Origin of the sequence: Pseudomonas sp. LA5, from assembly GCF_028640825.1 — a bacterium.
In the GTDB taxonomy this organism is placed as follows: domain Bacteria; phylum Pseudomonadota; class Gammaproteobacteria; order Pseudomonadales; family Pseudomonadaceae; genus Chryseomonas; species Chryseomonas aestiva.
Genome location: NZ_JAQYZY010000025.1, coordinates 112107 through 168206 on the forward strand (window position 1 = coordinate 112107; position 56100 = coordinate 168206).

Genomic DNA, 56100 nt, shown 5'->3' on the forward strand with positions numbered 1-56100 from the left:
ATCGGGCAGGCAATAGAGCAGCAGCCCGGGTTCGATCCGTTGCAGCGTCTCCACCAGCAGCCGGGCAGCCGTCTCGTCCCGCGCCAGGTGCATGAACAGCGCGCCATGGGGTTTGAGGTGTTGCAGCCGCAGGCCATGCAATCGGGCGAATTCACGCAGGGCGCCGAGCTGATAGACGATATCGGCCACCAGTTCTTCGGCGGGCATCTGCAGGGGCCGGCGGCCGAAACCCACCAGATCGCGATAGCCCGGATGGGCGCCGATGGCCACGTTGCGCGCCTTGGCCTGCAGCACGGTGCGCTGCATGAGGGCGGGATCGCCGGCATGGAAGCCGGTGGCGATATTGGCCGAACTGACCAGGTCGAGCAGTTGGTCATCCACGCCATCGCCCAGCGTCCAGGCGCCAAAGCCCTCGCCCATGTCGGAATTGAAGTCCACCTCGATCATTGCGGTATTCCCTTGCAGTGGTGCGGTGTCCTCGACCTTAGGACTGCCCTGCCCCCTTGGGAAGATTTATTATCCAAGGTCCAGCGTTCGGAAAAATCGATACCTCAGGACAGTTGTCATGGCCCTTACCCTGCGTCAGCTGCGCTACTTCACCGCGACCGCCGAACTGGGGCAGATCTCCCAGGCGGCCATCCACCTAAACATTTCCCAGTCGGCGGTGACCAGTGCCATCCAGGAACTGGAGAGTCTGCTGGGCGCCAGTCTTTTCGTCCGCTCGGCGCAAGGAATGGCGCTGACCGATGCCGGCCGGCATTTCCTCAACCATGCCTACGGCATCCTGCGCGGGGTCGACGATGCCCTGAGCAGCGCCCTGCCCGACCACCGCGCCAGCGGCGAATTACGCATCGCCGCCAGCTATACGGTGATCGGCTACTTCCTGCCGCACCATCTGCAACGCCTGGCGCAGCTCTATCCCGAGGTGACGGTGGCGGTGCACGAACAGGAGCGCCAGGCCATCGAGGAGGCGCTGCTGGACAGGCGCATCGACATGGCGGTGGTCCTGACCGCCAACCTGACCCACGAGGACATCGTCTCCGAGACGCTCTTCAATTCCGAACGCCGTCTCTGGCTGCCCAGTGGCCATCCCCTGCGCGATCGACCCAATGTCAGCCTGGCCGATGTCGCCCGCGAGCCCTATGTGCTGCTGACCGTCGATGAGGCGGAACAGAGTGCCAGGCGCTACTGGCGCCAGTCAGGCCTTGAACCCCAGGTGCGCTTGCGGACCAGCTCGGTGGAAGCCGTGCGCAGCATGGTGGCCAACGGCAGCGGCGTGGCCATTCTCTCCGACCTGGTCTATCGCCCCTGGTCGCTGGAGGGCAAGCGCCTGGAGACGCGCACCCTGATAGAGCCCATCACGCCCATGAGCGTGGGGCTGGCCTGGCACCGCGAACACCCCCTGACACCGGCCATGCAGGCCTTTCGCAGCTACTTCCACAGCGCCTTTCTGGCACCCCAGCAACTGGGGGCGCGACGTTAGCAGAAGATTAAAATCCTCATGATCGAAAGGATTTTGTATTAGCAGCGTTATCAGCAACTGAAATCCTCACGATCTTGAGGATTGCGCTGCCTTTCCCTTTGGCGTTAGCCTGATCCCCACGCTCGTGAGGATAAATCATGCAGGTGATACTCAAGAATGCCGCCGACCTGGGCGCCCTCGTCCGCCAGGCGCGCAAGGCCCAGTCGCTGCGCCAGGACGATGCCGCCGGCAGTCTCGGCGTCAGTGAAAACTTTCTCGGCAAGGTCGAGCGCGGTGGCGAAACCGTCCAGTGGGGCAAGCTGTTCCAGGTATTGGAAGGCCTGGGGGTGCGCCTGATCGTGGATCTGCCCACTGAAGTGGCAGCCCAGCCGGATACCCGGACACCATGAGGCGTGAACTCCTGGCCTGGATCGACGACCAGCTGGTGGGTCGGCTGGCTGACGAGAACGGTATCTGGTCGTTCCGGTACGAGTCCGATTGGCAGGCCTTCGGGCTCTGTCCGCAATTGCCCTTGCAGCGAGCGCCACTGATCGATGGCAGTTCGCAGCGACCGGTGCAGTGGTACTTCGACAACCTGCTGCCCGAGGAAGGCCAGCGGCAACTGCTCGCCCAGGATGCGCGCCTGGATGCCGCCGATGCCTTCGCCCTGCTGAGCTGGTACGGCGCCGAATCCGCCGGATCCCTTACCCTGCTCGCCGAAGGACAGCACCTGCCACCGGGAGATCGCCGCCCCCTGAGCGATGCCGATCTCTCCCGGCGGATCCAGGCCATGCCGCAGTTGCCGCTGACCCACGAGGCGCACAAGCGCATGTCGCTGGCCGGCGCCCAGCACAAGCTGGCGGTGATTCTCGATGACCAGGGGTTGCAGGAACCCGTGGGCGCCCTGCCCTCCACCCATATCCTCAAGCCGGACCATCCCCACGAGGCCTTCGCCCATTCGGTGATCAACGAGTGGTTCACCATGCGCCTGGCGGGTCTGGCCGGGCTGATGGTTCCCGCCGTCGAGCGCCGCTACGTGCCCGAGCCGATCTATCTGATCGAGCGCTTCGACCGCGTCCGTACCCCGGGCGGCTGGCAACGGCGCCATGGCATCGACGCCTGCCAGGTGCTGGGTCTGGACCGTCATTTCAAGTACCAGGCGGGTAGCGTGGAGCGCCTGGCCGAACTGGCCCGGCTGTGCGAGGCGCCCGCCGTGACCCGGACGCGGCTGTTCAACTGGCTGGCCTTCAACGTGCTGGTGGGCAATACCGATGCCCATCTGAAGAATCTGGGCTTTCTGGTCTCACCCCGTGGGCTGGCCCTCGCGCCCTGCTATGACCTGCTCTGCACGGCCGTGTACGAGAGCCGCGCCTTCGATCAGCAGCGCTGGCCGGACGCGACCACCCTCGCCTGGCCGATCCTGGGTGAAAGCCGGCTGGTGGCCATCGACCGCGAGCGACTGCTGGATGCAGCCGAAGCGCTGGGTATCAAGCGCTCGCCGGCTGCTGCCCAGTTGCAACGCCTGCGCCAGCGCCTGTCCCTGCAGGCTCAGCAGTTGCTGGAACAGACCGAGCGGGAAAATCAGACTCTGGCCGTCGCGCGACCGGAGCTGCGGGCGGTCTTCGCCGGCGAGTTGCGCTGTCTGCGCGCGATCAGGGCGCTGATCGCCGAACAGGTCGAGCGGCTGGCCTGACGGCCACGCTCAAAGCGGCAACACCGCCAGCAGGCGTTCGCGTCTGAGCTGCTGCAGGCGGGCAATCAGCTCCCGCGTGGATGTGCCACTCGTGAACTGTTGCAGCCGTTGACCGGCGACCGATCCCAGCCATTCCAGCTCGTTCGAGCCCGCCGGCTCGACCGCCAGCAGCAGGCAGTCACCGCCCAGCCGGGACAACAGCCGTACGATCCGGCTCTGCGGACCCTGGGTGAGCCACTCCTCGTGCAGCCCGCCGACGTCCTCCAGCTGCAGCACCGGGAGGTCGCTGCAGCCGGGCAAGCCGCTGCGCAATTCCGCCGTCACCGCGGGGTCGAGATCGCCATGCAGGATGACCAGCGCCACGGCCGGTCGGAGGTCGTCTACCGCTGTCCAGCATTGGCTCGTCATGCGGGACCTCCTGGTGATCGGTCGTGGCCTGGGTTCAGGCGAAGGCGTTGTGGTAGGCGTTGAGCGCCGGGGCACCCCCGAGGTGAACATAGAGTACCCGACTGCCCTTGGCGATCTCGCCACTGCGCGCCATGGCGATCAGCCCGGCCATGGATTTTCCCTCGTAGACCGGGTCGGTGAGCATCCCCTCCATCTGCGCGGTGTAGCGGATGGCCTCGACGGTGGGACCATCCGGCAGGCCGTAGTCCGGTCCGCAGAAGCGGGGCTCGATGATGACATCCTCGTCGCGGATCTCCTGCTTCAGGCCGATCATCTCGGCGGTGTTGCGCGCGATCTTGGTCACCGCGGCGCGGGTCATCTCGGCGTCCGCCGCCGTGTCGATGCCGATCAGGCGCCGCTCGCGCTCCTGGGCGCGAAAGCCCACCACCATGCCGCCCTGGGTAGAACCGGTACAGGTGGCCGTCACCACGGTATCGAAGAAGAGGCCCTGCTCGCGCTCCTGGCCGGCCAGTTCATCGGCGAAATGAGCATAGCCGAGGCCACCCAGCGGATGGTCCGAGGCGCCGGCGGGAATGGCGTAGGGCTTGCCGCCCTCACGCCGCACCTCATCCAGGGCACGCTCCCAAGTGGCCTTCACCGCGGTGGAATAGCCCTCGCCTTCCAGCAGCGTCTGGGCGCCCATCAGGCGGGACAGCAGGATGTTGCCGACCTTGTCGTAGACCGGGTCTTCCCACTTGGTCCACTCCTCCTGGACCAGCCGGCACTTCATGCCCAGCACCGCGGCGACGGCAGCGACCTGGCGGGTGTGGTTGGACTGGATGTTGCCGATGGAGACCAGGGTGTCGCAGCCCTGCGCCAGGGCATCGGCGGCCAGCCATTCCAGCTTGCGCACCTTGTTGCCGCCATAGGCGAGACCGGAGGACACGTCGTCACGCTTGGCCCAGAGTTCGATACCGAGGTCCTTCGACATGCGCTCCAGCTTGTGCAGGGGCGATGGGAAGTAACCGAGCTTGACGCGGGGAAAACGCTTTTCGAGATCCAGGGACATAGCAGCGACTCCAGTGGTGAGAGAACGCCTTCAATGCTAGGGAAAACCCTGAAAAAGGTGCTTTCGAATGAGCGGTACGAAATCTGCTTTCCTTTTGAACGATTCCCAGAATCCGCATGGATGTTCCTCCAACAACCGCTTTATAAGGAGAATCTTTCGATGAGCGAAGCTGCGGAACTGACCCCGGTAGAACGCAAGATCCTGCGCGCCCTGCAGCAGGACGGCCGGCTGAGCAATGCCGAGCTGGCCCGCCAGGTTGCCCTGAGCCCGAGCGCCTGCTGGAACCACACGCGCAGGCTGTTCGAGAGCGGCGTCATCACCAGCGTCAGGGCCCATGTGGACCCCAAGGCGGTGCAACGGGAAACCGCGGTACTGGTGGGCGTGGTGCTGGACAGATCGACCCCGGATTCCTTTCAGGCCTTCGAAGCGGCGGCCCGCGCCCTGCCCCCGGTGCTGGAGTGTTACCTGGTGGCCGGTGACGTCGACTACTTCATCAAGCTCAGGGTCAAGGACATCGCCGCCTTCAATCGCCTGCACAGCGAACGGCTGATCGCCCTGCCCGGCGTGCGCCAGGTGCGCACCTTTTTCGTGCTGAACGAAGTCAAGACCGAGGGGCTGTTGCCTATCTGAACAGGCGGGTGGCGCCCAGGGAAGGACGGGTGCCGAGCGGCGCCCGTTCAGATAAGGGATTTCACAGAGGACGGCGTCCTGATTCGACGCCGCCTCAGGTCATTACACGACCACGTTCAACAGCAACACCACGATCAAACCGACCACGGCGACGATCGATTGCACCACCGAAATGGTCTTGGTGGCTTCGCCCATCGTCATGCCGAAGGATTCCTTCACCATCCAGAAACCTGCATGGTTGGCGTAGTTGAAGAACAGCGAGCCGCAGCCAATGGACAAGGCCAGCAGCGGCAGGTTGAGGCTGGGATCGGCACCGGCGAGCGGCGCCAGCAAGCCGGCAGCCCCTACGATACCTACCGTGGCGGAACCGGTAGAGACCGAAAGCAACATGGCGATCAACCAGCCGAGGACCAGCGGAGGGAACGCCGACTGCTGAGTCAGGTGGACAATCGCATCGCCCACCTTGGCGCTGGTCAGCAGCTGCTGAAAGGCACCGCCGCCAGCGATGATCATGATGATCGAGGCGATTGGCTTGAGGCTCTTGCCCAGCGATTCGCGCAATTGCTCCGCATCGCCGCCACGCGCGAGTACCAGACTTGCCCCGGCGAACAGCACACCCAGCAGCATCGCTATCAGCGGATTGCCGAGGAAACCGGCCATTTTCAGCAGCGCATTGTCCTTGGCCAATACCATCTCGGCGACGGCATGGATCAGCATCAGGATCGCCGGCAGCAAGGCTGCCAGCACGCCAAGGTATACGCTGGGGCCTGGTTTATCGTCGGCTTTTTCAGCCAGGGTGAACTGATCCAGCAACACCTGATCGGGCCGAGTGCTCATGCGCGGGGAAATGAAAGCGCCATACAGTGGGCCGCCCAGGATCATGGCCGGGATAGCCGCCAGGAAACCATAGAGCATGGTCGGTCCGACCGAGGTTTTCAGCGCGGCGATGGCCGTCAACGGGCCTGGGTGCGGCGGGACCATACCGTGCATGGCAGCCAGTGCGGCAATCACCGGAACGCCCACATAGACATAGGCTGAACCCTTGAAGCGCGCCTGACTTTCCAGCTTGCGCGCCACGCTGAAGATCAGCGGCAGCATGATCACCAGGCCGACCTCGAAAAACATCGGAATGCCAATCACGAACGCGACCATCATCATCGCCCACGGAATCATCCGATCCGATGTGCGCCTGAGGATGACCGCGGCAATCTGCTCGGTGACGCCGGCGTCCGCAAGTATTTTGCCGAGCATCGCCCCCAGCGCGATGACCACCCCCACAGCCCCCAGTGTCTTGCCGGCGCCGGTGACCAGCTGGGAGACGATGCGATCTGGCTCCATACCGGTTGCAAAGCCTACGCCGACGGAAACCACCAGCAACGCCAGCAGCGGGTGCATTTTGAGGCGCGAGACGATCAGCACTACCAGCACCACGACGCTGATCAATGCAGTCAGTAACAGATTTATATCTAAGGGAGTCATGAAAGGTTCTCGGTTGGGCTGGTGCCAAACTCTTGTAGGAGGGTGAAATGAATGGCCTCTGCAACGGCCAGGTTGCAGCGTTCGTCTTCCTAGAAACCAAATAACCTGCGAGGCGCGTTCACCAGCAGCGCGGCGCTGGCTTGCGCGGAGAGCTCCAGGGCTTGCAACTGGTCGACGACGGTGGCGAAGTCAACGCTTTGCTCATGTTGCGTGTGCGGCCAGTCGCTGCCCCATACCAACTGATGCAGGCCAACGCTTTTTTCCAGCAACGGTAATGCCCTTCGAGCGAAATCAATGTTCTGTCGTGGCGTACCTCCCAGACGATAGATTCCCGATACCTTGATCCAGATCGAGCCTTTCGATCCGGCCTCAAGCAACTCGCCAAACCCGGGCTGATCGAGACCCGCATTCGCGTCCGGCCGCCCCAGGTGATCGATCACCAATTTCACCCCGAACGGCGTCAATTGCCGGATCAAGCCCGGCAGATCCCTGACTTCCCGGTGCAATTCGACATGCCAGTCAAGATCGGCGATATCGCTGAAAAACCCTTGCCAGGCACTGTCACGAAAATCAGGTAACGCTTTGCCGATCAGGTTCAGGCGCACGCCGACCACGCCCAGTTGCGCCATGTCGTTCAAGGTAGAACGACTGATGTCTGGCTCCAGCACGACCACACCACGCAACTGCTGAGGTGCTTGCTTCAACGCCGCCAACAGGTAGCTGTTGTCAGTGCCAAGGAAACTTGGTTGCACCAGGACACCGTGACTCAGACCTTGGGTTTGCAAATGCTCAAGGTACTGGTCGAGCGTGGCGTCGTACTCGGGACTGTAGCGGCGTGCACCGATCAGCTGCAGATCACGGCTGAACACATGGGCATGGGCGTCAATGCCGGTGATCGACTTGGAGCGGGGAGCTGACATGGGTTTTATCTACTGAAGGTTGGGACCATCACGCCCGAGCGCGCTGATTGCCGTTGATAGTGGCCGGAACGGCGGTGGCATTGGCTTCAAGGTCCCTGCCCCGGGTTTCAGGCAGGCAAAGTGCGGCAAGCACCCCCACGCCGTAGGCGATTCCGGCATCGATACCGATCGCCGAACCCAGGGACATGGCATCACTCATGTGCCCGACCAGGAATGGAAATACAGCGGACAGCACCCGGCCAAAGTTGTAGCAAAAGCCAACACCGGCGCCGCGTACATCGGCCGGGTAAAGTTCGTTGAAGAACGCTCCCAGACTGGCCGGAATACCGGCGGCGAAGAACCCTAGCGGGAACCCCAGGAACAGCATCTGCGTATTGGTCAGCGGCAAAAACACGTAGCACTGCACCGTGACCACGCAGCACAAGGCAAAGAGCACGATGTTTTTTCGACGGCCAATGCGATCGATCAAATAACCGCTGGCCACACAACCACACCAGAAGGCGAGGATGATCACCGCCAGATAGCCGCCCGAGTTCAGCACGGACAGATTGCGCTCGGTCTTGAGGAAAGTGGGTAACCAGGTCATTACCGCGTGATAGCCACCGTGCGCGCCCAGTCCCAGCAGCCCGCCAAACAGCGTCACGCGAAGCAGTTCCGGGCGAAAAATGCCCGCGAGCGACGTGAAGAAACTCTGCGGAATGGCGTTGCCTTCTTGCAGACGCCGGAAGCTGTCCGGCTCCTCGACGTTACGACGCACCCAGAAGATCAGGAACGACGGCAGCAACCCTACAAGGAACATCACACGCCAGGCCATGTCCTGCGGCACAGAGGTATAGATCAGCGTGAACACCCCGACCGCCAGGCCCCAACCCACCGCCCAGGCACTTTGTACAGTGCCCATGACCTTGCCGCGATAGCGCGGATTAATCGTCTCGGCCATGAGCACCGCGCCGGCCGCCCACTCCCCGCCAAGCCCGAAACCCTGCAGCGCCTTGACCACCAACAGCTGATTGAAGCCCGTGACGAAAGCCGAGAGAAAGGTGAAGAACGAGAACCACAGAATCATCAACTGCAAGGTGCGCACGCGGCCGTAGCGGTCAGACAACGTCCCACCCACCCAGCCGCCGAGTGCCGAGGTGACGAGGGTAACGCCGCTGATCAATCCGGCATCGCCCTTGGTCAGCGCGAATGCGGCGATCAGCGCCGGAATCGCCAGACCGAACATCTGTACTTCCAAGGCGTCGAGCGACCATCCGCCGAAGCAGGCCCAAAATGTCTTGCGCTCACGAGGAGTGATGTGGCGATACCAGCTGAACATGAGTCTTATCCTTATAGGTGTTACGCAAGACAGCCGACGGCCAACCCGCCGCGACAGGGTCGACGTTGGCAACCAAACAGCAATCGGCCGGCGATCTGGCCGCCGCAGAACGCTTCGCTACGCAGACAGGCGTCAGCGAATATCCACGCTGTAGCGGAAATGCTCCGCGTGGCCGCGCGAGCGACGCCACTCCAGCGGGCTACCCGCGTAATCACGGGCCAACCGCTCGATCACGATCACCGGACTGTTGACCGGTACCTGGAGCAGGCGGGCATGCACGTCATTCACCGATTCGGCGGTCAGCGTCTCTTCGGCCGAGGCAACAACCTGTCCGCACACCTCTTCGTAGATCGGATACAGCAGCGGCCCTTCGCGACTGAGGTCGATCTCCAGCAGCGCCTGGAACCGCTGGCGGGGCAGCCAGATTTCTTCGGCGAGCACCGGCTTAACATCGAGCAGACGCACGCGGACAATACGAATGACCAACGCATCGGCAGGCAACCCTAGCGCTTGCGCTACGGCCGAAGGTGCGGCAACGGGCTCGATCGAGAGGATGCGACTCTCCGGGACCTGGCGCTCTCCGGAAACAGTCTGGAATCGGAAGAAACGGAACAAGGAGGATTGAAACTGCGCCCGTCGAATGAACGTCCCGCGCCCTTGCTGACGTTCCAGAATGCCCTCACTGACCAAGGCATCAATCGCCTTGCGCACCGTGCCGGTGGACAGCTGATATTCCGCAGAAAGCGCCGCTTCGGTAGGGATCGCCTCCCCCGGACGCCAGCGATTATTGGCGATCTGCTCAGCCAATTGGTCACGCAGGCGTTGGTACAGCGGCAGTCGGGCATCACTGGATAAAGAATTCATCGACTTTATTCACCTTGTTATCTAGTCATCTATATGAATCTTGCAGCGAGTATTTGCCCAGACAACTTCGCTGTCAAGGAAGGGCCTTTTGTCTCGCTGACGAATGGCTGCCCTACCGCCCTTGTCATCGACAGGCAGGTCTTCGCCAGCAATATCAGATCCTGGCCGATTGCTGCCCCGAACCAAGGGCAGCTATGAATCGATAGCTCGAGGATCTAAAGCCGCCAATTGTGGCCCTCCCCGACCAGGAGTCGCACCTGTTTCGGAAACCGGCGTGAGGGTCAGGCCTTTACGGCCAGGGCCAGGATGGTCGCCACCAGCGCCTGGGTGCGTGGAACCAGGGTATCGAGCACCAGGAATTCGGCGTCGGTGTGTACCTTGCCGCCCACGGGGCCCAGGCCACAGAGGGTGGGCACGCCCAGGCTGGCGGTGAACCCGGAGTCGGCGCAACCGCCGGTGAATTCGCCCTCGACGCTGAAGCCGAGGTCCTCGGCCTCGCGCTGGTAGAGCGCCAGCAGGTCGTGGCTCAGGTGCGCCTCCATCGGCAGGAACAGGCAGGTGGGTTCGACACGGGCGGCTGTCCCCGGCACCTCCACCTCGGCGATGATGGCCTCGATGCGCGCCTGCAGCGCGGGCCAGTCGGCCAAGGCGACGAAGCGCACATCCAGGCGCGCGGTGGCGCTGGGCGCCACGGTATTGCTGGAGGTGCCGCCCTCGATGAGGCCGACGTTGGTGGTGATGCCGCGCTCGTAGTCGGTCAGGGCGTGCAGCTTGGCCACCTTGAGCGCCAGGGCCTGGATGGCACTGGCGCCCTCGGCGTGGCTGACGCCGGCATGGGCGGCACGACCGCTCACGCTGATAGCCAGGGTGGCGCCGCCCTTGCGCGCCTTGACCACGTTGCCACTGACGCGCCCGGGCTCGCAGTTGAGCACGGCCCGGGCGCCGCGGGCCGCCGCTTCCAGGTGCGGGCGAGCCGTGCCGGAGCCGATCTCTTCGTCGCCGGTGTAGAGCACCCGTACCGGAAACGGCAGCTCGCCGGCGCGCTTGAGCGCGCGCAGCGCGAAGCAGCTCGCCACCAGTCCACCCTTCATGTCCGCGACGCCGGGGCCATAGGCCTGGCTGGCATCGCGGGTGAAGCCGCGGCTGGCCACGGTGCCCGGCGGAAAGACGGTGTCGCGGTGGCCCAGCAGCAACACCGCAGCGCCGGTGGCGGGCCCCACCTGGGCGGCGAGGACGTCACCGAAGTCGGCGATCGGCGTCCGGGCAACCTCGATGCCGTCTTCGGCCAGGGCGGCGGTGAGCACTGCACCGACGGCATCGACGCCGGCCTTGTCGTAGCTGTTGGAATCGGTATCGACCAGGCGTTGCAGGAGAAGGGTCATCGGCTCGCGCTGGGTGGCGAGCCACTCCAGGGCAGTGGTCTTGGCAAGGGGCATCAGCTGCGGCTCCAGCGATCGCCCAGGTCCCAGAACAACCCGGCCATGAGTTGCAGCCCCTGCCGCGCGACCGGGGCCAGGAGATGCTCGTTGGGCGCGTGCTGGGAGCAGGCGGGATAGGAATGGGGCACCCAGAGGGTGGGCAGTTCGAGGATGTCGGCAAAGATGTCATTGGGCAAGCCACCGCCGAAATTGGGCAGCAAGGCGGGCTTTTCGCCCAGGGTGCGGGTCAGGGAGGTCAGCGCCCAATCCACCCAGGGATTCTCCGGGTCCAGCCGCGAGGCGTGGAGGATCTCGTCCTTGGCACGGGAAACGCGCACCGCGGCGAAACCCCGTTCGGCCAGGTGCGCCTCGATCAGCGGGATGAAGGTCGTGCAATCGCAGCCGGCGACGAAGCGGATCTGGCAGTGGGCGCGGGCGCTGCCGGGAATGGCATTCACCGGTGCCTCGGGATTGCCGGTGGTGAAGGCCAGCAGTTCGAAGGTGTTCCAGCCGTAGACACGTTCCGCCGGGGTCAGCCCGGGCTCGCCCCAGTGGGGATCGATGGCCGGATCGCCCGGCGCGCCGCCCACCTCGATGTCGGCCAGCGCCCTGCGCACCGGTGCGGGCAGCTCGGTGGGCTTGAGCCCCGCGACCTGGATCTGGCCCCGGGCATCCACCAGGCTGGCCAGCGCATGGGCGAGGATGATCCCGGGATTGGCCAGCAGCCCGCCCCAGTTGCCGGAGTGATGGCCGCCTTCGCGCAGCTCCAGGTGCAGATCGAAATTGAAGGTGCCGCGGGCACCCAGGAACAGCGTCGGCCGGGATGCCGAGACTCGCGGACCGTCGGAGGCGATGAACAGATCGGCGGCCAGGGCCTGGCGCTGCTCCTGGCAGAAGGCGCGCAGGCCGACCGAGCCGATCTCCTCGCCCATCTCCAGCAGCAGCTTGACGTTGTAGCCCAGGCGTCCGCCGCGGGCGGCGATCACCTGTTCCAGCGCCGCCAGGTTGAGCAGGTGCTGGCCCTTGTTGTCGGCGGTGCCGCGGCCGTACCAGCGCTCGCCCTGCTCCACCAGGGTCCAGGGCGCGAGGCCTTCGCGCCAGCGGCTGGCATCACCGCGCACCACGTCACCGTGGCCATAGCTGAGCAGGGTCGGCAACGCCAAGTCCTCGATTCGCTCGGCGATCAGCAAGGGCCCCTTGCCGGCGACCGGATTGTCCAGCTGCCGGCTGGTGAAGCCGAGACTGGCCACATAGGGGGCGATGAATTCATCCAGGTAGCGCTGCAGCTCCGCCTGGCGCTCGGGCGCCTGGCTTTCGGTAGGATGGGCCACCGCGGTGGCGAGCTGCGTACGAAAGGCGCCGCTGTCGAAGTGCGCGGCGGCAAGCTCAAGGGCATGGGTACGGCTGGTCATGGCGGACTCCGGGGTCAGGCAGGTTCGGGCAGATGGCAGCGCTTGCTGCCGCCGGGGATGGGTTCGCGTTCCGGATAGCGCTCGGCGCAGGGGCCGAAGCAGCGCGGGCAGCGGGGATGGAAGGCGCAGCCGCTGGGCGGCGAGATGGGATTGGGAAAGCTGCCGCCCAGGCCCAGCGCCGGCAGGCCCAGGCTGGGATCAGGGGTGAGCACCGCATCCAGCAGCGCCCGGGTATAGGGATGCGCCGGCTGGGCGAACAGCGCCGCTCGCTCGCGCTCCTCGACGATCTTGCCGAGGTACATCACCGCCACCCGGTCGGCCAGGTGCTCCACCACCGCCAGGTTGTGGCTGATGAGCAGATAGGTCAGACCGAATTCACGCTTGAGTTCCAGCAGCAGGTTGAGGATCTGCGCCTGCACCGAGACGTCCAGTGCCGAGGTGGGTTCGTCGCAGATCAGCACGTCCGGGCGCATCACCAGGGCGCGGGCAATGGCCACTCGCTGGCGCTGACCACCACTGAGCTGGCCGGGATGGCTGTCGGCGGCGCGCCGTGGCAAACCCACCACGTCGAGCATCTCGGCGACCCGCTGTTGCTGCTCGGCCGTCGAGCCCAGGCCATGCACCTTGAGCGGCAATGCCACGATCTCGCGCACCGTCTTGCGCGGATTGAGCGACGAATAAGGGTCCTGGAAGATCGGCTGGATATGCCGGGCCATTCGCTTGCGATCCACCCCGCGCAGGTGCTCGCCGCCTACCAGGATGTCGCCGCTGGTGGGTGCCAGCAGCCCCAGCAGCAGCTTGGCCAGGGTGCTCTTGCCGCACCCCGATTCCCCCACCAGACCCAGGGTCTCGCCGCGATGGAGCCGCAACGAAATGCCATCCACCGCCTTGAGGGTGGCCGGCGGGCGGAACAGGCCGCGACCCAGGGTGAATTCGCGGCGGATGTCGCACAGTTCCAGAGCGATCTCGCGGCTCATCGCACACCTCCGACCCGGCGCAGGGGTTCGCTGGGCAGGGCGAAATGGCAACGCGCCAGGTGCGCGCCCTTTTCCAACAAGGGCACGCTGTCGGCGCAGACCGCCACCGCCTGCGGGCATCTGTTGCGAAAGGCACAGCCGTGCTGCTCGCCGACCAGGCTGGGGACCAGGCCGGGAATGGCGCCCAGCGGCTGCCCGGGACGGGTCCGGCCCGGTACCGGGATGCTCGCCAGCAGCCCACGGGTATAGGGGTGTCGGGGGGCGGCGAACAGCTCGGCGGCCGGTGCCTGCTCGACGATCTGGCCGGCATACATGACCGCTACCCGGTCGGCGATGCGCGCCACCAGCCCCAGGTCATGGGTGATGAACACGATGGCCGTGCCGAATTCCCGCTGCAGATCGCGCAACAGGTGCAGGATCTGCGCCTGGATGGTGACGTCCAGCGCCGTGGTGGGTTCGTCGGCGATGATGAGGTCCGGTTCGCAGAGCAGCGCCATGGCGATCACCACCCGCTGGCGCAATCCGCCACTGAGCTGGTGCGGATACTGGCGCAGGCGCTCGCCGGCGTTGCTGATGCCGACCTTTTCCAGCATGGCCTCCGCGCCTGCCCAGGCGGCCTTGCGATCCAGCCTGCGGTGGCGCCGCAGCACCTCGGCGAGCTGGTCGCCGATGCTGTAGGCCGGATTGAGGGCGGTCATGGGTTCCTGGAAGATCATCGCCAGGCGATTGCCGCGCAGGTCGCGCATGCCCTTTTCGCCCAGGGTCAGGAGGTCGTGCTCGCCCAGCGTCAGGCGCGCCGCCTGGCGCCGGGCCTGGCGCGGCAGCAGATCCATCAGCGCCAGGGAGGTGAGCGACTTGCCGCAGCCGGACTCGCCCACCAGGCAGAGCATTTCGCCCCGCTCCACCTGCAGGTCCAGGCCGCGCACGGCGTGCAGGGTGTCATCCCCCAGGGGGATATCGATCCGCAGGTCTCTTACGTCGAGCAGTGCCATGGTCAGTCCTCCGCTTAGTTGCGCCCGCTGGGCGCGGCCAGATCCCGGATACCGTCACCCACCAGGTTGATGGCCAGCACCAGCAGCATCAGGGCGATGCCGGGAATGGCGATCACCCAGGGCGAAAAGAACATGTAGGGCTTGCCTTCGGCGATCATCAGGCCCCAGGACGGCAACGGCGGCTGCACGCCCACGCCGAGAAAGGATAGAGTCGCCTCGAGCAGGATGGCGTGGGCCATCTCCAGGGTGATCACCACGATCAGCGCCCCCAGCACATTGGGCAGGATCTCGCCGACGATGACCCGCCAGGGCGAACAGCCCAGCGCCTGGGCAGCGGCGACGTATTCGGCGTCGCGAATCTGCTGCACGGCGGCGCGCACCACCACGGCGAAGCGATCCCACAGCAGACAGCCGAGCAGGATCACCACCACCTGCAGCGAGCCACCCACCAGGGAGGCGGCGGCCAGGGCCACCATCACTACCGGCAAGGCCAGGCGGGTGGTCACCAGGTAGCTCACCAGGGCGTCGACCTTGCCGCCGTAGTAGCCGGCGAGTACCCCGAGCAAGGTGCCGATGGCGCCGGAGATGAGCGCCGCGGCGAGACCGATGAACAGTGAGATGCGCGCGCCATAGAGCAGCCGGGAGAGATAGTCGCGGCCGAGCTTGTCTGTGCCCAGCGGATGGGCCCAGGTGCCCTTGGCCATCCATACCGGTGGTTTCATCCGCTGCATCACGTCCTGGGCATAGGGGTCGTGGGGCGCCAGCCAGGGCGCGGCCAGGGCGGCGAAGACGATGACGACGAGCAGCACGGCGCCCAGGGCGAAGCCGCGGTGGCCGAACCAGCGGCGCAGCTGGCGGCCCAGCGTCGGGCGCGGGGGCAGATAGTCGTCGAGCACGAAGGGATTGGCGACGGTCATGGAGCCTCCTAGCGCACGCGAATGCGCGGGTCGAGCAAGGCGTTGAGCAGATCGGCCACCAGCGTCAGCACGATATAGATCAACGCGATCAAGAGGACGATGGCCTGCACCACCGGGAAGTCGTTGCGGGCGATGGCGTCCCAGGCCAGCTGGCCGATGCCCTGCAGCGAGAACACCGCCTCGATCACCACCGAGCCGCCCAGCATGAAGCCGAACTCCACCGCGGCCAGGGCCACCACCGGGATCAGCGCATTGCGCAGGGCGTGCTTGAACAGTACCCGGGCCGGACTCAGGCCCTTGGCCCGGGCGGTGCGGATGTAGTCGGCGCCCAGTACATCGAGCATCCCGGCCCGGGTCAAACGCATCAGCGAGGGAGTGGCGTAGTAGCCCAGGGCGATCGCCGGCAGGATGAAGTGCTGCCAGCTGGTATTGCCGGACACCGGCAGCCATTTAAGGGTCACGGCGAAGACGACGATCAGCACCAGGGCGAACCAGAAGCTGGGCATCGCCTGGCCGAAGGTCGCCAGGGTCAGCGCCAGGCGGTCGATCCAGGTGTCGCGCCGGACCGCGGCCAGCACCCCGAGCGGGATGGCGATGAGCAGCGCCACCAGCAGCGCGATGGTGCCCAGGGTCAGGGTGATGGGCAGGCGGCTGGCGATGAGATCCCGCACCGATTCCTGGAAGAAGAACGACTGCCCCAGGTCCAGGCGCAGCAACTGCCCGATCCACTCGACGTACTGCGTCGCCAGGGGTTTATCGAGGCCGTGTTGATGACGCACCACCTCGATCTGCTCGGCGGTGGCCTCGGGTCCGGCGATGGCGGTGGCCAGGTCGCCGGACAGGTGCAGCAGGAAGAAACTGATGAGGGAAACGGTAAAGGCCACGGCCAGGGCGATACCCAGGCGGCGCAGGAGATAGGCGGACATGTTCGGCTCCTCGGCTGAGAACCTGTTCAAGCGCTGCTGCGCGTCGGCCAAACGGCGTTGAAAAGGCCTTCGGAATGCTCATTTACCATTCGTAAACTCCGCTTCCTCAGGCCTTTTCGCCTTGTTTGGCTCTAGCTCGCGAGCTTGAACAGGTTCTGAAGACGCCCCCGTGCGGGGCGCCGGGACGGATCAGTTCCAGTGGGCCAGGGCGAAGCGCGGCAATTCGTCCGGATAGGGCTGGAAGGCCAGGTCCGAGGTGAAGGCGTAGTTGATGGAATAGTTGAACACCGGCGCCCAGTAGGCCTGCGCGGCGATCCGCTGCAGCGCCTTGCGGTAGTTGTCCTTGCGCACCGCCGGATCCATGGCGGTGTCGGCCACCTTGAGCCAGTCGATCACCTGGGGATCCTTAGCCACGTCGTCGGCATTGCCCTTGAAATACACGCCCGTGGCCGCCGAGGCGTCGGCGATGGAGAACGAGCCCCAGGCGAGAAAGGCCATGGGCACCTTGCCGGCGCGCTGCTGGTCGCGCAGGGCAGCGTATTTCAGATAGCGCAGCTTGGCGTCGATGCCCACCGCACGCAGGTCCCCGATCAGCGCCTCGACCACGTCACGATCGCGGTAGGCGAAGATCTCGGTGCTGAAGCCGTTGGGATAGCCGGCGGCCTTGAGCAGCGCCTTGGCCTTGGCCGGGTCGTAGGCGTAACCCGGTACGGCTTTGGCGTCGCAGCCGAATTGCTCCGGATAGCAGGCCACCTGCAGCGGCTGGCTGCCGCCCCCCATGAGCTGGCTGGCGATGGCCTGGCGATTGATGGCGTAGTTGACTGCCTGGCGCACCTCGGCCTTGGCAAAGGGTGAATCCGGGCTGGAGGCGCCCTGGGCGTCCATGCTGAGGAAGCCGATCCTCATGCTGGCGCCGCTCTCCACGGTGAGGTTGGGCGCGGCCTTGAGTTGCTCGGCCTGGTCCGGCGCCACGCGCCAGGCCCAGTCGATGCCGCCGGTCATGAGCTCGGCGAGCCGGGTCTCGGCGTCGGGGATGACGCGGAACTGGATGTGGCCGATGCGTGGCTGACCCTGGGGACTGTCCTTGAAATAGTCCGGATTGCGCTCCAGCGTGACCCCCTGGCCGCTGGTGACCGCGACGATGCGATAGGGCCCGGTACCCACCGGCTTTTGCGCGAAGCCCGCCAGACCGACCTTCTGGAAGTACTTGCCGGGATAGATGGGCAAGGGATTGGCCAGGTATTCCAGCGCGGCGGGAAACGGCTGCTTGAGGTGCAGGCGAACCTTGTATTCGCCCAGCTTCTCGGCGCTCTTGATCCAGTTGACGTTCTGCTGGGTGACCACCTTGCCTTCGGGCGAGGCCACGTAGTTGAAGGTGAAGACCACGTCGTCGGCGGTGAAGGGATCGCCGTTGTGGAAGGTCACGCCCTGGCGCAGATCGAAGTCGAGGGTCAGCGGATCGACCTGCTGCCAGCCGGTGGCCAGCATCGGCCGGTATTCACCGGTCTGGGGATCGCGGTAGATCAGGGTATCCCAGGCCAGGTGGGCGAGGATGACGCCTTCACGGGCATCGTTGTGATAGGGGCTGACGTTTTCGGGCTCGGTGTCGGAGGCGTAGACCAGGGTGTCGTTGGCTTTGCCGGCGAAGGCCTGGCCCTGGGCCAGGAAGAGGGAAAACGCGATGCCACAAGCGAAACCTTTGAGTCCCATGCCGTCTGTCTCCGGGGCGGTGGTTGGTCAAAGGCAGGTCCGCGAAACGCGGGAAAGGAGTTCTTGCTGAAGCCTGTTGTTGGTCTCTTGACCCGACTCTAGGTCTTGCCATCCCATGCCACAAGCAGAATATTTAGATGCGAGCCATGCCTTTTCGGCAAAGGAGGCCCTATGCAGCCCTACGGCATTCAGTCCACCGCCCTGCGCTATTTCCTCGAGGTGGTGCGGTGCGGCTCCATCAGCGAAGCTTCCCAGCGGCTCAATGTCGCGGCCAGTGCGGTGAGTCGCCAGATCGCCAAACTGGAGCGCGAACTGCAGACGCCGCTGCTCGAACGCCGCGCCCGTGGCGTCGTGCCCAGCGCCGCCGGCGAGCGTCTGGCCGTGCATGCGCGCAAGGCGCAGCTGGCCAGCGAGCAGGTCGCGGCCGAGTTGCGGGGCCTCGCCGACCTGCGCCGCGGCCAGGTACGCCTGGCCACCACCGAAGGCTTTTCGCTGGACTTCCTGCCCGAGGTCATCGTGGCCTTTCGCCAGGGCTATGCCGGCATCCACTTTTCCCTGGAGGTCTGCGCGCCGGCGGCGGTCACGCGCCGGGTCCAGGAAGGTGACGCCGACCTGGGCCTCACCTTCAGCCTCAGGCCAGAGCCGGACATCAGCGTCGACGCCGCCTTGAGTGGCGCCATCGAGGCGGTGGTGGCGCCCGAGCATCCCCTCGCCGGCCGTACCGGGCTGACCCTGGCCGACCTACAGCCCTTTCCGCTGGCGCTGCCGATGCCCGATACCACGGTGCGCCAGCTGTTCGACATCTGCTGTGGCGTCCAGGGACTCTCCTTCGAGCCCGTGCTGGTGAGCAACAACATGCAGGCGCTCTATCGTTTCGCCGCCTTGGGCGGTGGCGTGGCGCTCTCAAGCGAACTGAGCCTGCGTAGTCGACTGCGCGAAGGCCAACTGGTGGCCCTGCCCCTGCTGGACGAAGGCCTGGCCGCGCGGCGGATCGAATTGCAGAGCATGGCGGGTCGCGAATTGCCCCCGGCGGTGAATGCCTTTCGCCAGGCGCTGATCGCGGCGCTGGGGCGCTGAGTCAAAGCAGTGCATCGTGCCGCTTCGAACGCACTGCAACGGGGCGGCGCGCTGGATACAGCCTCAACGTCATGGCGAGCAATCAGCATGGCACGGGGCCTGGCGGCAACTGGCACGCATCTGGCAAAGACCATAGCGTGCAGGAGCACCGGCCAGCCGGTTTGATGCACCACAATCTGCAATGGATGACTAGGGTTCCGACTCGCTCGTGCGGGTGTCTGGTCCGAGAGTCGTCGACCTCTGATGGGGTTACACGGCGGGACAAAAGCCCGGGAGACACAGCGCCAGTCGCGTGCTCCTGTCCCGTCGTCCATCCTATTGGAGGTCCCATGCGCCATCCCCTGCTCGCCTCGCTCGTTCTCGGTTGTTCCCTGCTGCTTGGTGCCACCGCTCAGGCGGCGCCGCGCGACGACTTCAAGGTGTGCTGGACGATCTATGCCGGCTGGATGCCCTTGGGCGAAGCCCAGGCCCAGGGCATCATCGACAAGTGGGCCAAGAAATACGGCATCCACATCGAGGTCGTGCAGCTCAACGACTACGTCGAATCCATCAATCAATACACCACCGGCCAGTTCGACGGCTGCGCCATGACCAACATGGACGCCCTGACCATTCCGGCCGCCGGCGGCGTGGACAGCACGGCGCTGATCGTCAGCGACTACTCCAACGGCAACGACGGCGTGGTGATGAAGGGCAAGGGCAAGACCCTGGCCGACCTCAAGGGCCAGCAGGTCAACCTGGTGCAGTTCTCCGTCTCCCACTATTTGCTGGCGCGCGCGCTGCAGAGCGTGGGGCTGAGCGAGAGGGACCTGACCACCGTCAACACCTCCGACGCCGACATGGTGGCCGCCTTCCAGACCGCCGACGTGCGCAACGTGGTGACCTGGAATCCGCTGCTGGCCGAGATCAAGGCTCAGCCAGACACCACCGAGGTGTTCGACTCCAGCAAGATTCCCGGCGAGATCCTCGACATGCTGGTGGTGAACACCGCCACGCTCAAGGACAACCCGGCCCTGGGCAAGGCCCTGACCGGTGCCTGGTTCGAGATGCTGGCGCTGATGCAGTCCGGCGACGCCAAGGGCAAGGCGGCCCTGGAGGCCATGGCCAAGGCCTCGGGTACCGATCTCGCCGGCTTCCAGGCGCAACTGGACAAGACCCGGCTGTTCGCCACGCCCGCCGAGGCCCTGGCCTTCGTCAAGGATCCCGCGCTGCCGACCACCATGCAGCGCATCGCCCACTTCTCCTTCGAACACGGCCTGCTGGGCCAGGGCGCACCCAGCGCCGAGGCCATCGGCATCGCCTATCCGGGCGGCAAGACCAGCGGGGACGCGGGCAATCTCAAGCTGCGCTTCGATCCGACCTTCGTACAGCTGGCCGCCGACGGCAAGCTCTGAGCCCCGCCGCGAGGACGACGCCCATGCGCTTCATCAATCGGCATCCCGATCGGGGCGGCCGGCTCCTGCTGGTCCTGCTGCCCTTCGCCCTGCTCGCCCTGCTCTATCTGGTGGGCTCGGCCACCCGGCTGGCGGAAAACCCCAACGACAAGCTGTTGCCCAGCGTGGCGCAGATGGCCGATGCGGTGCAGCGCCTGGCCTTTACCGCCGACGTGCGTACCGGGGGTTATCCGTTCTGGCAGGACACCCTGGCCAGCCTGCAACGCCTGGGCCTGGGCCTGGGGATCGCCGCGCTGATCGCCCTGGTGGTGGGCATCGCCGCGGGCAGTCTGCCCCTGGTCGGCGCGCCGCTGTCGCCGCTGGTGACGGTGCTCTCGATGATCCCGCCGCTGGCGATCCTGCCGATCCTCTTCATCGTCTTCGGCCTGGGCGAACTGGCCAAGGTGATGCTGATCGTGGTGGGCGTCACCCCGGTGCTGATCCGCGAGCTGGACCAGCGCGCCCGGGAGCTGCCACGCGAACTGCTGATCAAGGCCCAGACCCTGGGCGCCAACAGCTGGACGGTGATCCTGCGCCTGGTGCTGCCGCAGCTGCTGCCGCGCCTGCTCATCGCCCTGCGGCTGCAGCTGGGCGCCGCCTGGCTGTTTCTCATCGCCGCCGAGGCCATCGCCGCCACCGATGGCCTCGGCTATCGCATCTTCCTGGTGCGGCGCTATCTGGCCATGGACGTGATCCTGCCCTATGTCGCCTGGATCACCCTGCTGGCCTGGCTGCTGGACGCGGGCCTGCGCCTGCTGACGCGGCGCGCCTTTCCCTGGTACGGGGAGGGTCGCTGATGATCGAGGTCCGCAATCTCTGGCAACGCTATGGCGAGCAGGTGGTGCTCGAAGGTCTCAATCTGCAGGTGCGCGAAGGCGAATTCTGCGCCCTGGTCGGTGCCTCCGGCTGCGGCAAGTCCACCTTCCTGCGTCTGCTGCTCGGCCAGGAGCGGCCCAGCCGTGGCGAGATCAGCATCGATGGTCAGCCGCTCTCGGCGGAACCGGATCCCGAGCGGGGCGTGGTCTTTCAGCGCTATTCGGTGTTTCCCCACCTGAGCGTGCTGGACAACGTCGCCCTGGGCCTGGAATTGCCCAGGTCCCCGCTGCTCGGCCGGCTGCTGGGCACGGCCAAGCGCCAGGCCCGGGAACAGGCCGCCGCCCTGCTCGAACGCGTCGGCCTGAGCCAGGCGCTGGGCAAGTACCCGGGGCAGCTGTCCGGCGGCATGCAGCAGCGCCTCGCCATCGCCCAGGCGCTGATCGTCCGGCCACGCATCCTGCTCCTGGACGAGCCTTTCGGCGCCCTCGATCCCGGCATCCGCAAGGACATGCACGCCCTGCTGCTGGAGCTCTGGCACGAGCGCCCGCTCACGGTGTTCATGGTCACCCATGACCTGCACGAGGGCTTCAGCCTGGCCACCCGGGTGCTGGTGTTCGACAAGGTCCGCCAGGACCCGCAAGCCCCCGGCGCCTATGGCGCCCGCATCACCTACGACCTGCCCCTGACCGCCAAGACCCGGCCCGTGCATGCGCCTGGGACTCGGCCAGCCCTTACCTGACGAGGTTGCCCATGACTGACGAACTGCTCTACCAGGAACGCGTCCCCGGCGGCGGCACCGCCTCCTTCATCCTGCGCCGCGGCCAGACCCTGCGGCTGACCGACGTGGAAGGCGGCGCCAATGTCAGCCTGCTGCTGTTCAATGCCGATGACCGCAGCGAGCGGCTGAACCTGCCCGATACCCTCAAGGGCCAGCACACCGCGCGTCTCACCGCCGGCCATTGCCTCTATTCCGACATGGGGCGGGTGCTGGCGGCCGTGGTGCGCGACACCTGCGGCTGGCACGACAGCTTTGGCGGCGTGGCCAATGCCGCCGAGGTGGCGGAGAAATACGGCGCGGGTCGCTACCAGGAGCTGCGCAACGGCTTCCACCGCAATGGCACCGACAACCTGCTGGTGGAACTGGCCAAGTGGGGCCTGGGCCTGGAAGACCTGCTGATGACCCTCAACCTGTTCAGCCGGGTGGACGTGGATGCCGCGGGCGCCTTTGCCTTCGTGCCCGGCAACTCCCGCGCCGGCGATCTGGTCGAGCTCCATGCGCCCATGAACACCCTGGTGGTGCTGACCGCCCTGCAGCATCCGCTGGACCCGGACCCGGTCTATGCGCCGCGCCCGGTCGATCTCGCCCAGTTGCGCGCGGCGCCCAAGGTGGCCGAACGCTGCCGCACCTCGCGCCCGGAAAACGAGCGCGCCTTTCAGAACACCGCCCGCTACTTCCTCTGAGGCCCTGCCATGACCCTTATCGCCAGCACCAAACGCCCGGAAGATGCCAGCTACCGCGCCCTCCTGCCGGCCGGAGCGCCCTACCTCAAGGAGGTCAAGGCCGGCCAGACCCTGCGCATCCATGACCTGGAAGGCAACCAGGCGGTGGACACCCTCTTCTACGCCGCCGCCAACCCCCAGGAACGCTACGATCCCCAGCGCACCCTGAGACGCCAGGGCCGGGTCTATCTGTCGACCGGCAGCGTGCTCTATTCCAACCTGGGCAATCCCCTGCTGACCATCGTCGCCGACACCTGTGGCCGCCACGACACCCTGGGCGGCGCCTGCTCCCAGGAGAGCAATACGGTGCGCTACGCCCTGGATCGCCGGCAGATGCACAGCTGCCGCGACAACTTCCTCTGCGCCGGTGGTCATGACGGGCGCCTGGGCAAGCGCGACATCGGCGCCAACATCAACTTCTTCATGAACGTGCCGGTGACCGCGGACGGCGGCCTGACCTTCGCCGATGGCATCTCCGGCGCCGGCAAGTATGTGGAGTTGCGCGCCGAGACCGACGTCATCCTGCTTATTTCCAATTGCCCGCAACTCAACAACCCCTGCAACGGCTGGAACCCCACTCCGGCGGAGGTGCTGCTATGGGACTGACCCACGCACGCCGGCTCTGGCAGTGGCTGCGACCGCGTCTCCATCGCCTCTGCGAAGTCCGCGCCGGACGCTACAGCTACCGCGGCAAGCGCTAGACGCCAACTGACCTACCGCCCTCGCGCGGCCTCTTGGGGACGACCCCGAGAGCTTTTATCTGGCGGGACGGCCCGCCGCCTTCGAGGACGCCTCGAATGTTCACCACCCTGCTCATCGCCAACCGTGGCGCCATCAGCTGCCGCATCCAGCGCACCCTGCGCGACCTGGGCGTCGCCGCGGTTGCCGTCTACAGCGAAGCCGATCGCGCCAGCCGCCATGTCAGCGCGGCCGACCAGGCCTTCAGCCTGGGCGAAGGCGCCGCCGCGGCCACCTACCTGGACACCGCCAAGCTGCTCGAAGTGGCGCGCCAGAGCGGCGCCCAGGCCATTCACCCGGGTTATGGCTTCCTTTCCGAGAACGCCGCCTTCGCCGAAGCCTGCGAAGCCGCCGGCATCGCCTTCGTCGGGCCCACCCCCGAGCAACTGCGCACCTTTGGTCTCAAGCACACGGCGCGGGCCCTGGCGCGCGCCCAGGGCGTGCCGCTGCTGGAGGGCACCGAGCTGCTGGATACCCTGGAAGGGGCACTGGCGGCCGCACAACAGATCGGTTATCCGGTGATGCTCAAGAGCACCGCCGGTGGCGGCGGCATCGGCATGCGCGTGTGCCGCACGGACCCTGAACTCGCCGAGGCCTTCGACGCCGTGCGCCGGCTGGGTCAGAACAACTTCAGCGACGCGGGCGTCTTTCTGGAGAAGTACATCGAGCGCGCCCGGCACCTGGAGGTGCAGGTGTTCGGTGATGGCCAGGGCGAGGTGCTGGCGCTGGGCGTGCGCGACTGCTCGGTGCAGCGCCGCAACCAGAAGGTACTGGAGGAGACCCCGGCGCCCAACCTGCCAGCCGGCATGGCCGAGGCGCTCTGCGCCGCCGCCCTGGAGCTGGCACGCGCGGTACGCTATCGCAGCGCCGGTACCGTGGAGTTCGTCTACGACAGCGCCGCCGACCGCTTCTACTTCCTGGAGGTGAACACCCGGCTGCAGGTCGAGCACGGCGTCACCGAGCAGGTCTGGGGCGTGGACCTGGTGCGCTGGATGATCGAACTGGCCGCTGGCGAACTGCCGCCGCTGGCCGTGCTCGCCGCGGGGCTGCAGCCCCAGGGCCATGCCATCCAGGCGCGGCTCTATGCCGAAGACCCGGGTCGCGACTTCCAGCCCAGCCCGGGCCTGCTGACCCAGGTCGACTTCCCACCCGCGGATGGCCGGGCGCTGCGCCTGGACACCTGGATCGAGGCTGGCTGCGAGATCCCGCCCTATTTCGATCCCCTGGTGGCCAAGGTCATCGCCTGGGCCCCCGACCGCGACGCCGCCCGGCAACGCCTCGACCAGGCCCTGGCGGCGACCCGGCTCTATGGCGTGGAAACCAATGGCGACTACCTGCGGCAGATCCTCGCCGCCGCGCCCTTCGCCTCGGGCCAGCCCTGGACGCGCTGCCTGGAGGGGCTGACCTACCAGGCCACCACCCTGGAGGTGCTCAGCGCCGGCACCCAGACCACGGTGCAGGACGCCCCCGGGCGCCTCGGCTACTGGTCGGTGGGCATTCCCCCTTCCGGCCCCATGGACGACCGCGCCCTGCGCCTGGGCAATCGCCTGCTCGGTAACGACGGCCGCGCGGCCGCCCTGGAAATCACCCTGGCCGGCCCTACCCTGAGATTCAACACCGAGGCCGTGGTGGTGGTCACCGGCGCGGCGCTGCCGATCCTGCTGGACGACCAACCCCAGGCCATGGACAGCGTCTTTCGCGTCCCCGCGGGTGCCATCCTGCACCTGGGCGCCATCACCGGCGCCGGCGCCCGCAGCTATCTCTGCCTGAGAGGCGGCCTGGACCTGCCCGACTACCTGGGCAGTCGCAGCACCTTCACCCTCGGCCAGTTCGGCGGTCACGGTGGCCGCGCCCTGCGCGCCGGCGACGTGCTGCACCTGCACTCGCTGACCGACGCACGTGCGGAGGCCCGGCTGCCCCTCGCCCTGACCACCCGGCTGCCCGAGACCCGCACCCTGCGCGTCATCTATGGACCGCACGGTGCGCCGGACTATTTCAGCCCGGCCTATCTGGATCTCTTTCTCGCCACCGACTGGGAGGTGCACTTCAATTCCAGTCGCACCGGCGTGCGCCTGATCGGCCCCAAGCCGGAATGGACCCGCGAAGACGGCGGCGAGGCTGGTCTGCATCCCTCCAATATCCATGACAATCCCTATGCGGTGGGCGCGGTGGACTTCACCGGCGACATGCCGGTCATCCTCGGCCCGGACGGCCCCAGCCTGGGCGGCTTCGTCTGTCCGGTCACAGTGATCGAAGCCGACCTCTGGCAACTGGGCCAGCTCAAGGCCGGCGACCGGCTGCGCTTCCTGCCGGTGGACCTGGCGACCGCGCGACGCCTGCAGCAGGCACGCCTGGCCGAGGAAAGCAGCTTGCAGCCGCAGGCGGAGATCGCCATTACGCCCGAGCGCGGCGATCCCGTGGTGCTGGATCTGGGCCAGGGCGCCGAGCGCCTGGTGGCGCGGCTTTCCGGGGATACCCATCTGCTGCTGGAGATCGGCCCACCGGAGCTGGACCTGGCCTTGCGCTTTCGCGGCCATGGGCTGATGCAGGCACTGGCCGCGCTGGCGCTGCCCGGGTTGTACGAACTCACCCCCGGCATCCGTTCGCTACAGGTGCACTACCAGCCCGAGGCACTGCCTCTGGCAGAGCTGCTGGCGGCGGTCAGTCGCTGCTGGCAGGCGCTGGGCGATGCCCAGGACCTGCGGGTGCCCTCGCGCATCGTCCATCTGCCGCTGTCCTGGGACGATCCGGCCTGCCGCCTGGCCATCGAAAAATACACCACCACGGTGCGCAAGGACGCGCCCTGGTGCCCGAGCAACTTGGAGTTCATCCGCCGGGTGAATGACCTGGAGTCCCTGGAGGCGGTCAAGCGCATCGTCTTCGACGCCAGCTACCTGGTAATGGGCCTCGGCGACGTCTATCTGGGTGCGCCGGTGGCCACCCCCCTCGATCCGCGTCACCGGCTGGTGACCACCAAGTACAACCCGGCGCGTACCTGGACCGCGGAAAACTCGGTGGGCATCGGTGGCGCCTATCTCTGCGTGTACGGCATGGAAGGCCCTGGCGGCTATCAGTTCGTCGGTCGCACCCTGCAGATGTGGAATCGCTACCGTGACGTGGAAGCCTTCCACGGCCAGCCCTATCTGCTGCGCTTCTTCGATCAGATCCGCTTCCATGAGGTGTCGGCGGACGAGCTGCTACGCATCCGCGCGGACTTCCTACTGGGTCGCGTGCCGCTGCGCATCGAAGAGAGCGAATTGTCCCTGGCCGACTACCAGGCCTTCCTGGCACGCGAAGCCGAGGGTATTACCACCTTCCGCACGCGCCAGCAGAGCGCCTTCGCCGCCGAGCGGCAGCGCTGGATCGACTCCGGCCAGGCGCATTTCGACAGCCAGGAAGCCGCCGTGGAAGCCACCGAGGATGTCCCCCTCGCCAGCCACCAGCTGGCCCTGGAAAGCCCGGTGGCCGGCAATCTCTGGCAGGCCCAGGTGCAGCCGGGCGACCAGGTGGAAGCCGGCCAGCCGTTGCTGATCCTGGAATCCATGAAGATGGAAATCCCGTTGCTCGCGCCTTGCAGCGGCCGGATCCACGACCTGCAGGTCCAGCCCGGCTCGCCGATCCGCGCCGGCCAGCGCCTGCTGGTCATCGACAAGACGTGAAGGAAGCCACCATGACATTCGATCTGCGCCTCGACACCCTGAGCGCCGCCTATGCCGCCGGGACCCGGACCCCACGCACGCTCATCGTTGAATTGCGGGAACAGGCCGCGGCCCTCAACCCCGAGTACCACCTGTTCATCCACCTGCTGACCCCAGCCGAGCTGGAGCCCTATCTCGCCGCCCTGGACGATCGCGATCCCGCCGAGCTGCCGCTCTATGGCATCCCCTTCGCCATCAAGGACAACATCGACCTCGCCGGCATCCCCACCACGGCGGCCTGCCCGGCCTATGCCTATGTGCCCGAACGCTCGGCGACCCTGGTGGAACAGCTGGTCGCCCTGGGCGCCGTGCCGCTGGGCAAGTGCAATCTCGACCAGTTCGCCACCGGCCTCAACGGCACCCGTTCGCCCTACGGCGCCTGTCGCAACAGTGTCCATCCGGACTATCCTTCCGGCGGCTCCAGTGCCGGTTCGGCGCTGGCCGTGTCCCTGGGTGTCGCCAGCTTCGCCCTGGGCACCGATACCGCCGGTTCCGGGCGCGTGCCTGCGGGGCTGAACAACCTGGTGGGTCTCAAGGGCAGCAAGGGACTGCTGTCCACCGCCGGCGTGGTGCCTGCCTGCCAGACCCTGGACTGCGTGACCTTCTTTACCGCCACCGCCGCCGAAGCCAGCACGCTGCTGGCGCTCACCGCCCGCCTCGATCCGCGCGATCCCTACAGCCGCGCCAATCCACAGTGGAACGACGCCAGCGCCTTCGGCCGCCCGCGGCCCTTCCGCTTCGGCGTCCCGACCCAGCTGGAATTCCTCGGCTGCCCGGAAAGCCCGGCGCTGTTCGCGGCGGCCAAGGCCCAGCTGGAGGCCCTGGGGGGCGAAGCCGTGCCGCTGGACCTTGCGCCCTTCCTGGAAGCCGCGCGCCTGCTCTATGAAGGCCCCTGGGTCGCCGAGCGCTATAGCGTGGCCGGCGCCCTGATCGAGGCCGAACCGGACGCCGTACTGCCAGTGATCCGCGCCGTGCTGGAAAAGGCGCCCGACACCACGGCGGTGGACGCCTTTCGCGCTGGCTACCGCCTGCAGGCGCTGAAAGCCCGGTGCGACACCCTGCTCGCCGAACTGGATTGCGTCCTTACCCCCACCTATCCGCGCCCGGTGACCCTGGCGGAACTGGCCGCCGAACCGGTCACCCGCAACGCCGATCTGGGTTACTACACCAACTTCATGAACCTGCTGGACTACGCCGCCGTGGCCGTGCCGGCCGGCGTCATGGCCAACGGCCTGCCCTGGGGCGTGACGCTGTTCGGCCGGGTCTTCACCGACCAGTACCTGCTGAGCCTGGCCGCGGCCCTGCAGGAAGCCCAAGGCCTGGCGCTGGTCGGCGGCGCCCTGCCGCACGCCAGCCTGCCGGCGCGTCCCGCCCACCATGACCGTGCCCGGCTGGTGGTCTGCGGTGCCCATCTGCAGGGGCTGCCCCTCAATGGCCAGTTGCTCGCCCGCGGTGCCCGCCGCCTGGCCCTGACTCGGAGCGCGCCGCACTATCGCCTCCACGCCCTGGCCGGCGGCCCGCCGCTACGTCCGGGCATGGTCCGGGTCGCCGAAGACGGCGCCGCCATCGAGGTGGAGGTCTGGGAGCTGCCCAGCAGCGAACTGGGTAGCTTTCTCACCGGCATCCCCGCCCCGCTCGGCCTGGGCAAGGTGGAACTGGCCGATGGCAGCTGGGAAACCGGCTTCATCTGCGAGCCCTATGGCCTGGCGGAGGCTGAGGACATCACGGCGCATGGTGGGTGGCGGGCGTGGTTGGCGAGTCGCAGCGCCGTTTAGGTCGGGAAACGAGCTAGGCGGCGAAGCCACCGTATCAGCCAGGATGCGCAGCGCCGCTTCTAACCGCCGCTGTGCAAGCGGTGGACGCAAGCACCCGTCTGCTGTTCATGAGCTTCTTTCAAGCCGCCATGAGCTGCGGGCGCTAGCCGTACCCGTGGCCGCCTGCTATCAAGGGTGTTCGAAGCCGCTGACCGTTGCTGGGCAGTGGCGCCTCCTTGCTTGAAGATCGAAACACCCTCATGCCTCTCTCCTGCACCGACCGCTACGACCTTCCCCTGTCCACCGCTTCCACCCGCGCCGCCGAGCGCTATCAGGCCGGCATAGATCTCTTGCTGTCGCTCTGGCCCGGTGCGGCGGAAGCGTTGGACGAGGCCATCGCGGCCGATCCTGGCTTCGCCCTGGCCCATGCAGCGCGGGCACGGCTGCAGCTGATCGACAACCAGGCCGGCGCTGCCCGGGAGACCATCGCCCAGGCGCAGCGGCTGGTGGAGCGACATGGCACGGAGCGCGAGCGCAGCCATGTCGAGGTCGTGCGGCGGCTGATCGCCGGGGAAGCCGCCCAGGCCCTGGAGGGCGCGCTGGAACACGCCGAGCGCTGGCCGCGCGACATCCTGATCCTCGGCCTGCCGCTGGGGGCCTTCGGCTTGCTGGCATTTTCCGGGCGGGCGGATCATGACCAGGCGCGGGTCGAACTCTGCGAACGCCATGCCCGCCATTTCGCCGCGGATGACTGGTGGTTCCTGACCTACCGCGGCTGGTCCCACGGCGAGAACGGCGACGTGGTCCGCGGTCGGGCGCTTGCCGAGCGGGCGCTCGAGCTGCGCCGCCACAACGTCAATGCGGCCCATGCCCTGACCCATGTCCTGCACGAATCCGGCGCCAGCCAGTCCGCTCAGGCCCTGATCGCCGGCTGGCTGCCCGAGTACCCCCTTCACGGTACCCTGCATGGCCATATCGCCTGGCACGGCGCCCTGGTGGCCCTGGAACAGGGTGACAGCCAGGGCGCGCTGGCCCTCTATCAGCGCTTCGTGGCGCCGGCCGCGTCCACCGCCGGCCCGCTCAATCGAGTCAGCGACAACGCCTCCTTTCTCTGGCGCCTGGGCCTCTATGGCCATGAGGTGCCCGTCGGCCTCTGGCAGGCCACCGCAGCCAGCGCGGATGGGCTGTTCCAGCAACCGGGGCTGCCCTTTGCCGATGTCCATATGGCACTGATCGCCGCGGCGACCGGGGATCGTCTGGCGGTGGAAGCCCGCGTTGCCGGACTGGAAAGTCGTCTGCGCGACGGCGTCCTGCCCGCCGGGCCGGTCGTACCGCTGCTCTGCCGTGCGCTCCTGGCCTTCGCCGAAGCCGATTACCTGGGTTGTGCCCGCCTACTGGAACCATTGCGCGCTGACGTCCTCCGCATCGGCGGCAGCGGCGCCCAGCGCGAGGTCATCGAAGACACCCTGCTGGTCGCTCTGCTGCGCGGGGGTGAACAGGCCAAGGCCGCGGCGCTGCTGGACGAGCGGCTGCACCGCCGGCCCTCGACCCGGGATCGGCGCTGGCAGGCCAGCCTGGCGCTCGTTCGCTAGGACGCCCACCTAGCCGCCCTAGCAAGGGAGCAGTAGAGCCTCTATCTCTGTAGATTCGAATTCATTATATTTGCCTCTACAGATTGGAGAATCCTATGTCCCAGGTTGCCGTCGTCGAGCAATTTTCGAAAAGCCAGAGCACGATTGGTCTAAGGGCAGCGCTCAATATCCTGGAAAGATGGCAAGCTTCCAGCGAGCAGAGTTGCCGGATCCTGCGCATCTCACGCAGCACCTATACCCGAGCGTCGCAGCGGGACAGCGAATGGGCGGTGAGCCTGGATGCCGATCAACTGCAGCGTGTCAGCCTGGTGCTGAACATGCATTCCGCGTTGCGCCTGGTTTTCGACAACCCGGAAAACGTCTATGGCTTCGTCGCCATGGCCAATCACAATGAATTCTTCAATGGCCGTTCGCCGCTGGAGATAATGGCCCAAGGCGACATGATCTCCCTCTATGAAACCTTCCGGCGTATCGACGTCCTGCGCGGTGCCGGATGGTGAAGCTGGAGGACCTGCCCCTGCTGGCCGATGAGCGTCTACAAGGGCATCGCCTGGTCAACTCCAAATTCCCGCCCATCCACCTGTTCGACGATGTTGCCAATGCCGAAGATTTCGCCGTGCTCCATCAGTTACAGGTGTTGACCAACCCGCGCCTACAAAACGAACTGGGGCGTCTGGAGCTGATTCCCCGCGAACAGATTCCCTTCGGCATCTCGGGTTGCTCCTATGCGACAGCGCCCTTCACTCACGTCAATCCAGAGGGTTCGCGCTTCAGCGATGGCACCTTCGGCGTTCTCTATCTGGCCGACCATCCCGATACCGCCCTTGCCGAAGTCCACCATCATCAGCAGGCCTACTGGTCGAAGGTGCCGGCACTGAAGTACGAGCGTTTCGTCTTCCGTAATCTTTCGGTGAGCTTCTCCGAGAAGGGGGTACGCGACGCCCTGGTGCTAAAAGCAGCAGATCCTATCCATGATCCCTTGGACTACAGCGCGGCGCGCAGTCTGGGCGCCGCCGCCAAACGCGTCGGCTGCCCAGGTCTGCGCTATCGCTCGGTACGCCGCCCCGGCAGCCATTGCTGGGCGCTGCTAACCCCGCGCCTGGTCACTGCCGTGGTCCAGGCGGCGCCGGTTGAGATGATCTGGAATGGCGGCATCATCAGCGTGAATCGCCTCACCGCCGTGCCGGGCGAGTCGGACTGATCTGACACCGACCCATCAGGCGTGGGTCAGATACCAGCGCCAGTCCTGTTCCCCCACCTCGGCCATGAATTGCCGGTACTCCGCGCGCTTGATCGCCAGATAGACCTCGATGAAACGCTCACCCAGCGCCTCCCGGATCCAGCTGGAGCGCTCCAGCGCCTGCAGCGCGGTGAGCCAGTCGGTGGGCAGGAAGTCGGTGGCCTGCTCGTAGCCATTGCCGACGATGGCCGGCCCCGGGTCGCGTCGGTCACGGATGCCTTCGTGGATGGCAGCGAGGATGGCCGCGGCGGCCAGATAGGGATTGGCATCGGCGCCGCAGATGCGGTGCTCGATGTGGCGACTGCTGGCCGGACCTCCAGGTACGCGCAGGGATACGCTGCGGTTGTTGACTCCCCAGCTCTTGGCCAGCGGCGCATAGCTGTTGGCCTGGAAACGGCGGTAGGAGTTGGCGTTGGGACAGAAGATCGCCAGGGCGTCCAGCATCCGGTGCTGCATGCCGCCGATGGAATGGCGCAGCAGCGGCGTGCCCTGCGGGTCCTCGCTGGCATAGAGGTTATTGCCCTCGGCATCGGCCAGGCTGACGTGCAGGTGCAGGCCACTGCCCGCCTGGTCGCCGAACGGCTTGGCCATGAAGCAGGCCTGCAGGCCGTGGCGGTTGGCCACGCCCTTGACCAGGCGCTTGTAGCGAATGCCTTCGTCGATGGCCTGGAGGGCGTCGAAGCGGTGCAGCAGGGTCAGTTCGAGCTGGCCGGGGGCGTATTCGGAGATGGCCGTGCGCACCGGCAGGCCCTGCACCTCGCAGGCGGCGTAGAGGTCATCGAGAAACGGCTGCAGCTGCTCCAGTTCGTAGACCCCGTAGACCTGCGGCGAGCCGGGTCGCACGCCATTCATCTGCAGCGCCGGTTGCGGCCGGCCCTGGGCGTCGCGGGTGCGGTCGAGCAGATAGAACTCCAGCTCCACCGCCATCACCGGCTGGAAGCCGTCGGCCTGCAGCCGTTCGATCACCCGTACCAGGGCGTGCCGGGGATCGGCGGGCGTGGCCGGCAGCCCCTGGGTCGGGTGCATGCTCACCTGCACCTGACCGGTCGGGGTGCTGCGCCAGGGTTGCAGGGTCAGACTGCCGGGCAGTGGATAGGTCCAGCAGTCGACGTCGGCGACCTCCCAGACCAGACCGGTGGCTTCGACGTCCTCCCCCTGCAAGGTCAGCGCCAGGATGGAGCTGGGTAGCGGCCGGCCCTCCTCATAGATGGCCAGCAGTTCGTCCCGGTGCAGCAGCTTGCCGCGGGGCACGCCATTGGCATCGATCAGCATGAGTTCGATGCTGCGCACCTCGGGGTGGGCGGCGAGGAAGTCGCGGGCTTCCTGGGCGTCGGCGAAGTTCATGGCTGACACTCCCGGGCGCCGGGCAGCGCCAGGAGTTCGGCGAGGCCCTGGTCGAGGGTGGCGAGCAGCAGATCGACGTCTTCCGCAGCGAGGTCCGGGCAGCACAGGGTCATGTTGTGGAAGGGGGTGATGAGGATGCCCCGGTTGATCAGATAGAGGTGCAGCGCCTGCTGCAGGCTGTCATGGAAGGCGGCTTCCGCCTCGGCGCCCGTGGTGGGCGGCGTGGCGCAGAACTGGAATTCGCAGCGGGCGCCCAGCTCCGTCACCGACCAGGCCAGGCCATGGCGGGCGATCACCGCGCGTAGACCGGCGGCCAGTCGCGCTGCCATCGGCAGCATCCGTTCGTAGGCGGCCGGCGTCGCCACTTCCTCCAGGTTGACTCTGAGGCAACGCATGGCCAGGGCATTGGCCGACAGCGTGGTGCCCATGCCGCTGTGCCCATGGCCGTGGCTGGTCTCGCTGGCGTGCTGCTGCGCCAGGCGCATGGCCTGGGCCATCTCGTGGCTGCAGCCATAGGCCGAACAGGGCACGCCCCCGGCGATGGGTTTGCCGAAGGTGATGAAGTCCGGCTGCAGATTCCAGGCGCGGGTACAGCCGCCGGGGCCGGTGGACAGGGTATGGGTCTCGTCGATGATCAGCAGGGTGCCGTATTGCCGGGTCAGGGCGCGGACCTGGTCCATGAAGCCCGGGGCGGGCAGTACCATGCCGATGTTGGTCATGGCCGGTTCGCAGATCAGCGCGGCGACGTCGCCCTTCGCCAGCGCCTCCTCCAGCGCCGCGAGGTCGTTGAAGGGCACGGCCCGGCTGGTCTCGGCCAGGTTGTGCGCCTGGCCGATCAGGCCGCCGCGGTGCACGGTGCGACCGTCCTGATGGCGCACCATGACGTCGTCGACGGTGCCGTGATAGCAGCCGTCGAACACCAGCAGCACCTTGCGATTGGTGATGGCGCGCGCCCAGCGGATGACATAGCGATTGGCGTCGGTGGCGGTGGTCGCTACCTGCCAGAACGGCAGGCCGAAGCGCTCGGCGAGCAATTCCCCGGCGACCACGGCATCCTCGCCGGGCAGCATGGTGGTGAGCCCGCGCGCGCCCTGCTCGGCCAGGGCCCGGGCGATGGGTGCCGGCGAATGGCCGAACATGCTGCCGGTGTCGCCCAGGCAGAAGTCGATGTACTCGTGGCCGTCTACATCGTGGAAGCGCGAACCCTGGGCATGGCTGACGAACAGCGCACTGGGCATCGACCAGTCGTTCATCCAGTGCATGGGCACGCCGCCGAACAGCGAGTGCCGGGCCCGCTCGGCCAGGGCGAGGGATTTGGGATTGCGCGCCAGGAAGCGCTCGCGTTCGGCCGCGACAAAGGTCTGGACGGCGGCTTCGCTGATACCACTGGTGGTCATGTCGGACTCCTCTTGGGGTTGAGGGCGGCTCGGCCAGGGCTCAGTGCCCGGCCGAGACGCCGCAATCGATGGCCAGGTCGGCGCCGGTGATGGAGCGCGCGGCGGGTTGGCACAGGAAAAAGGCCAGTTCGGCGACTTCCTCGGGTTGGATGAAGCGCGCCTGCTCGCCTTGCGGATACTTCTCCAGCAATTCCTGCAGATAGGCGGCGGGATCGCCATTGCCGTAGCGCTCTGCCTGAAAGTTCAGCATGGGCGTCGCCACATCGCCGGGGGAGATGCTGTTGCAGCGCACCCCGCTGGGCGCCAGATCCAGCGCCAGGGCCTTGGTCATCAGGGTCACCGCGCCCTTGCTGGCGCAGTAGACGGCGGCATTGCGATTGCCCTGGCGACCGGCATCGCTGCTCAGGTTGACGATGGCGCCGCGGGTGTCGCGCAGCGCGGGAATGGCCGCGGCGCAGAGAAAGAAGCTGGCCTTGAGATTGACGTCCAGCACCAGGTCGAAGTCTTCCTCGCTGAAGGTCTCGGCCGGGCCTTCGCGCCAGACGCCGGCGCAGTGGACCAGGGCGTCGAGGCGACCGAGGCGGTCCAGGACGCTGGCGACCACCTCCCGGCTCGCGCGGGCCTGGCGCAGGTCGGCGGCGTGCTGGCCGGCAAGGCGGCCGTCGGCCTGGAGCGCCGCCAGGGCTGCGCCGTCGAGATCGGTGCCGAAGACCCGCCAGCCCGCCTGCAGGAAATGCTCGCGCACCGCCCCCCCGATGCCACCCAGAACCCCACTGACCAGTACGACCGGCTGCATGTCAGGCCCCCTTGTTTTCGATGCGGCTGTTGCCGCCGTCCACCACCAGGTATTCCCCGGTGATGTAGCTCGCCTCGGGCGAGGCCAGGAAGGCCACCGCCGCGGCGACCTCGGCGGGGCGGCCGGCGCGACCCACGGGGACCCGCGTCGCTGCCTGCAATTCTTCCGGCAGGCTGGAAGCGGTTTCGATCCAGCCAGGGGCCACGGCGTTGACCGTGATGCCCTGCCCGGCTACCTCCAGCGCCAGGCTCATGTTCATGCCGACCATGGCCGCCTTGGCCGCGCTGTAGGCCGCTGCCTGCGGAATGCCCGCCCGGGTGCCGGTGGCGGAACTGACGTGGACGATGCGGCCATAGCCGCGCGCCTGCATGCCGGGCAATACGGCACGGGTCAGCAGGAAGGCCGTGGTCAGGTTGCGCGCCAGGGTCATATTCCAGTCGGCCAGGGTCATCCGCGCCACCTCCACCAGGGGCTCGGGACTGCCCTGCATGGTCATGCCGGCGTTGTTGACCAGGATGTCGATGCGGCCCCAACGCGCCTCGGCCCACTGGCAGAAGTCGCCAACGGCGGCCTCCTCGGTGAGATCCAGGGCCTGACCTTCAGCGGTAAAGCCGGCGGCGCGCAATACCGCCACCCGCTCCGCGATCCGGGCGCTGCTGGCGGTGACGAGCAACCGTGCCCCCGCCGCGCCCAGGCGGCGGGCTATCGCCATGCCGATGCCGGCTTCGCTGCCAGCACCGCTGATCAGGGCCACCTGGCCCGCCATCGACTCGCTCATGTCGCTGTCTCCGTTGTGGTCTGACTGGACTCTAAGCCTGTCTGGCTGATACAAAAAGACGATCGTTATCAGCGAAATTGACAACCATGGCCTTTACCAGCGAAACGCTTCGGGTATTCCTCGCCGTGATCGACGAGGGCTCCTTTTCCGCGGCGGCCCGCGTCCTGGGGCGGGTGCCGTCAGCGGTGAACATGGCGATTTCCCAGCTGGAGGCCGAGCTGGACCTGGTGCTGTTCGATCGCGCCACCCGCAAGGCCTTGCCTACCCCCGCCGCGCGCGCCCTCGAACCCCAGGCGCGGCAGGTGGCCAGCCAGCTCAACCTGCTCGACGCCCATGCCCTGCAATTGCACGCCGGGCTGGAGCGGCGCTTCGTGCTGGTGATGGCGCCGGAGTTGCAGACGGGTGCCTGGAGTCGGCCGCTGGTGACCCTGGCCGAGGAATTTCCGGCGCTGGAAATCGAGATCCGCTCGGCGGCACGCGCCGAGGCGATCCGCCTGCTGCACGATGGCAGCGTCGACCTGGCGCTGATCTTCGAACGACCGGGGATCAACGAGCAGGAAGGTTTCGCCGAGGCCGGCAGCCAGTTGCTCACGGCGGTGGCGGCGCCCGGCTACCCCTCGACCCGCACCGGTCGACCTCTGGGCGAAACGCTGATGGCCGATACCCGCCAGATCGTGGTGGCCGGCGGCGACCGCAACGCCTCGGACCCGCAGATCGTGCTGTCGCAGCGGGTCTGGCTCACCGACAGCTATCTGGCGACGCTGGACCTGGTGCAGGCCGGGCTGGGCTGGGCCTATCTGCCTCACCCACTGGTGCGCCCACTGATCGCCACCGGGCTGCTCGAACAGGTGCAATTCGACAACATGGCCAGCCAGATCCGTCGCTGGATCGACGTCATCTGGATCAAGAACCGCCCCCAGGGCTTGGGCGCGCGGCGTTATTTGCAACTCCTGCGGGAGCAGATCGGCACCAAGCCTGAATAGTAGCCTTAGCGCCCTTCGGTGAGCCGCTGCAGCAGTTGCACACGCCGCGCCTGGTCCGCGGCTTCCTTGGCCTGGGCCAGTGGCAGCAAGGCTGTGGCCCGCGCGGGCGACAGGATGAACAGGCCGTCGTCGTCTCCCAGGGCGAGGTCACCGGGGCAGACGAGCGTCTCGCCGAGCTGGAGTTCGACGTCCAATTCGCCCAGCGCCTCGCCGCCTTGGGTGGTGACGGCGCTGATGCCGCGATGGAAGACCGGCAGACCGAGTTGGCGAAGCGCCTGGATGTCGGTGATGGCGCCGCTCACCACCACGCCGGCCAGGCCCTTGACCAGGGCCGCCAGGGTGCGCAATTCGCCCCAGCAGGCGCAGTGGGGATCGCCGACGGCCTCGATCACCAGGACGTCGCCCGGGCGACTGGCGATCAGCGCCTCGCGCAACAGGGCGCCGTGGGGCAAGGGAATGCGCGCCGTCACCACCCGGCCCAGCAGGCGCGCGCCGGCTACCGCCGGCTTGAGCTCGGGCAGGTAACCCGTACGTCCGAGATGACCCAGGGTCGAGGCGGAAATCTCGGCGTAGCCGGCGATCAGCGCGGCCGGCAGCTCGTTCAGGTGGCTGGGCATACGGCCTCCCGGGGGCGGATCAGCGGACAGTTGGAGCAGTATTCGGCAGGTGCCGTGGCCTGGTAGTAGAAGCAGCAGGTGCGCCGGAAGCGGACGGGACGTCCCACGGTACTGGCCGTTGCAGGCCGGCGGAATTGCGCCAGCGGATTGGTCTCCAGTCCCAGCTCCGCCGGCGTGGCCGCCAGCAGCCAGGCGAAGTCCTCGGCGCAGCGGGCACGAATGGCCGGATCGGCCAATTCGGCAAGGCGCCGGTCGTACAGCGAATAGAGCCGCACCGCCGCGTTCTCCCAGAGGATGCGGGGCGAGACGCGGCCAACCTGCGCCAGGGTCTCCCAGAGCGGCCGCAGCAACTCGCCGAACAGGGTGCGGGCCAGCAACGCCCGGGCAGTGGCATGATCTTCCACGGCAGGCAGCGGCCGGGTATCGCTCAACGGTAGGGCCGATCGCCAGCGCCCCTGGGCGTGGCCATCCTCGATCCAGACATTGCCAGGCGTCAGGTCCAGGCGCCGGTCATAGGCCGACAGGGCGTGAAAGGCCACCCCGGTGGTAAGGAAGCCCAGCCGTTTGGTCAGCAACGACGCCGCGACCCGCCGCGTGGGGGCTTGCATGCGCGCCGCCAGATCGTCGAGCAACTCGGCGCAGCGCGCGGCGTCCAGCCAGGCGGCGACCGGCTGGCTGTGCTGCCCATCGCGCTCGCTGGCTTCGCGCAGGCCGAAGGTAGCGCGCAGCTCGTCCCGTTGGGCACTGTCGAAGGTGAGCCTCAGGCACATGGCGGTACCTCGCGACCGAAGGGAATGCACAGCGGCGTGCCGAAATAGGGATCGGCGATGATCCGGCATTCCAGGGCGAACACCTCCCGTACCAGGGCTTGCGTCAACACCGCCGCGGGAGCGCCCTGGGCGTAAGCGCGACGCTGGTGGACGGCGACCAGGTGATCGGCATAGCGGCAGGCGAGATTGAGGTCGTGCAGCACCATGACGATGGTCTTGCCTTCCTCCCGGTTCAGCTGGCGCAGCAGGTCCAGCACCTCGATCTGGTGCGCCAGGTCCAGGTAGGTGGTGGGTTCGTCCAGCAGCAGGCAATCGGTATCCTGGGCCAGGGTCAGGGCGATCCAGGCGCGCTGGCGCTGACCGCCGGAGAGGTCGTCCACCGGCCGCTCCGCCAGCGCCAGCAGGTCGGTGAGGCGCAGCGCCTTGTCCACCGCCGCGGCATCGTCTGGCGACCATTGGCGCATCCAGTTCTGGTAGGGATAGCGGCCCAGGCTGACCAGCTGCCGCACGCTGATGCCCTCGGGCGCCACCGGGGTCTGTGGCAGGACCGCCAATCGCCGGGCCAGGGCGGCGGTGGACTGCCGGTGGATGTCCTGGCCGTCGAGCAGCACCTGGCCCTGGCGTGGTTCCAGCAGCCGGGCGCAGGCCTTGAGCAGGGTGCTCTTGCCGGAGCCGTTGCTGCCAATGAGGACCGAGACGCGACCCGGTGGTAGGTCGAGGTCGAGGGCCTCGATGATGGTCTGGGTGCCGTAGCCGAGGGTCAGGCCGCGGCTGGCCAGGGTTGCCATGAAGCCTCCTTCAGGGGCGTTGCCGGATCAGCAGGTAGAGGAAAAAGGGCGCCCCCAGGGCGGCGACGAAGATGCCGGCCGGCAGATCCAGGGGCAGGAACAGGGTACGACCCAGGAGGTCGGCGAGCATGACCAGCAGCGCTCCCACCAGGGCCGCCAGCAGCGCCTGACCGGCGAACCCACTGGGCAGCAGGCGGCGGGCGATATGGGGCGCGATGAGGCCGACGAAGGCGATGGCGCCCCCCCAGGCGATGGCCACCCCGGCCAGGGCCACGGCCAGCGCCAGCAGGGCCGCGCGTTGCCGCTGCAGGCGCACGCCGAGGCCGCGGGCCAGGTCGTCGTCGAGTTGCGCCAGCACGGCGTGTCGCGCCAGAGCCGCCAGTGGCAGCAACAGGGCCAGCCACCAGAGGCCCAGGGCGCGCACCTCCGGCCAGCTGGCGCCATAGACGCTGCCGGTCAGCCAGACGTAGGCGGACAGCGTGGTGGTCAGCGGACTGAACACCAGCAGGAAGGTAGTGGCCGCGGCGAGCATGGCCGATACCCCTACCCCCACCAGCACCAGCCGCAACGGCGAGGCTCCGTGATTCCAGGCCAGGCCATAGACCAGCAGCGCCGCCAGGCCCGCGCCGAGCATCGCGGCCAGCGGCAGGCCATGCGGCCCGAGACTCCCGGCCAGAAACGCCAGATAGCAGACCGCCCCGGCACTGGCGCCACTGGTGATGCCGAGCAGGTCCGGCGAGGCCAGGGGATTGCGAACCTGGCCCTGCAGCAGCAGGCCGGACACCGCCAGGGCGCTGCCGACCAGGGCCGCCAGCAGCGCCCGCGGCAGGCGCAACTGGGTGACGATGAAATTCCGGCCGCCGTGCGCGTCGTCGGCGAAGACGGCCAGCACCTGGGTGGGCGTCAACCAGACCTTGCCCAGGCAGAGGCACAGCAGCAAGGCCGCCAGGGCCACCAGCGCGGCGACGACCAGCCGCCCCAGGGTGGCCGGGGCCAGGCGCCGGGAAAAGCGGCCGAGCCGCCAGACGATCTCAACGGCCATGGCGGCCTCCCCGGCGCGCGAGATGGATGAAGAACGGCCCGCCGAACAGGGCGGTCATGATGCCCACGGGCACCTCCTGGGGCAGGATCACCACCCGCGCCAGGCTGTCGGCCAGCACCAGCAGCAGGGCCCCGCCCAGGGCGCAACCGGGGATCAGCCAGCGATGCTCGTTTCGCGCGCGGGCCAACAGCCCGCGCACCAGGTGCGGCACCATCAGGCCGATGAAGCCAATGTTGCCGGCCAGGGCCACGGCGCTGCCGGCCAGACAGATCACCAGCACCCCGGCCAGCAAGCGGATCAGTCCGATCGGCTGGCCGAGGCCACGGGCCAGGTCGTCACCGGCGACCAGTACATCCAGCTGCCCGGCCAGGACCATGGCGGCGGCCAGGGCCAGCAGGCTGAACACCAGCAGGGGCGCAGCCATGGCCAGGTTGCGCTCACCCACCGAACCGGCCAGCCAGAACAGCACGCTGTCCAGGCCCTCCTGATTGATCACCAGCAGCGCCTGGCTGAAGGCGGTGAACAGCGCCGCCAGGGCGGCGCCAGCCAGCACGATGCGCAGCGGCGTCAGGCGCGCCTGGCCCCGGTTGCCCAGGATCCAGACCAGGGTGCCGGCCACCGCCGCGCCCAGCAGCGCGCAGAGCACCCAGCCTTCCGTGCTGGACAGCCCCAGCAGGGTGATGCCCAGCACCAGGGCGAAGGTGGCCCCGGCGTTGATGCCGAACAGCCCCGGCGAAGCCAGGGGATTGCGCGTCATGGCCTGCATCAGGGCACCGGCCACTGCCAGGTTGGCACCCACCACCAGAGCGACCAGCAGCCGCGTCAGGCGCGTGGTGTTGACCAGGGTGGCATCCAGCGCCAGCGAAGGATCTTGCACCAGCGCCGCCACCACGCTGCTAGGCGCGATCCAGCGCGCACCGACCGAGAGGCTCAGCACGGCGGTCAGCGCCAGGGCCAGGGCGAGCAGCAGCAATCTGAAGGGTGCGCTCATGCGGCCCCCTGGGCGGCCAGAACGCCCTCGATATCGTCCAGCAGACGATTCGCCGCGAGAATGCCGCCGCCCAGGCTCCAGGCCACCCCGTCGACCCGCCAGACCTGCCCGCGCCGGGGGGCGCTCAGGCGTTGCCAGAGCGGGTGTTCGAGCAGACTGGCGTAGTTGCGCTGCACCGCGGCCTGGTCGGCGCGCAGGAAGACGAAGAAGACCTCGGCCTCCGCCACCGGGAGGCTTTCCCGGGAGGTCAGCTTGATCGAGGGCGCAGCGCTGCCCTGGCTGGCCGCCGGCCAGGCGAAGCCCAGTTCGCTGAGTACCCGCCCGGCGAAGCTGTCGGCCAGGTAGCTGCGCAGGTGATCGGCGCGCACATCCAGTACCGCCACCGTCGGCGGCCACTGGGTCCCGTAATGGCGTTGCAGCGCCTCGCGCAGACGGGCGATGCGCGCCTGCCAGGCCTGCAGCAGGGCCATGGCGTCCGCTTCACGCCCCGCAGCGGTGCCCAGGGCCAGCAGGGTCTGCTTGAATTCGAAGACCTCCTCCAGCATCACCACCGGGCACAGCTGCTGCAGCAAGGGTGCGATCCGGCCATGGCGAAAGCGCGAGGCGACGATCAGGTCGGGCGCCAGCAGCGCCAGGTCCTCCAGACTTGGCTGGGTTTCCAGACCCAGCGAGGGCACCCCTGCCAGCGCCGGGCGCAGGTAGCGATAGACAGGTTTCTCGCTCCAGGATTCGACCACCCCGCAAGGCCTGAGCCCCAGGGCCACGGCGCTGTCGGTGGCACCCTGGAACAGCGTGGCCACGCGCGTGGACTGCGCCCGGGCGACGCCTGGCGGCAGCGCCAGGCCGGTGGCGAGCACGCCGCCGAGCCCGAGCAGGCGGCGGCGGGTCATAGAGAGGGAAACACTAGGGGGCATGGCTCACCTGATGAAAGGGATTGACCACCCTGCCCTTGCCGAACGGCATGCTGCCGGGCCCACCGGCCCGCTCGATCATCGGGCGCAGCAGCCACTTCTGCGGCCAGTCCGGTGCCTCGAACAAGGTCTCCCGGAGCAGCGCCCGGGCCTCGGCGTCGAAGTCCAGGGCCGCGATGCGCTCCTCCAGTACCTCGCGCAGCAGCGTCCAGGCAGCGGTCAGCGGGACAGCGTAGCAGTTCGCGATGGTCTCGAAGATGGCCCTGAGGTTGACCTGGATGCCCAGCGTCTGGAACCAGAACAGCAGATCGCGCGGATGCTCGTGATAGAGCGTCTGGGCATGGCCGGGCTTGATCCGGTACTGCGGATCGGCCAGCCCCTGGCGCTCCAGCCAGGGCACGTACAGGCGCAGGGAGTCGTGGTCGCGTAGCAGCAGGCCCTGGATGCGCCCGGCGCGCCAGACCAGCACGGCATTCTGCCCGTGCACCTCGCCGAGCAGGCCGAGGCGGAACATCCGCAGGTTGAGATCGATGAAACTGTGGCACAGCTCACCCAGCAACAGCTGGACGTTGGCCGGCGTCGGTGCCAGCGCCCGGGCCGCCAGCCAGTCATCGAAGAAATGCCGGCGACTGCCCGGCAACGGCGTGCCGAGCGCGGCCATGGGCAGCAGCCGGCAGTCGGGATCGGCCAGCAGCGCCGCGGGATAGCCGCGCACCATGGCCGAGAGATGCCGCGGCGCCTCGTCGAACAAGGTCGCCGCCGGCGGCATGAAGGCCCACCAGCGCGACTCGTCGCACAGGTGCAGGCTCTCCGCGAGCACCGGGTCCAGGGTGCGGGCCTGGCGCAACAGGGCCTCGCTGCGCGAGCCGTTGATCATCTTCACCGCCGGCAGGTAGCGCGAGGCGCCCAGGGAATGCACCGCCATGGGCAACTTGAGCTGGGCCACGCCCGCGCCCTCCTCCATGAGCATGGAGCGCAGCGACGATGTCGCGTGGCAACGTGCGCCGGCGAAGTCCAGGTGCTGGCAGACGCCGCTGGTGAAGGCCTCGTCCAGCCGGCCCGGCAGTCCCTCGGCGAGTTGCCAGGGGTGTACCGGCAGCGCCAGGTGACTCTCGGCCAGGCCGCGCTGCTGCAATTCGGCCTGCAACTCGGCCAGCGCCGCTGGGGTCAGCAGGGCGGCCGCCGGCCCCTGGCTCTCCGCCGCCACCCCCTCGCCGCACAGCAGCTGATCGCGGCGCACCGCGACCCAGGCCAGGCGCACGGGTTGGCCGAATTCGGCCTGATAGGCCTGGTAGTCGGCGTCGTTCAGGCCCAGCTTGGCCTTGGCCAGGGGGTGATAGGGTCGATCCCGCAGGGCGGCCCAGCGCTCCAGTTGCAGGAAGGCGGCCTGGCCGTCGCCCTCCAGCAGCGGACCCGGGACCAGGGGTCGTTCCAGCGACAGCCGGGTTTGCCGCAGGCTGGTGGCCAGGGTCTCGCGCAGCAGGGCGATGCCCCGTGCCCGCTCCGGATCGGCAGCCGCCTCGGCGAAGACCAGGGAGACGAAGGCCTCGGGCGTGAGGGTGCTCCAGGCGTCGCCCTGGCGCGCCAGGATCGGCGTACCGGGCACCTTTACCCAGGCCTGGGTGATACCCGGACGCACCCGCGCGGCGATGAAGCGCTGCTCGCGGGGATCGCAGCAGCACTCCCAGAGGCGCTCCTCCGGGGCGGCCGGCTGCAGGATGGCGGGAAGTTCCGGGGCCGCGGCCGCCAGGGTCACGGCCAGCGGGGCGAAGACGTCTTCGGCCAGCAGGCAGTCGAACAGGTCCTGCAGGATCAGATCGGTGGCGAGGGTCTGGGCGTTCATGGGGATTCTCCGCAGGAATGGGCGGTCAGGCGGGCCTGCAGGGCCCGGAAGGCGATGCCGCGCTCGTCGCCGAGCACAAAGGTGGTGACGCCCCGGGCGCGCCAGAGATCGAGGTCCTCCGGGCGCCGGGGGATGGCGCAATAGGGTGTGCCCTGGCGTCTTGCCGAGTACCAGGTCTGGTGCAGGGCCTCCTGCACCTCCGGATCGGCGATGCGCCAGGGGCGACCGAGGGATTGCGACAGGTCCGCCGCCCCTTCGAGCAGCAGGTCCACTCCCGGCACCGCGGCGATCTCCGCTGCCCGGGCAACGCCGGTGGCGCTCTCGATCATGGCGACCACCAGGATCTGCGCATTGGCGCGGGTCACGTAGTCGGCCAGGCTGGTTTTGCCGAAGGAGCCAGGCCGCCCGGCATTGAGGCTGCGCTCGCCCTCCGGGTGGTATTTGCAGGCGCGCACCGCGGCGGCCAGCACTGCCGGGTCTTCCACGCAGGGCAGCACGATCCCCTGGGCCCCGGCATCGAGCAGGCGCAGCAGGCGCTTGGGCTCGGCGTCCGGCACCCGCACCAGCGGCGTGAGGTCGTAGCTCTCGGCGGTGCGGATCATGTTCTCCAGGGTTTCCGGATTGATCAGCACGTGCTCCAGGTCGATGATCACGAAGTCGTAGCCGGCTTCGGCGATCAGCTCGATGCTGGCGGGCGTGGGCAACGAGGCGAACAGGCCGTGGCTGGGCGTGCCGGCCGCCAGGGCGGCCTTGAGTCGATTGCGCCTCAGCATGCGGCGGGCCGGTAGGGATGCAGGGGATTGGCCACCGCCTTGAAACGCCGCTCGCCATCGCCCAGCAGGCGCCGCTTGGTCAGCTCCTCCACCTCGAAGGTGGGGGCGAAGACGTCGAACAGCGCATAGCGCTCCCGGTGCTGGGGATGGGCGCGCTGGTAGTCGAGGATGACCGTGGCGGTCGCCTGCCAGAAGTCGGCCTCGGCCAGGGCGAAGTGCTGGCGCAGGAACACCGCCAGCTCGCCCAGGGCGATGAAGAAGAAGGCATCGCAGGTGAAGTCGCGTACCGCGTCCACGTCCTCGGTGAGGATGAAGGAATTGCGGTTGATCCGCGCGTGGCTCGCCGGCAAGGGCTCCAGGGTCGGACGCAGTTCCGGGCGCGCCAGGTGGCGCTCGGCATAGCGCACGCCGTCGTGGAAGTCCTTGAGGGCGATGCGCAGCGGCCAGCCGTCGCGGTGGATCAGCACGATGTTCTGGCCGTGGGACTCCATGCCGATGCCTTCGGCGTGGAGCATGTGCATCAGCGGCGTCACCGTGACCCTGAGCAGTTGCCGCAGCCAGGCGTCCAGGCCGTGGCGCTCGATCCAGGCGGCGACGAAGGGCCGCGGCGCACCCTGACCGTAGCGATTCTCCACCTGGGTCAGGCCGTTGAAGGGAACCGCCTGCTCATCCGCGCGCAGATAGGCATGGATGCTCTCGCGCCAGACGGCGCCGAGGGTGCCGTAGACCTGCCCCGCGCGACTGACTGGCAGCGTGCGACTGTCGTAGGCGACGCCGGCGACCTCGCCGAGCACCACGAAGTCCAGGTCGCGGGCCGTGGCATCGGTTTCGATCAGGCGCTGCAGCCAGTCGGTGATGATTGGGCCGTTAAGCACCGTATGACGCGCCAGGATGCGGGTGCTGGAGGTATTGGTCAGGCACATCGCCAGCTTGACGTAGGGCCGCCGGGGCGCACTGCGATTGGCCAGGGTGCGGATGGACTGCTGGGCGGCGTACTGGTCGCGAGAGGTGCCCAGGTAGAGCAGCTCGCCGCTCACCAGCTCGGGCTGGAACAGCGCGGCGAGGTGCTGCTCCCACTGCCAGGGATGCGCCGGGATCAGTTGGTAGTCGTCCAGCGCCCGCCCCTGTTCGCGCCACTCGGCGGCCAGGGCCGCCCAGCGCTGGGCGCCGAATTCCTCGGCGATAAAAGCCGGAAAATCCAGGTGGCGAGAGTGCCCCACCGACGCCCGCTCGCGCGCCAGGGCCAGCCAGACCAGCTGGATCGGCTCGCCGAATTCCGGTCCGTAGCGGCGATTCTCGGCCAGGGAGAAGCCGATGCGCGACTTGTAGCAGGGGTGGTAGCCATGGGCATCCATGAAGTGCCGTTCCAGCGCGTCCACATCCAGTTCGTGGGCCGGGCGGTCGGGACGATAATCCTGGCGGCGCGACTGCAGGTCCTTGAGCAGGGTCTGCTCCAGCTCCTGGACGAAGCGCGGCCATAGCGGCGCGGCGCTCTGCTCGCCGAGCAATTCGGCCAGGGTCTCGTGCAGCGTCGGCGCACGGCTCCCCTGGGCGTCCTGGCGAACCAGGCGCTGGGGGTCCAGGCGGATCAGGCCGAAGCTGGCAGCGGCGGGCGCATAGCCCAGGTACTGCACCGGTTGGCCATCGGCGGCGCGACCGGCCAGGCGATACTGCGCCAGGCCATCCGCCACTGGCTGTACCTGGGCGCTGAGCACCTCTTCGTAGATCAGCGTCTGCAGCAATTGCGCCACCACGCGCTGCTCGACCTGGCGATAGAGGGCGGCGTCGGCGGGCGACGGCCAGGGCTGCGCAGGAAGTGAAAGCTGAGCGGTCATGAGTACCTCCGAACGGAAAGGGATTGGCCGGCGGGAAAGCGCCAGGCCCAGGGCAGTGCCAGCAGGATGAACAGACCGGTGGCGATGAAGGCGTCCTGGATGGCGACGCCGGTGGCAGCCTGGCGCGGGCCCCAGCCGGCCGCGCCGCCCAGGCGCAGTTCCAGCCACAGGGAGGCGGCCACCACGGCCACCGAGGACACCAGGCGCCGGGCGATGTTGTTCATGGCCGCGCCCTGGGTGACCTGGGCATCCGGCAGGGTATTGAGGCCGGCGGTGGTGGCCGGCATGTAGGACAGCCCCAGGCCGACGCCGCGCAGCACCATCAGCGCGCAGATCCAGGCGAGTCCGGCATGGCTGCCAACCACACCCAGGGCCAGGGTGGCCAGGCCGCTGAGCGCCAGACCGGTGGCGATCACGCCACGGGGTCCGCGGCGGTCGAGCAGGCGCCCGCCGACCTGACCGAACAGCGCCGCCGCCAGCGCCGTGCAGAGCAGTGCCAGACCGGTCCAGAGCGCGCTGTGGCCCAGTACCAGCTGGATGAGCAGCGGCAGCAGCACCAGGCATTCGAACATGCCCACCGCCTGGACCACGGCGATGATGACGCTGGCCCGGTAGCCGCGCAGGGCGAACAGTCGCAGCGGCAGCAGCGGATGGCTGCGCCGCAGTTGCAGCCGGACAAAGGCCAGCAGGCACAGGAAGCCGGCCGCCAGGGCCAGCAGATTGAGGGGTTCGCCCAGCGCCGCCAGCTCGCGCAGCCGGCCGAGGGTCACCAGCAGCAACCCTAGGCCACCGGCGATCAGCAGGTAGCCGGCCAGGTCGAAGGGCTGGTGTTCGCGGGGGGCATCCGCGGGCAGCACCACCTGCCCCATGGCCAGGGCCAGCAGGCCCACCGGGACGTTGAGCAGGAACAGGGCGCGCCAGTCGAACACCTCCAGCAGCAGGCTGCCGCACAAGGGCCCTACCGCCGGCGCCAGCATCACCGCCCCACCCCACCAGCCGGTCACCCGCCCGCGCTCCTCCTTGGGATAGACGGAGAAGATGATGCCCAGCGCCAGGGGAATCATCAGGCCGCTGGCCACCCCCTGGACCATGCGCGCCAGCAGCACGCCGGCGATGGACTCGGCCAGGGCGCCCAGCGCCGAACCGGCGATGAAGGCCAGCAGCCCGAGGCGATAGAGCCGCCGCCGCCCGAGGCGCCCGGCCAGGAAACCGGTCAGCGGCATGGTGATGCCCATGGCGACCATGAAGCCGGCGACGATCCAGCTGGCCAGCAGCGGCCCCAGGTCGAAGGCGGCGATGAAGGCCGGCAGCGCCGGATTGAGCGCGGTATTGGCCAGGCTGACGGTGACCGTGCCCAGCAGCACGTTCACCGCCACCCAGACCCGCGGGATCGCCACGCTCACGCCGAGGCCCTCCCGTTCCCGTCGAGGAACAGTTGCCGTGGGCGCGGATGGCAGAGGAAGTCCGCGTGGGAGATGTTGTAGCCATAGGCGCCGGCCAGGGGCAGCACCAGCAGGTCGCCCACCCGTACCTCGCCCAGCGGCTGGCCGCGGCTGAGGATGTCCTTGGGGGTACAGAGCTGGCCTACCACCGTCCAGGCCTTGCCCCCGGTCGCCGTCGCTCGCGCCTCGCGGGGCAGGTGCAGCACCGGGTGATCGTGTCCCTGGGCCACCGGCAGACGGAACTGGTGGGTCCCGCCGCGGCAGACCAGGAAGTGCTGGCCATGACTGGTCTTGGTATCCAGCACCTCCATGGTGTAGTAGCCGCAGAAGGCCGCGAGGAAACGGCCCGGTTCGAAGCGGATCAGCGGCGGCTGCGCCTGGGCGGCCAGACGGGCGCGCAGGTGCGCACACAGCCGCGCCCAGTCGAACCGCCGGCCTTCGCGGTAATCCACGCCGATGCCGCCACCGACGTTGAGCCGCACCAGGCTCTCCGGGCGCCGGGCCAGGCCGCGCCAGTGCGGCCAGCGTTCCAGGTAGAAGTCCAGCAGGTGCAGATGGCGCTCGACCGAGTGCTGGTGCGACAGGGCATGCACATGGAAACCCTGCAGCTGCAGGTGACTGGCCGCCTCCACCGCTGCCACTGCGGTGGGCAGGTCGGCCTCGTCGAAGCCGAAGGGCGTCGCCGTACCGGCCATGGCCAGGGTACTGGTCAGCCCGGCCGGCAATTGTGGGTTGATGCGGATGTACACCGGCTGTAGCCGCCCCAGGGAGCGGGCCAGGCGTTGCAGGCGCTGGATCTCGCCGAGGCTCTCCAGGTGGATGGCTTCGACCCCGGCGCTCAGGGCGGTGCGCAGGTCGGAATCCAGCTTGCCCGGACCGGAGAAGATGAACGGCTTGCGCTGCGGGCAGGCGGCGAGGCGATCGATCTCACCACCGGAGGAGATCTCGAAGCCGTGCACCAGCGGCGCCAGGGCCGCCAGGATCGGCGCCTCGCTGTTGGCCTTGATGGCGTAGTACAGCTCCACGCCCGGCGGCAATTCGGCCATCAGCGCGGCGACGTGCCGCCGCAGGGCATCGAGGTCGTAGACGAAGGCCGCCAGGGGATCGCTGGACTGCGCCTGGGCTTCCACCAGGGCGGCGCGGACCACGGTCGGTAGCTCACCCATGACGCACCTCCGCGCCCCAGGGGCAAGGCAACTGCACGTAGCCGGCCTGGCGATCGGCCTGGGCGGCAAGGCGCACCTTGAGATTGGTCTTGCAGGGAATCGGCTGGCCGGCGATCAGCGCATCCAGCTCGGGCGCGGCGCGTTGCAGATCCGCGCGGATGGCGATCAACTCGGCTTCCACCTGCCGCCACAGGCGCGGCGCCAGGTGCGGACGCTCCCAGCTCAGCGCCAGCACCGCCTCGGCGAGGTTATTGACGAACAGGCAGTAGGCGATGCGCCGCCAGCCCTGGTCGCGGCTGTAGAGCAACGACTGGCGCACCCGGGGATGGACGTGGGCGTCCAGGGCCTCGGCGCCGAGGGTATCGGTCAGCTTGATACCTTCGAAGTCGCGCAGCAGCAGCCGGACGGGCCGGCCATTGTCATGCACCAGGACGCAATTCTGCAGGTGCGGCTCCAGCACCACGCCGTGCTCGAAGAACAGTCGCAGTACCGGCCCCAGCAACAGCCGCTGGTAATCCTGGAACCAGGCCAGCCGCGCCTGATCGCTGGGTTTCCTACCGCCGCAGCGACTGAGGAAGTCCTGCAGCAGCGGCTGCAGGCGGGTGTCGCGGGCGAACAGGGTGCCGGCCAGCAGGCAGCAGTCGGCGCCATGCTCCAGGCAGAAATTCTCGCGCAGGATGGCGCCGGTCTGCTCGCGGAACCAGCGCTCGTCCTCGGCACTCGCCGCCGGCGGTGCCCAGCTCAGGGCACCCGGCTCACGCACCATGTCCAGGCCCGCCACCCGCCCCTGCAGGCGTTGCATGAGGCGATCGACGATCAGGCTGCTCTGCAGTTCGTACCAGGCGTTCTTGCGCACGCAATTGGTGATGCGCACATTCAGCGAGCCCTTGACGAAGAAGGCATGGCCCGCGCGGTACCAGGTACGCATGGAGGCGGTGGGACTGGCCAGGGCGCCGCTGGGCCCGAGGTCATGGATCAGCCCCTGGCTGACCAGCGCCTGGACCCGCGGATCGCCCAGGAACAGCTGCGCCTGGACCGGGTGCAGCACGATCCGCGCCCGCTCCGGAGCGGCCTGCGCCTGGTCCACGAAGCCCTGCAACACCTGGGCATCGCTCAGGCCGTTGCCAGCCACCTGCAACCCGGCGCGCGGCACCTCCAGCACGTGCATGGGGGTGCTGGTGTGCAACTCCGGTGCATAGGCCTCGGCCGGCAGAGGCTCCGGCCAGCGCCGCGCCTTGGGCGCCGGGTGATTGGGATGGCCGAACCACAGGCCCTGCTCGCTGGCCAGGTAGTCGCTGAGCGGCGCGGGATGTCGAGTGACCTGCACGTGGTCGACGATGGCCGCGGTCAGGCGCTGACTCTGCAGGACCTGCTGCAGCAACTCGCCATTGTGGGCGCCGGCGAGTTCTTCGCAGGCCTCCAGCAGATAATCGATGAAGGCGGGAAAGTCCGGGCAATACCAGGGCTGGTCGCCGCGTCTTACATAGATATCGGATAGATAACGCTGGCTGCCGAGTTCATCCTGTCGATCGACGACCAGAAAGAACTGGCGGTCTCCAGGAAAGTTGATCAGCAAGGGAACGCCGCCGTCTTGTAACCAACTCAGATAATTGGCCGGCGCTATACCGCGCCGATCTTCCGGCCAGTTATAAGTCAGGCACTTTTCCGGCAGCGCGAATTCCTTGATGAGGCAATTCATCAGGGCGTGGGAAGACGCCAGCTCGCTGACGATGCGGGAAAGCAGCGTGGATTCTAGAGAAGTCATGGCAGTGTCCAAGAGGTTGCGCGTCCCTGCGGGCGATCCGGTGTCACGGCACTCGGGGGTGCCTCGTGCTCAGCCACGGGGTTCGGCCAGGGCCGCCACGAGGGCCGCCTCCAGGCGCTCGAGCAGCACCAGGCAGTGGCTTTCCTGGAGGATCAGCGGGGGCAGCAGTCGCACCACGTTGCCGTCGCGGCCACCGCGTTCGAGCAGCAGCCCCTGGGCGAAACAGTGGCGCTGGATGGCCGCCGCCAGGGCGGGATCGGCCGGCAGGCTGCCGAGCGCATCCGCGTCGCCGCCCGCCTCGACAATTTCCAGGCCCAGCATCAGCCCCAGCCCGCGGACATTACCGATGGCGGGAAAGCGCTCGCGCAGCCGCTCCAGATGGCGCCTGAGCCAGCCCCCGAGCTGGGCGGCATGGCTGACCAGGCCATCGCGCTCGATGACCTCCAGGGTGGCCAGCCCCGTGGCCATCGCCAATTGATTGCCGCGGAAGGTGCCGGTATGGCCACCGGGCTCCCAGGCGTCGAACTCCCGACGTATCGCCAGCAGGGCCAGCGGCAGGCCACCGCCCACGGCCTTGGACAGCACCAGGATGTCCGGCTCGATGCCGGCATGCTGGCAGGCGAACAGCGCGCCGGTGCGACCGAAACCGGTCTGGACCTCGTCGACGATGAGCAGGATTCCGTGCTCCCGGGTGACCTGGCGCAGGGTCCGCAGCCAGGCCGCCGGTGCCGGATTGACGCCGCCCTCCCCCTGGACCGCCTCGACGATCACCGCCGCCGGCCGGCAGACGCCGCTTTCCACATCGCCGAAGAACCGCTCCAGATAGCGCGCCAGGGCCGCGGCGCCCTGCTCGCCACCCAGGCCCAGCGGGCAGCGGTACTCATGGGGATAGGGCAGGAATTGCACCCCGGGCATCAACCCCGCCACGCCCTGCTTGGGCGCGAGATTGCCGGTCACGGCCAGGGCGCCGTGGGTCATGCCGTGGTAGCCGCCGGAGAAGGCCACCACGTTGCTGCGTCCGGTGACCTTCTTGGCCAGCTTCAGCGCCGCTTCCACCGCATCGGCGCCGGACGGCCCGCAGAATTGCAGGCAGTAGTCTTCCGCCCGACCCGGCAGCAGGCCCAGCAGGCGCTCGCTGAAGGCGTCCTTGAGCGGCGTGGTGAGGTCCAGGCTGTGCATGGGCAGGCCGCTGCCGAGAAAGTCGGTGATGGCCGCGGTGACCGCCGGATGGTTGTGCCCCAGGGCCAGGGTGCCGGCCCCGGCCAGGCAATCCAGGTAGGTCTTGCCTTCGACGTCGGTCACCCAGACACCGGCGGCCTTGGCGATGGCCAGCGGCAGCTTGCGCGGATAGCTGCGGACATTTGATTCGAAGCGCGCCTGGCGAGCGAGAAAGAAGGCGTTGTCGGCTACTGCGGTATCGCGACTGAGGGATGGTTGAAGCATGGCGTCAGACCTCGGGACGTTTATCTTCGGTAACGATAATCAGTTTCATTCTCATCCTTCAACCGCTATTCCCGTAAATAGCCCAGTCTTTGAACTCGCCCAACTTTGGCCAATCTGCGGACGATAAAAAACCCGAACTCACTACAGTCCGTTATTGAAATAGCTCGGTAATAAGCCTGATAAGGATCTTGTTTCAGCTATATCCGCAGGGCACTCCTGTCAATGAATAACGAATTTCAGCCAAATAACGCAGCAAGGTTCTGCCGGTAATTAACGGCTCATACAATCTGCCGCTGCGCAGGACTGCACGAGCCTTGCGCAGCAACGGGCTCCGGCGGCGTCAGAACGCCAGGGTGGTGGAGAAGACGAAGGTCCGCGGCGTGGAGATCGTCAGGCCGGGTTCGCTGTCGTCGGACGCGCCGGCGGAGGCCCAGTAGCGCTCGTTCATCACGTTCTCCACCGAGGCCCTCAGGGTCACGCGGGTGGCGTCGACCTTGAAGGCGTAGCGCGCGCCCACGTCGAAGCGATGCCAGGCGTCGATTTCCTTGCTGTTGGCCTGGTCCAGATACTGGGAGCTGGTGTAGATCCCCCGTCCGGTCAGGGTCAGGCCGGGCACCGCCGGGATGTCCAGTTCGGCGCCGAGGTTGGCATTGAGCCTGGGCGTGGCCGGGGCGCGATTGCCGTCGAAGGTGCCACCCACGGTGTCCCTGAGCTCGCTGTCGATGTACATCAGGCCGCCCAGCACGCGGAAGCCGGCCAGCGGCTCGCCGAACACGCTCAGCTCCGCCCCGTCGTTGACCCGCTTGCCGTTGGGACCGAAGGTACGGTTGGTGGCGTTGGTCTCGTAGGCTGGCTGCTTGATGCGGAAGGCACTCGCGGTCACGGCCACGGCGCCGAAGTCGTACTTGGCGCCCACCTCCGCCTGACGGCTGATGAAGGGCGGGAAGATCTCGTCCTCGTTCAGCGCGGTGGACGGCGCGATCTTGCCCTGGCTGAGGCCTTCCATGTAGTTGGCATAGAGCGACAGGCGCTCGGTGGCCTTGAATAGCACCCCCGCCGAGGGCGAGACCTTTTCCTCGTCGTAGGCGGTGGTTTGCTTCACCCCATCGGACCAGTCGTCCACCTTGACCCGCTGCCAGCGGGCGCCGAGGGTGACCAGCAGGCGGTCGTCGAAGAAGCCCAGGGTGTCGGCCAGGGCCACGCCACTGAAGCGGTTCTCGGTGTAGTCCTTGGCATCGGACCGGGTGCGCACGCCCGGCGCGGGCAGGTCGCGGGGCGCATAGAGGTTGCTGGCCCCGCTGGCGTAGCGCCCGCCACCGTTCTCGAAGTCCATGTAGAAGTAGTCGGCACTGACATTGAGCTCGTGGCTGACCGGCCCGGTCTGCAGCCATTTGCGCGCGCCCACGTTGGCGGTACGGACGTTTTCGTCGCGGGTGAAGTCGCGCGGCTGGACGGTGAAATCGCCGGCGTCGTTGGTGAGGGAAACATTGTGGCGCAGGAAATCGTGATCGCTGCGGCGCGCGCCCACGGCGCCGTAGACCATCAGCGAATCGTCGACGTCGAATTCGCCACGCAGGGCGCCAAAGGTGTCCTTGGTCTGGGCGCGGGTCCAGCGCTGGGCATAGTTGTGGCGCACGTCGTCGGCATCGGGCACCCGGGCATTGGCACCGACCAGCACCCGCTCCTGGGGCGCATCGGTGTCGCGCTCGGTGTGGCCGAGATCGAGGCCCAGGCGCAGGCGTTCCACGCGATAGTCCAGACCGAGCACGCCCATCTGCCGGTCGACGTGCTGGTGATCCCAGGTGGTATCGCCGGATTGCTTGACGCCGTTGAAGCGCATCCCGAAGCGATTGTCCGCGCCGAAGCGACGACCGATGTCCACGGCGCCGCCCACCTGGCTGTCGGAGGCATAGCTGCCGGTGATTTCGGTGATGGGCTGATCGGTGGCGCGCTTGGGCACCACGTTGATGCCCCCGCCGACGCTGCCGCGAGGCGAGATGCCGTTGAGCAACTGGCTCGGCCCCTTGAGGATGTCGACCCGCTCGGCCATCTCCATGTCGATGGAATAGGTCGGCAGCACGCCATAGAGCCCGTTGTAGGCGACGTCGCTGTTGAACAGGCTGAAACCGCGGATGGTGAACTGCTCGAAGCGACCACCTGACGGATTGGTGGAGCGCACCGAGGGATCGCTGGCGATCAGGTCGGTCAGGGTGCGGGCCTGAAGATTCTGGACGGTCTGGGCGGTGTAGGAGGTCTGGCTGAAGGGCGTGTCCATGAAGTCGCGATTGCCCAGCAGTCCCTGGGAGCCTTGCCGCGCGACCTGGCCGCCGGCGTAGGGCGTGTCATCCGCCTGCAGACTGGTGGCGACGATAGAGGTACTGGCCAGCTCCTGGACGCCGCTGTCCTGCGGCGCTGGCGCCAGGGTGAAGTCGCGCTCCCCCAGCGGTTGCAGTCGCAGGCCCGAGCCGGCCAGCAGGCGGCTGAAGCCCTCCTCCACGCCATAGTCGCCGTTGAGGCCAGCGCTGTCGCGCTTGCCCACCAGCCCCGGATCCACCGCCAGATTGACGCCGGACTCCGCTGCGAAGCGGGTCAGCGCCTGGGCGAGACTGCCAGCGGGAATCTCGTAGTGCCGGCGGGCGGCCTCCTGGGCCCAGGCAGAACCCGCCCACCAGGGAGTACCACTCAACGCCACCAGCAAGCCCGTGCGCAGCAACGGACGCAATACCAACGCCACCATTGAATCCCCCTCCTTTGATTGTCCTATGCCGTTAATGACCGACGAGTACGGAAAAGGGGACAGGCTTTTTTCAGGCGGCGATCGAGCGGGGTTTCAGGGTCACCCAGAAGCGGGTACGCCAGTGCACCTCAACTGGCAGCGTCGCGGCCAGCAGCGCCAGTACCCGGTCGGTATCGGCGAGCTGAAAGCTGCCGGTGACCCTGAGGTCGGCCACCGCGGGATCCCAGCGCAGCAGGCCAGGACGATAGCGACTGAATTGCTGCAGGAATTCGCCCAGTGGCTGGTCCTGGGCGATCAGCACGCCCTGGCGCCAGCTCAGCAGCGTCGCGGAAAACGGCTCGATGGCACCGATCCCCAAGGTACTCAGGCGCAACTGCTGGCCCTTGCCCAGTTCCAGCCCCGGCCCGCTCAGCGGTCGCACCCCCACGCTACCGCTGACCACGCGCACGTCGCATCCTTCATCGTCCTGCTGCACGCAGACCTCGGCCTGCTCCACCATCAGGGTCCCGAAGCGGGTATCCAGCCTCAGCGCCTGGGTACCGGGTACGCACAGCGAGAGCTCGCCGCGCACCAGGGTCAGGCGTCGCCGGGTCTGATCCAGGTCCACGGCGGTCGCGGTATTGAGTTGCAGCAGGCTGCCATCCGCCAGGGTCAGGC

The 56100-nt window shown here is 67.7% G+C and carries 49 protein-coding genes and 1 riboswitch (2 of these 50 running past the window's edge); of the genes, 16 read left to right on the top strand and 33 right to left on the bottom strand.

What is annotated here, in order from left to right; translation table 11 throughout:
- Positions 1-447, bottom strand: the 5' portion of a protein-coding gene (locus tag PVZ72_RS07195; RefSeq protein WP_187979282.1) for a 5-oxoprolinase subunit PxpA. It extends 318 nt beyond the left edge of the window; only the first 447 of its 765 coding nucleotides appear in the window; the start codon lies at positions 445-447; the stop codon falls past the left edge of the window.
- 118 nt (positions 448-565) lie between these two features.
- Between PVZ72_RS07195 and PVZ72_RS07200 the strand changes: the two genes are divergently transcribed.
- From PVZ72_RS07200 to PVZ72_RS07210, 3 genes are all read left to right on the top strand, one after another.
- A complete protein-coding gene (locus tag PVZ72_RS07200; protein ID WP_187979281.1) occupies positions 566-1483 on the top strand; it encodes a LysR family transcriptional regulator in 918 nt (305 codons plus the stop codon).
- Between the two features lie 137 nt (positions 1484-1620).
- The gene (locus PVZ72_RS07205; protein WP_187979280.1) at positions 1621-1872 is read left to right on the top strand and encodes a helix-turn-helix domain-containing protein; all 252 of its coding nucleotides are present in this window, start codon (positions 1621-1623) and stop codon (positions 1870-1872) included.
- Positions 1869-3155, top strand: a complete 1287-nt coding sequence (locus PVZ72_RS07210) for a HipA domain-containing protein (RefSeq protein WP_273861548.1) — start codon at positions 1869-1871, stop codon at positions 3153-3155. The genes PVZ72_RS07205 and PVZ72_RS07210 overlap by 4 nt, the downstream gene beginning before the upstream one ends.
- A gap of 9 nt (positions 3156-3164) precedes the next feature.
- Here PVZ72_RS07210 and PVZ72_RS07215 read toward each other — a convergent pair whose 3' ends face one another.
- Entirely contained in the window at positions 3165-3563 is a 399-nt protein-coding gene (locus PVZ72_RS07215) for a hypothetical protein (RefSeq protein ID WP_187979278.1), read from the bottom strand.
- A 34-nt stretch (positions 3564-3597) separates the two neighbouring features.
- Positions 3598-4611, bottom strand: coding sequence for a 1-aminocyclopropane-1-carboxylate deaminase (locus PVZ72_RS07220; RefSeq protein ID WP_133861699.1), 1014 nt, complete (start codon positions 4609-4611; stop codon positions 3598-3600).
- A 159-nt stretch (positions 4612-4770) separates the two neighbouring features.
- Here PVZ72_RS07220 and PVZ72_RS07225 point away from each other — a divergent pair, with 159 nt between their 5' ends.
- Entirely contained in the window at positions 4771-5241 is a 471-nt protein-coding gene (locus PVZ72_RS07225; RefSeq protein ID WP_273861549.1) for an Lrp/AsnC family transcriptional regulator, read from the top strand.
- A 102-nt stretch (positions 5242-5343) separates the two neighbouring features.
- Here PVZ72_RS07225 and PVZ72_RS07230 read toward each other — a convergent pair whose 3' ends face one another.
- The 11 genes from PVZ72_RS07230 to PVZ72_RS07280 all read right to left on the bottom strand — a co-directional run bounded on the left by PVZ72_RS07230 (position 5344) and on the right by PVZ72_RS07280 (position 18174).
- A complete protein-coding gene (locus tag PVZ72_RS07230) occupies positions 5344-6720 on the bottom strand; it encodes a GntP family permease (protein ID WP_208691225.1) in 1377 nt (458 codons plus the stop codon).
- Positions 6721-6809: 89 nt separating this feature from the next.
- The gene (locus tag PVZ72_RS07235; RefSeq protein ID WP_273861550.1) at positions 6810-7640 is read right to left on the bottom strand and encodes an amidohydrolase family protein; all 831 of its coding nucleotides are present in this window, start codon (positions 7638-7640) and stop codon (positions 6810-6812) included.
- A 28-nt stretch (positions 7641-7668) separates the two neighbouring features.
- Positions 7669-8958: an MFS transporter gene (locus tag PVZ72_RS07240; protein WP_187979274.1), complete on the bottom strand. Its 1290-nt coding sequence runs from the start codon at positions 8956-8958 to the stop codon at positions 7669-7671.
- A 132-nt stretch (positions 8959-9090) separates the two neighbouring features.
- Positions 9091-9822, bottom strand: a complete 732-nt coding sequence (locus PVZ72_RS07245) for a GntR family transcriptional regulator (protein ID WP_133861704.1) — start codon at positions 9820-9822, stop codon at positions 9091-9093.
- Positions 9823-10103: 281 nt separating this feature from the next.
- Positions 10104-11258, bottom strand: coding sequence for a M20 family metallopeptidase (locus tag PVZ72_RS07250; RefSeq protein ID WP_273861551.1), 1155 nt, complete (start codon positions 11256-11258; stop codon positions 10104-10106).
- Positions 11258-12652, bottom strand: coding sequence for a M20 family metallopeptidase (locus PVZ72_RS07255; RefSeq protein ID WP_273861552.1), 1395 nt, complete (start codon positions 12650-12652; stop codon positions 11258-11260). Before PVZ72_RS07255 ends, PVZ72_RS07250 begins: the two co-directional genes overlap by 1 nt.
- Positions 12653-12666: 14 nt before the next feature.
- Positions 12667-13629 (bottom strand): ABC transporter ATP-binding protein, encoded by a 963-nt coding sequence (locus PVZ72_RS07260; protein ID WP_133861707.1) that lies wholly within the window; start codon positions 13627-13629, stop codon positions 12667-12669.
- Positions 13626-14621 carry an ABC transporter ATP-binding protein gene (locus PVZ72_RS07265; protein WP_273861553.1) on the bottom strand — a complete coding sequence of 332 codons (996 nt, stop codon included), beginning with the start codon at positions 14619-14621 and terminating at the stop codon, positions 13626-13628. Before PVZ72_RS07265 ends, PVZ72_RS07260 begins: the two co-directional genes overlap by 4 nt.
- Before the next feature lie 14 nt (positions 14622-14635).
- Positions 14636-15538, bottom strand: coding sequence for an ABC transporter permease (locus tag PVZ72_RS07270; protein ID WP_158895531.1), 903 nt, complete (start codon positions 15536-15538; stop codon positions 14636-14638).
- A gap of 8 nt (positions 15539-15546) precedes the next feature.
- Positions 15547-16464 (bottom strand): ABC transporter permease, encoded by a 918-nt coding sequence (locus PVZ72_RS07275; protein ID WP_273861554.1) that lies wholly within the window; start codon positions 16462-16464, stop codon positions 15547-15549.
- A gap of 189 nt (positions 16465-16653) precedes the next feature.
- Positions 16654-18174, bottom strand: a complete 1521-nt coding sequence (locus PVZ72_RS07280) for an ABC transporter substrate-binding protein (protein WP_133861711.1) — start codon at positions 18172-18174, stop codon at positions 16654-16656.
- Positions 18175-18345: 171 nt separating this feature from the next.
- Here PVZ72_RS07280 and PVZ72_RS07285 point away from each other — a divergent pair, with 171 nt between their 5' ends.
- From PVZ72_RS07285 to PVZ72_RS07335, 11 genes are all read left to right on the top strand, one after another.
- A complete protein-coding gene (locus tag PVZ72_RS07285; RefSeq protein WP_273861555.1) occupies positions 18346-19251 on the top strand; it encodes a LysR family transcriptional regulator in 906 nt (301 codons plus the stop codon).
- 178 nt (positions 19252-19429) lie between these two features.
- A riboswitch (guanidine-I (ykkC/yxkD leader) is annotated at positions 19430-19529 on the top strand.
- A gap of 51 nt (positions 19530-19580) precedes the next feature.
- Positions 19581-20645 (top strand): putative urea ABC transporter substrate-binding protein, encoded by a 1065-nt coding sequence (locus tag PVZ72_RS07290; protein ID WP_273861556.1) that lies wholly within the window; start codon positions 19581-19583, stop codon positions 20643-20645.
- A gap of 23 nt (positions 20646-20668) precedes the next feature.
- Entirely contained in the window at positions 20669-21481 is an 813-nt protein-coding gene (locus PVZ72_RS07295) for an ABC transporter permease (protein ID WP_027599335.1), read from the top strand.
- On the top strand, positions 21481-22239 hold the full coding sequence (locus PVZ72_RS07300) for an ABC transporter ATP-binding protein (protein ID WP_273861557.1): 759 nt from the start codon (positions 21481-21483) through the stop codon (positions 22237-22239). Before PVZ72_RS07295 ends, PVZ72_RS07300 begins: the two co-directional genes overlap by 1 nt.
- Positions 22240-22250: 11 nt before the next feature.
- A complete protein-coding gene (locus PVZ72_RS07305; protein WP_273861558.1) occupies positions 22251-22961 on the top strand; it encodes an urea amidolyase associated protein UAAP1 in 711 nt (236 codons plus the stop codon).
- Between the two features lie 9 nt (positions 22962-22970).
- A complete protein-coding gene (locus PVZ72_RS07310; RefSeq protein WP_158895544.1) occupies positions 22971-23606 on the top strand; it encodes an urea amidolyase associated protein UAAP2 in 636 nt (211 codons plus the stop codon).
- A gap of 191 nt (positions 23607-23797) precedes the next feature.
- Positions 23798-27397 carry an urea carboxylase gene (gene uca / locus PVZ72_RS07315; protein WP_273861559.1) on the top strand — a complete coding sequence of 1200 codons (3600 nt, stop codon included), beginning with the start codon at positions 23798-23800 and terminating at the stop codon, positions 27395-27397.
- Positions 27398-27408: 11 nt separating this feature from the next.
- Positions 27409-29211, top strand: a complete 1803-nt coding sequence (gene atzF, locus PVZ72_RS07320) for an allophanate hydrolase (protein WP_187979263.1) — start codon at positions 27409-27411, stop codon at positions 29209-29211.
- Between the two features lie 239 nt (positions 29212-29450).
- The gene (locus PVZ72_RS07325) at positions 29451-30782 is read left to right on the top strand and encodes a tetratricopeptide repeat protein (RefSeq protein WP_273861560.1); all 1332 of its coding nucleotides are present in this window, start codon (positions 29451-29453) and stop codon (positions 30780-30782) included.
- A gap of 95 nt (positions 30783-30877) precedes the next feature.
- Positions 30878-31282 (top strand): antitoxin Xre-like helix-turn-helix domain-containing protein, encoded by a 405-nt coding sequence (locus PVZ72_RS07330; RefSeq protein WP_133861720.1) that lies wholly within the window; start codon positions 30878-30880, stop codon positions 31280-31282.
- Complete coding sequence (locus PVZ72_RS07335; protein ID WP_273861561.1) at positions 31276-31983, top strand: RES family NAD+ phosphorylase; 708 nt, start codon at positions 31276-31278, stop codon at positions 31981-31983. Before PVZ72_RS07330 ends, PVZ72_RS07335 begins: the two co-directional genes overlap by 7 nt.
- A 15-nt stretch (positions 31984-31998) precedes the next feature.
- On the opposite strand, the gene PVZ72_RS07340 is transcribed toward PVZ72_RS07335, so the two are convergent.
- The 4 genes from PVZ72_RS07340 to PVZ72_RS07355 are packed head-to-tail and all read right to left on the bottom strand — an operon-like array spanning position 31999 to position 36337.
- Positions 31999-33366, bottom strand: coding sequence for a glutamine synthetase family protein (locus PVZ72_RS07340; RefSeq protein WP_273861562.1), 1368 nt, complete (start codon positions 33364-33366; stop codon positions 31999-32001).
- Entirely contained in the window at positions 33363-34763 is a 1401-nt protein-coding gene (locus tag PVZ72_RS07345; RefSeq protein WP_273861563.1) for an aspartate aminotransferase family protein, read from the bottom strand. Before PVZ72_RS07345 ends, PVZ72_RS07340 begins: the two co-directional genes overlap by 4 nt.
- A 40-nt stretch (positions 34764-34803) precedes the next feature.
- Complete coding sequence (locus PVZ72_RS07350; RefSeq protein ID WP_273861564.1) at positions 34804-35559, bottom strand: SDR family NAD(P)-dependent oxidoreductase; 756 nt, start codon at positions 35557-35559, stop codon at positions 34804-34806.
- A 1-nt stretch (position 35560) separates the two neighbouring features.
- Positions 35561-36337 (bottom strand): SDR family NAD(P)-dependent oxidoreductase, encoded by a 777-nt coding sequence (locus tag PVZ72_RS07355; protein WP_273861565.1) that lies wholly within the window; start codon positions 36335-36337, stop codon positions 35561-35563.
- An 86-nt stretch (positions 36338-36423) separates the two neighbouring features.
- Between PVZ72_RS07355 and PVZ72_RS07360 the strand changes: the two genes are divergently transcribed.
- Positions 36424-37320 (top strand): LysR family transcriptional regulator, encoded by an 897-nt coding sequence (locus PVZ72_RS07360; RefSeq protein WP_273861566.1) that lies wholly within the window; start codon positions 36424-36426, stop codon positions 37318-37320.
- A gap of 5 nt (positions 37321-37325) precedes the next feature.
- Here the strand turns inward: PVZ72_RS07360 and PVZ72_RS07365 are convergent, their stop codons facing one another.
- From PVZ72_RS07365 to PVZ72_RS07435, 15 genes are all read right to left on the bottom strand, one after another.
- Positions 37326-37937 carry an RraA family protein gene (locus PVZ72_RS07365; RefSeq protein WP_187979255.1) on the bottom strand — a complete coding sequence of 204 codons (612 nt, stop codon included), beginning with the start codon at positions 37935-37937 and terminating at the stop codon, positions 37326-37328.
- Entirely contained in the window at positions 37922-38707 is a 786-nt protein-coding gene (locus PVZ72_RS07370) for an IucA/IucC family C-terminal-domain containing protein (RefSeq protein ID WP_187979254.1), read from the bottom strand. Before PVZ72_RS07370 ends, PVZ72_RS07365 begins: the two co-directional genes overlap by 16 nt.
- Positions 38698-39495, bottom strand: a complete 798-nt coding sequence (locus PVZ72_RS07375) for an ABC transporter ATP-binding protein (RefSeq protein ID WP_187979253.1) — start codon at positions 39493-39495, stop codon at positions 38698-38700. Before PVZ72_RS07375 ends, PVZ72_RS07370 begins: the two co-directional genes overlap by 10 nt.
- Positions 39496-39505: 10 nt before the next feature.
- The gene (locus tag PVZ72_RS07380; RefSeq protein ID WP_273861567.1) at positions 39506-40537 is read right to left on the bottom strand and encodes a FecCD family ABC transporter permease; all 1032 of its coding nucleotides are present in this window, start codon (positions 40535-40537) and stop codon (positions 39506-39508) included.
- A complete protein-coding gene (locus tag PVZ72_RS07385; RefSeq protein ID WP_187979252.1) occupies positions 40527-41528 on the bottom strand; it encodes a FecCD family ABC transporter permease in 1002 nt (333 codons plus the stop codon). Before PVZ72_RS07385 ends, PVZ72_RS07380 begins: the two co-directional genes overlap by 11 nt.
- Positions 41525-42442: an ABC transporter substrate-binding protein gene (locus PVZ72_RS07390; protein ID WP_273861568.1), complete on the bottom strand. Its 918-nt coding sequence runs from the start codon at positions 42440-42442 to the stop codon at positions 41525-41527. Before PVZ72_RS07390 ends, PVZ72_RS07385 begins: the two co-directional genes overlap by 4 nt.
- A complete protein-coding gene (locus tag PVZ72_RS07395; RefSeq protein WP_273861569.1) occupies positions 42432-44282 on the bottom strand; it encodes an IucA/IucC family protein in 1851 nt (616 codons plus the stop codon). Before PVZ72_RS07395 ends, PVZ72_RS07390 begins: the two co-directional genes overlap by 11 nt.
- Positions 44279-45055, bottom strand: coding sequence for an HpcH/HpaI aldolase family protein (locus PVZ72_RS07400; RefSeq protein ID WP_273861570.1), 777 nt, complete (start codon positions 45053-45055; stop codon positions 44279-44281). The genes PVZ72_RS07395 and PVZ72_RS07400 overlap by 4 nt, the downstream gene beginning before the upstream one ends.
- The gene (locus tag PVZ72_RS07405; RefSeq protein WP_273861571.1) at positions 45049-46890 is read right to left on the bottom strand and encodes an IucA/IucC family protein; all 1842 of its coding nucleotides are present in this window, start codon (positions 46888-46890) and stop codon (positions 45049-45051) included. Before PVZ72_RS07405 ends, PVZ72_RS07400 begins: the two co-directional genes overlap by 7 nt.
- On the bottom strand, positions 46887-48293 hold the full coding sequence (locus PVZ72_RS07410; RefSeq protein ID WP_273861572.1) for a DHA2 family efflux MFS transporter permease subunit: 1407 nt from the start codon (positions 48291-48293) through the stop codon (positions 46887-46889). Before PVZ72_RS07410 ends, PVZ72_RS07405 begins: the two co-directional genes overlap by 4 nt.
- The gene (locus PVZ72_RS07415; protein ID WP_273861573.1) at positions 48290-49498 is read right to left on the bottom strand and encodes a type III PLP-dependent enzyme; all 1209 of its coding nucleotides are present in this window, start codon (positions 49496-49498) and stop codon (positions 48290-48292) included. Before PVZ72_RS07415 ends, PVZ72_RS07410 begins: the two co-directional genes overlap by 4 nt.
- On the bottom strand, positions 49491-51263 hold the full coding sequence (locus tag PVZ72_RS07420; RefSeq protein ID WP_273861574.1) for an IucA/IucC family protein: 1773 nt from the start codon (positions 51261-51263) through the stop codon (positions 49491-49493). Before PVZ72_RS07420 ends, PVZ72_RS07415 begins: the two co-directional genes overlap by 8 nt.
- Before the next feature lie 69 nt (positions 51264-51332).
- A complete protein-coding gene (locus tag PVZ72_RS07425; RefSeq protein WP_273861575.1) occupies positions 51333-52706 on the bottom strand; it encodes a diaminobutyrate--2-oxoglutarate transaminase in 1374 nt (457 codons plus the stop codon).
- Positions 52707-53046: 340 nt separating this feature from the next.
- A complete protein-coding gene (locus PVZ72_RS07430; protein WP_273861576.1) occupies positions 53047-55443 on the bottom strand; it encodes a TonB-dependent receptor in 2397 nt (798 codons plus the stop codon).
- 70 nt (positions 55444-55513) lie between these two features.
- Positions 55514-56100: the 3' portion of a FecR domain-containing protein gene (locus PVZ72_RS07435; protein ID WP_273861577.1), read on the bottom strand. Its footprint extends 361 nt past the window's final position; only the last 587 of its 948 coding nucleotides appear in the window; its start codon lies beyond the right edge, outside the window — the gene reads right to left on this strand; it ends in the stop codon at positions 55514-55516.

Excerpts from the sequence above, each read along its gene's own strand:
- PVZ72_RS07200 (WP_187979281.1), top strand. The coding sequence starts at position 566 with ATGGCCCTTACCCTGCGTCAGCTGCGCTACTTCACCGCGACCGCCGAA.
- PVZ72_RS07205 (WP_187979280.1), top strand. The coding sequence starts at position 1,621 with ATGCAGGTGATACTCAAGAATGCCGCCGACCTGGGCGCCCTCGTCCGC.
- PVZ72_RS07210 (WP_273861548.1), top strand. The coding sequence starts at position 1,869 with ATGAGGCGTGAACTCCTGGCCTGGATCGACGACCAGCTGGTGGGTCGG.
- PVZ72_RS07215 (WP_187979278.1), bottom strand. The coding sequence starts at position 3,563 with ATGACGAGCCAATGCTGGACAGCGGTAGACGACCTCCGACCGGCCGTG.
- PVZ72_RS07220 (WP_133861699.1), bottom strand. The coding sequence starts at position 4,611 with ATGTCCCTGGATCTCGAAAAGCGTTTTCCCCGCGTCAAGCTCGGTTAC.
- PVZ72_RS07225 (WP_273861549.1), top strand. The coding sequence starts at position 4,771 with ATGAGCGAAGCTGCGGAACTGACCCCGGTAGAACGCAAGATCCTGCGC.
- PVZ72_RS07230 (WP_208691225.1), bottom strand. The coding sequence starts at position 6,720 with ATGACTCCCTTAGATATAAATCTGTTACTGACTGCATTGATCAGCGTC.
- PVZ72_RS07235 (WP_273861550.1), bottom strand. The coding sequence starts at position 7,640 with ATGTCAGCTCCCCGCTCCAAGTCGATCACCGGCATTGACGCCCATGCC.
- PVZ72_RS07240 (WP_187979274.1), bottom strand. The coding sequence starts at position 8,958 with ATGTTCAGCTGGTATCGCCACATCACTCCTCGTGAGCGCAAGACATTT.
- PVZ72_RS07245 (WP_133861704.1), bottom strand. The coding sequence starts at position 9,822 with ATGAATTCTTTATCCAGTGATGCCCGACTGCCGCTGTACCAACGCCTG.
- PVZ72_RS07250 (WP_273861551.1), bottom strand. The coding sequence starts at position 11,258 with ATGCCCCTTGCCAAGACCACTGCCCTGGAGTGGCTCGCCACCCAGCGC.
- PVZ72_RS07255 (WP_273861552.1), bottom strand. The coding sequence starts at position 12,652 with ATGACCAGCCGTACCCATGCCCTTGAGCTTGCCGCCGCGCACTTCGAC.
- PVZ72_RS07260 (WP_133861707.1), bottom strand. The coding sequence starts at position 13,629 with ATGAGCCGCGAGATCGCTCTGGAACTGTGCGACATCCGCCGCGAATTC.
- PVZ72_RS07265 (WP_273861553.1), bottom strand. The coding sequence starts at position 14,621 with ATGGCACTGCTCGACGTAAGAGACCTGCGGATCGATATCCCCCTGGGG.
- PVZ72_RS07270 (WP_158895531.1), bottom strand. The coding sequence starts at position 15,538 with ATGACCGTCGCCAATCCCTTCGTGCTCGACGACTATCTGCCCCCGCGC.
- PVZ72_RS07275 (WP_273861554.1), bottom strand. The coding sequence starts at position 16,464 with ATGTCCGCCTATCTCCTGCGCCGCCTGGGTATCGCCCTGGCCGTGGCC.
- PVZ72_RS07280 (WP_133861711.1), bottom strand. The coding sequence starts at position 18,174 with ATGGGACTCAAAGGTTTCGCTTGTGGCATCGCGTTTTCCCTCTTCCTG.
- PVZ72_RS07285 (WP_273861555.1), top strand. The coding sequence starts at position 18,346 with ATGCAGCCCTACGGCATTCAGTCCACCGCCCTGCGCTATTTCCTCGAG.
- PVZ72_RS07290 (WP_273861556.1), top strand. The coding sequence starts at position 19,581 with ATGCGCCATCCCCTGCTCGCCTCGCTCGTTCTCGGTTGTTCCCTGCTG.
- PVZ72_RS07295 (WP_027599335.1), top strand. The coding sequence starts at position 20,669 with ATGCGCTTCATCAATCGGCATCCCGATCGGGGCGGCCGGCTCCTGCTG.
- PVZ72_RS07300 (WP_273861557.1), top strand. The coding sequence starts at position 21,481 with ATGATCGAGGTCCGCAATCTCTGGCAACGCTATGGCGAGCAGGTGGTG.
- PVZ72_RS07305 (WP_273861558.1), top strand. The coding sequence starts at position 22,251 with ATGACTGACGAACTGCTCTACCAGGAACGCGTCCCCGGCGGCGGCACC.
- PVZ72_RS07310 (WP_158895544.1), top strand. The coding sequence starts at position 22,971 with ATGACCCTTATCGCCAGCACCAAACGCCCGGAAGATGCCAGCTACCGC.
- uca (WP_273861559.1), top strand. The coding sequence starts at position 23,798 with ATGTTCACCACCCTGCTCATCGCCAACCGTGGCGCCATCAGCTGCCGC.
- atzF (WP_187979263.1), top strand. The coding sequence starts at position 27,409 with ATGACATTCGATCTGCGCCTCGACACCCTGAGCGCCGCCTATGCCGCC.
- PVZ72_RS07325 (WP_273861560.1), top strand. The coding sequence starts at position 29,451 with ATGCCTCTCTCCTGCACCGACCGCTACGACCTTCCCCTGTCCACCGCT.
- PVZ72_RS07330 (WP_133861720.1), top strand. The coding sequence starts at position 30,878 with ATGTCCCAGGTTGCCGTCGTCGAGCAATTTTCGAAAAGCCAGAGCACG.
- PVZ72_RS07335 (WP_273861561.1), top strand. The coding sequence starts at position 31,276 with ATGGTGAAGCTGGAGGACCTGCCCCTGCTGGCCGATGAGCGTCTACAA.
- PVZ72_RS07340 (WP_273861562.1), bottom strand. The coding sequence starts at position 33,366 with ATGAACTTCGCCGACGCCCAGGAAGCCCGCGACTTCCTCGCCGCCCAC.
- PVZ72_RS07345 (WP_273861563.1), bottom strand. The coding sequence starts at position 34,763 with ATGACCACCAGTGGTATCAGCGAAGCCGCCGTCCAGACCTTTGTCGCG.
- PVZ72_RS07350 (WP_273861564.1), bottom strand. The coding sequence starts at position 35,559 with ATGCAGCCGGTCGTACTGGTCAGTGGGGTTCTGGGTGGCATCGGGGGG.
- PVZ72_RS07355 (WP_273861565.1), bottom strand. The coding sequence starts at position 36,337 with ATGAGCGAGTCGATGGCGGGCCAGGTGGCCCTGATCAGCGGTGCTGGC.
- PVZ72_RS07360 (WP_273861566.1), top strand. The coding sequence starts at position 36,424 with ATGGCCTTTACCAGCGAAACGCTTCGGGTATTCCTCGCCGTGATCGAC.
- PVZ72_RS07365 (WP_187979255.1), bottom strand. The coding sequence starts at position 37,937 with ATGCCCAGCCACCTGAACGAGCTGCCGGCCGCGCTGATCGCCGGCTAC.
- PVZ72_RS07370 (WP_187979254.1), bottom strand. The coding sequence starts at position 38,707 with ATGTGCCTGAGGCTCACCTTCGACAGTGCCCAACGGGACGAGCTGCGC.
- PVZ72_RS07375 (WP_187979253.1), bottom strand. The coding sequence starts at position 39,495 with ATGGCAACCCTGGCCAGCCGCGGCCTGACCCTCGGCTACGGCACCCAG.
- PVZ72_RS07380 (WP_273861567.1), bottom strand. The coding sequence starts at position 40,537 with ATGGCCGTTGAGATCGTCTGGCGGCTCGGCCGCTTTTCCCGGCGCCTG.
- PVZ72_RS07385 (WP_187979252.1), bottom strand. The coding sequence starts at position 41,528 with ATGAGCGCACCCTTCAGATTGCTGCTGCTCGCCCTGGCCCTGGCGCTG.
- PVZ72_RS07390 (WP_273861568.1), bottom strand. The coding sequence starts at position 42,442 with ATGCCCCCTAGTGTTTCCCTCTCTATGACCCGCCGCCGCCTGCTCGGG.
- PVZ72_RS07395 (WP_273861569.1), bottom strand. The coding sequence starts at position 44,282 with ATGAACGCCCAGACCCTCGCCACCGATCTGATCCTGCAGGACCTGTTC.
- PVZ72_RS07400 (WP_273861570.1), bottom strand. The coding sequence starts at position 45,055 with ATGCTGAGGCGCAATCGACTCAAGGCCGCCCTGGCGGCCGGCACGCCC.
- PVZ72_RS07405 (WP_273861571.1), bottom strand. The coding sequence starts at position 46,890 with ATGACCGCTCAGCTTTCACTTCCTGCGCAGCCCTGGCCGTCGCCCGCC.
- PVZ72_RS07415 (WP_273861573.1), bottom strand. The coding sequence starts at position 49,498 with ATGGGTGAGCTACCGACCGTGGTCCGCGCCGCCCTGGTGGAAGCCCAG.
- PVZ72_RS07420 (WP_273861574.1), bottom strand. The coding sequence starts at position 51,263 with ATGACTTCTCTAGAATCCACGCTGCTTTCCCGCATCGTCAGCGAGCTG.
- PVZ72_RS07425 (WP_273861575.1), bottom strand. The coding sequence starts at position 52,706 with ATGCTTCAACCATCCCTCAGTCGCGATACCGCAGTAGCCGACAACGCC.
- PVZ72_RS07430 (WP_273861576.1), bottom strand. The coding sequence starts at position 55,443 with ATGGTGGCGTTGGTATTGCGTCCGTTGCTGCGCACGGGCTTGCTGGTG.